This window comes from Nonomuraea sp. NPDC049655 (genome assembly GCF_044465465.1).
GTDB lineage: Bacteria > Actinomycetota > Actinomycetes > Streptosporangiales > Streptosporangiaceae > Nonomuraea.
The window spans coordinates 223,598-276,101 of the sequence record NZ_JBITLS010000017.1; the positions used below are offsets into that span (position 1 = coordinate 223,598).

44 protein-coding genes (1 of these 44 only partly in view) are annotated in these 52,504 nt (G+C 72.1%); 26 read left to right on the top strand and 18 right to left on the bottom strand.

Annotated elements, in window-relative coordinates:
• On the bottom strand, window positions 1-125 hold the start of the coding sequence (locus tag ACIBQ6_RS43415; RefSeq protein ID WP_352322709.1) for an Lrp/AsnC family transcriptional regulator. Its footprint begins 367 nt before the window's first position; only the first 125 of its 492 coding nucleotides appear in the window; its start codon is at window positions 123-125; its stop codon lies off the left edge, out of view.
• Between the two features lie 203 nt (window positions 126-328).
• On the opposite strand from ACIBQ6_RS43415, the gene ACIBQ6_RS43420 reads away from it, so the two are divergent.
• The 10 genes from ACIBQ6_RS43420 to ACIBQ6_RS43465 all read left to right on the top strand — a co-directional run bounded on the left by ACIBQ6_RS43420 (window position 329) and on the right by ACIBQ6_RS43465 (window position 11,694).
• Window positions 329-1,762: a gamma-aminobutyraldehyde dehydrogenase gene (locus ACIBQ6_RS43420; RefSeq protein ID WP_358283811.1), complete on the top strand. Its 1,434-nt coding sequence runs from the start codon at window positions 329-331 to the stop codon at window positions 1,760-1,762.
• A gap of 15 nt (window positions 1,763-1,777) precedes the next feature.
• Window positions 1,778-2,845, top strand: coding sequence for an ABC transporter ATP-binding protein (locus ACIBQ6_RS43425; RefSeq protein WP_358283813.1), 1,068 nt, complete (start codon window positions 1,778-1,780; stop codon window positions 2,843-2,845).
• A gap of 48 nt (window positions 2,846-2,893) precedes the next feature.
• Entirely contained in the window at window positions 2,894-4,087 is a 1,194-nt protein-coding gene (locus tag ACIBQ6_RS43430) for a spermidine/putrescine ABC transporter substrate-binding protein (protein ID WP_397218707.1), read from the top strand.
• A 2-nt stretch (window positions 4,088-4,089) separates the two neighbouring features.
• Window positions 4,090-4,941, top strand: coding sequence for an ABC transporter permease (locus ACIBQ6_RS43435; RefSeq protein ID WP_358283817.1), 852 nt, complete (start codon window positions 4,090-4,092; stop codon window positions 4,939-4,941).
• A gap of 14 nt (window positions 4,942-4,955) precedes the next feature.
• On the top strand, window positions 4,956-5,750 hold the full coding sequence (locus tag ACIBQ6_RS43440) for an ABC transporter permease (RefSeq protein ID WP_358283819.1): 795 nt from the start codon (window positions 4,956-4,958) through the stop codon (window positions 5,748-5,750).
• Between the two features lie 176 nt (window positions 5,751-5,926).
• A complete protein-coding gene (locus ACIBQ6_RS43445) occupies window positions 5,927-7,321 on the top strand; it encodes an FAD-dependent oxidoreductase (RefSeq protein WP_358283821.1) in 1,395 nt (464 codons plus the stop codon).
• Between the two features lie 60 nt (window positions 7,322-7,381).
• Window positions 7,382-8,275, top strand: a complete 894-nt coding sequence (locus tag ACIBQ6_RS43450) for an alpha/beta hydrolase (RefSeq protein ID WP_397218708.1) — start codon at window positions 7,382-7,384, stop codon at window positions 8,273-8,275.
• 39 nt (window positions 8,276-8,314) lie between these two features.
• Window positions 8,315-9,259 carry a zinc-binding dehydrogenase gene (locus ACIBQ6_RS43455; protein ID WP_358283824.1) on the top strand — a complete coding sequence of 315 codons (945 nt, stop codon included), beginning with the start codon at window positions 8,315-8,317 and terminating at the stop codon, window positions 9,257-9,259.
• 80 nt (window positions 9,260-9,339) lie between these two features.
• Entirely contained in the window at window positions 9,340-10,242 is a 903-nt protein-coding gene (locus tag ACIBQ6_RS43460; RefSeq protein WP_397218709.1) for a serine hydrolase, read from the top strand.
• 213 nt (window positions 10,243-10,455) lie between these two features.
• Window positions 10,456-11,694, top strand: a complete 1,239-nt coding sequence (locus ACIBQ6_RS43465) for an MFS transporter (RefSeq protein WP_397218710.1) — start codon at window positions 10,456-10,458, stop codon at window positions 11,692-11,694.
• On the opposite strand, the gene ACIBQ6_RS43470 is transcribed toward ACIBQ6_RS43465, so the two are convergent.
• The 8 genes from ACIBQ6_RS43470 to ACIBQ6_RS43505 all read right to left on the bottom strand — a co-directional run bounded on the left by ACIBQ6_RS43470 (window position 11,663) and on the right by ACIBQ6_RS43505 (window position 21,176).
• Complete coding sequence (locus ACIBQ6_RS43470; RefSeq protein ID WP_397218711.1) at window positions 11,663-13,165, bottom strand: MFS transporter; 1,503 nt, start codon at window positions 13,163-13,165, stop codon at window positions 11,663-11,665. The genes ACIBQ6_RS43465 and ACIBQ6_RS43470 overlap by 32 nt on opposite strands.
• Before the next feature lie 35 nt (window positions 13,166-13,200).
• On the bottom strand, window positions 13,201-16,155 hold the full coding sequence (locus tag ACIBQ6_RS43475; protein WP_397218712.1) for an AfsR/SARP family transcriptional regulator: 2,955 nt from the start codon (window positions 16,153-16,155) through the stop codon (window positions 13,201-13,203).
• A 7-nt stretch (window positions 16,156-16,162) separates the two neighbouring features.
• The gene (locus tag ACIBQ6_RS43480) at window positions 16,163-16,909 is read right to left on the bottom strand and encodes an isocitrate lyase/phosphoenolpyruvate mutase family protein (RefSeq protein ID WP_358283834.1); all 747 of its coding nucleotides are present in this window, start codon (window positions 16,907-16,909) and stop codon (window positions 16,163-16,165) included.
• Entirely contained in the window at window positions 16,906-17,685 is a 780-nt protein-coding gene (locus ACIBQ6_RS43485; protein ID WP_397218713.1) for a cytochrome P450, read from the bottom strand. Before ACIBQ6_RS43485 ends, ACIBQ6_RS43480 begins: the two co-directional genes overlap by 4 nt.
• A 59-nt stretch (window positions 17,686-17,744) precedes the next feature.
• Window positions 17,745-18,419: a DUF998 domain-containing protein gene (locus ACIBQ6_RS43490; protein ID WP_397218715.1), complete on the bottom strand. Its 675-nt coding sequence runs from the start codon at window positions 18,417-18,419 to the stop codon at window positions 17,745-17,747.
• Window positions 18,416-19,627, bottom strand: a complete 1,212-nt coding sequence (locus tag ACIBQ6_RS43495; RefSeq protein WP_397218716.1) for a glycosyltransferase — start codon at window positions 19,625-19,627, stop codon at window positions 18,416-18,418. Before ACIBQ6_RS43495 ends, ACIBQ6_RS43490 begins: the two co-directional genes overlap by 4 nt.
• Before the next feature lie 81 nt (window positions 19,628-19,708).
• Window positions 19,709-20,521 carry a DMT family transporter gene (locus ACIBQ6_RS43500; protein WP_397218717.1) on the bottom strand — a complete coding sequence of 271 codons (813 nt, stop codon included), beginning with the start codon at window positions 20,519-20,521 and terminating at the stop codon, window positions 19,709-19,711.
• Window positions 20,522-20,558: 37 nt separating this feature from the next.
• Entirely contained in the window at window positions 20,559-21,176 is a 618-nt protein-coding gene (locus tag ACIBQ6_RS43505; RefSeq protein ID WP_358283845.1) for a DedA family protein, read from the bottom strand.
• A gap of 392 nt (window positions 21,177-21,568) precedes the next feature.
• Between ACIBQ6_RS43505 and ACIBQ6_RS43510 the strand changes: the two genes are divergently transcribed.
• Together ACIBQ6_RS43510 and ACIBQ6_RS43515 are read left to right on the top strand one after the other, a co-directional pair.
• Window positions 21,569-22,744: a sensor histidine kinase gene (locus ACIBQ6_RS43510; RefSeq protein ID WP_397218718.1), complete on the top strand. Its 1,176-nt coding sequence runs from the start codon at window positions 21,569-21,571 to the stop codon at window positions 22,742-22,744.
• A gap of 16 nt (window positions 22,745-22,760) precedes the next feature.
• The gene (locus tag ACIBQ6_RS43515; RefSeq protein ID WP_397218719.1) at window positions 22,761-23,729 is read left to right on the top strand and encodes a hypothetical protein; all 969 of its coding nucleotides are present in this window, start codon (window positions 22,761-22,763) and stop codon (window positions 23,727-23,729) included.
• On the opposite strand, the gene ACIBQ6_RS43520 is transcribed toward ACIBQ6_RS43515, so the two are convergent.
• Entirely contained in the window at window positions 23,637-24,278 is a 642-nt protein-coding gene (locus tag ACIBQ6_RS43520) for a VC0807 family protein (RefSeq protein WP_358283851.1), read from the bottom strand. The genes ACIBQ6_RS43515 and ACIBQ6_RS43520 overlap by 93 nt on opposite strands.
• A 217-nt stretch (window positions 24,279-24,495) precedes the next feature.
• Complete coding sequence (gene leuE, locus ACIBQ6_RS43525) at window positions 24,496-25,149, bottom strand: leucine efflux protein LeuE (protein WP_397218720.1); 654 nt, start codon at window positions 25,147-25,149, stop codon at window positions 24,496-24,498.
• A 106-nt stretch (window positions 25,150-25,255) separates the two neighbouring features.
• On the opposite strand from leuE, the gene ACIBQ6_RS43530 reads away from it, so the two are divergent.
• From ACIBQ6_RS43530 to ACIBQ6_RS43540, 3 genes are all read left to right on the top strand, one after another.
• Window positions 25,256-26,647 (top strand): selenium-binding protein SBP56-related protein, encoded by a 1,392-nt coding sequence (locus ACIBQ6_RS43530; protein ID WP_352327571.1) that lies wholly within the window; start codon window positions 25,256-25,258, stop codon window positions 26,645-26,647.
• A gap of 23 nt (window positions 26,648-26,670) precedes the next feature.
• Window positions 26,671-27,270 carry a hypothetical protein gene (locus ACIBQ6_RS43535; protein ID WP_397218721.1) on the top strand — a complete coding sequence of 200 codons (600 nt, stop codon included), beginning with the start codon at window positions 26,671-26,673 and terminating at the stop codon, window positions 27,268-27,270.
• Window positions 27,271-27,334: 64 nt separating this feature from the next.
• Window positions 27,335-27,511 carry a hypothetical protein gene (locus ACIBQ6_RS43540; RefSeq protein ID WP_397218723.1) on the top strand — a complete coding sequence of 59 codons (177 nt, stop codon included), beginning with the start codon at window positions 27,335-27,337 and terminating at the stop codon, window positions 27,509-27,511.
• A gap of 20 nt (window positions 27,512-27,531) precedes the next feature.
• On the opposite strand, the gene ACIBQ6_RS43545 is transcribed toward ACIBQ6_RS43540, so the two are convergent.
• Window positions 27,532-28,410, bottom strand: coding sequence for a hypothetical protein (locus ACIBQ6_RS43545; protein WP_397218724.1), 879 nt, complete (start codon window positions 28,408-28,410; stop codon window positions 27,532-27,534).
• Between the two features lie 149 nt (window positions 28,411-28,559).
• Between ACIBQ6_RS43545 and ACIBQ6_RS43550 the strand changes: the two genes are divergently transcribed.
• Window positions 28,560-31,727 carry a BTAD domain-containing putative transcriptional regulator gene (locus tag ACIBQ6_RS43550; protein WP_397218725.1) on the top strand — a complete coding sequence of 1,056 codons (3,168 nt, stop codon included), beginning with the start codon at window positions 28,560-28,562 and terminating at the stop codon, window positions 31,725-31,727.
• 10 nt (window positions 31,728-31,737) lie between these two features.
• On the opposite strand, the gene ACIBQ6_RS43555 is transcribed toward ACIBQ6_RS43550, so the two are convergent.
• Genes ACIBQ6_RS43555 through ACIBQ6_RS43565 form a run of 3 tightly spaced genes read right to left on the bottom strand, consistent with a single transcriptional unit; the run spans window position 31,738 to window position 33,925 of the window.
• Window positions 31,738-32,499, bottom strand: coding sequence for an ABC transporter permease (locus ACIBQ6_RS43555; protein ID WP_352350427.1), 762 nt, complete (start codon window positions 32,497-32,499; stop codon window positions 31,738-31,740).
• Complete coding sequence (locus ACIBQ6_RS43560) at window positions 32,496-33,407, bottom strand: ATP-binding cassette domain-containing protein (protein ID WP_397218726.1); 912 nt, start codon at window positions 33,405-33,407, stop codon at window positions 32,496-32,498. Before ACIBQ6_RS43560 ends, ACIBQ6_RS43555 begins: the two co-directional genes overlap by 4 nt.
• A gap of 41 nt (window positions 33,408-33,448) precedes the next feature.
• Complete coding sequence (locus tag ACIBQ6_RS43565) at window positions 33,449-33,925, bottom strand: Lrp/AsnC family transcriptional regulator (protein ID WP_358283862.1); 477 nt, start codon at window positions 33,923-33,925, stop codon at window positions 33,449-33,451.
• 94 nt (window positions 33,926-34,019) lie between these two features.
• Here ACIBQ6_RS43565 and ACIBQ6_RS43570 point away from each other — a divergent pair, with 94 nt between their 5' ends.
• The 5 genes from ACIBQ6_RS43570 to ACIBQ6_RS43590 all read left to right on the top strand — a co-directional run bounded on the left by ACIBQ6_RS43570 (window position 34,020) and on the right by ACIBQ6_RS43590 (window position 42,524).
• Window positions 34,020-34,712: a nitroreductase family protein gene (locus tag ACIBQ6_RS43570; protein ID WP_358283864.1), complete on the top strand. Its 693-nt coding sequence runs from the start codon at window positions 34,020-34,022 to the stop codon at window positions 34,710-34,712.
• Between the two features lie 73 nt (window positions 34,713-34,785).
• Window positions 34,786-36,615 carry a M14 family zinc carboxypeptidase gene (locus tag ACIBQ6_RS43575; protein WP_397218727.1) on the top strand — a complete coding sequence of 610 codons (1,830 nt, stop codon included), beginning with the start codon at window positions 34,786-34,788 and terminating at the stop codon, window positions 36,613-36,615.
• 501 nt (window positions 36,616-37,116) lie between these two features.
• Window positions 37,117-38,937, top strand: a complete 1,821-nt coding sequence (locus ACIBQ6_RS43580; protein ID WP_397218728.1) for a cellulose binding domain-containing protein — start codon at window positions 37,117-37,119, stop codon at window positions 38,935-38,937.
• A complete protein-coding gene (locus ACIBQ6_RS43585; RefSeq protein WP_358283868.1) occupies window positions 38,934-40,622 on the top strand; it encodes a fibronectin type III domain-containing protein in 1,689 nt (562 codons plus the stop codon). The genes ACIBQ6_RS43580 and ACIBQ6_RS43585 overlap by 4 nt, the downstream gene beginning before the upstream one ends.
• Before the next feature lie 75 nt (window positions 40,623-40,697).
• Window positions 40,698-42,524, top strand: a complete 1,827-nt coding sequence (locus ACIBQ6_RS43590; RefSeq protein ID WP_397218730.1) for a chitinase — start codon at window positions 40,698-40,700, stop codon at window positions 42,522-42,524.
• Here the strand turns inward: ACIBQ6_RS43590 and ACIBQ6_RS43595 are convergent.
• Window positions 42,511-44,097, bottom strand: a complete 1,587-nt coding sequence (locus ACIBQ6_RS43595) for a molybdopterin-dependent oxidoreductase (protein ID WP_397218731.1) — start codon at window positions 44,095-44,097, stop codon at window positions 42,511-42,513. The two genes, ACIBQ6_RS43590 and ACIBQ6_RS43595, sit on opposite strands and share 14 nt — an antisense overlap.
• Window positions 44,098-44,214: 117 nt before the next feature.
• Here ACIBQ6_RS43595 and ACIBQ6_RS43600 point away from each other — a divergent pair, with 117 nt between their 5' ends.
• Window positions 44,215-45,558, top strand: coding sequence for a hypothetical protein (locus ACIBQ6_RS43600; protein ID WP_358283873.1), 1,344 nt, complete (start codon window positions 44,215-44,217; stop codon window positions 45,556-45,558).
• Here ACIBQ6_RS43600 and erm read toward each other — a convergent pair.
• Window positions 45,544-46,371 (bottom strand): ErmE/ErmH/ErmO/ErmR family 23S rRNA (adenine(2058)-N(6))-methyltransferase, encoded by an 828-nt coding sequence (gene erm / locus ACIBQ6_RS43605; RefSeq protein ID WP_397218732.1) that lies wholly within the window; start codon window positions 46,369-46,371, stop codon window positions 45,544-45,546. The two genes, ACIBQ6_RS43600 and erm, sit on opposite strands and share 15 nt — an antisense overlap.
• A gap of 232 nt (window positions 46,372-46,603) precedes the next feature.
• On the opposite strand from erm, the gene ACIBQ6_RS43610 reads away from it, so the two are divergent.
• The 4 genes from ACIBQ6_RS43610 to ACIBQ6_RS43625 all read left to right on the top strand — a co-directional run bounded on the left by ACIBQ6_RS43610 (window position 46,604) and on the right by ACIBQ6_RS43625 (window position 51,137).
• Window positions 46,604-47,665, top strand: a complete 1,062-nt coding sequence (locus ACIBQ6_RS43610; RefSeq protein WP_397218734.1) for an ATP-binding protein — start codon at window positions 46,604-46,606, stop codon at window positions 47,663-47,665.
• A complete protein-coding gene (locus ACIBQ6_RS43615; RefSeq protein WP_397218735.1) occupies window positions 47,662-49,437 on the top strand; it encodes a hypothetical protein in 1,776 nt (591 codons plus the stop codon). The genes ACIBQ6_RS43610 and ACIBQ6_RS43615 overlap by 4 nt, the downstream gene beginning before the upstream one ends.
• A gap of 86 nt (window positions 49,438-49,523) precedes the next feature.
• Window positions 49,524-50,378 (top strand): hypothetical protein, encoded by an 855-nt coding sequence (locus tag ACIBQ6_RS43620; RefSeq protein WP_397218736.1) that lies wholly within the window; start codon window positions 49,524-49,526, stop codon window positions 50,376-50,378.
• Between the two features lie 36 nt (window positions 50,379-50,414).
• Window positions 50,415-51,137, top strand: coding sequence for a DUF6597 domain-containing transcriptional factor (locus ACIBQ6_RS43625; RefSeq protein WP_397218738.1), 723 nt, complete (start codon window positions 50,415-50,417; stop codon window positions 51,135-51,137).
• On the opposite strand, the gene ACIBQ6_RS43630 is transcribed toward ACIBQ6_RS43625, so the two are convergent.
• Entirely contained in the window at window positions 51,114-52,139 is a 1,026-nt protein-coding gene (locus ACIBQ6_RS43630) for an AI-2E family transporter (RefSeq protein WP_397218739.1), read from the bottom strand. The genes ACIBQ6_RS43625 and ACIBQ6_RS43630 overlap by 24 nt on opposite strands.
• Window positions 52,140-52,504: the final 365 nt, after the last annotated feature.

Consider the following 52,504-nt stretch of genomic DNA (forward strand, 5'->3'; position numbering starts at 1 on the left):
CCGATCGCCGCGTAGGGCATGCGCCCGTCTGACTGGAGCTGCTCGATGATCTGCTTGGAGAGATCGTCGAGCACGACGGGCCCGGAACTGGCGTTGTTTCGTCGTACGCGGGGCGGCGTCGTCATGTCAGAGGAATCCTCCTAGCGGTCCGGCGTTACGGGGGCGTTCCCGCTCGATTGCCGTCCTGGTGCGACATGTTGTCAGTTCTTGGCGGTGTGTCAAGCGAATTCGTAGCAATTTGATATCTTCACCACGAAATCCCTTGTCCAGATGCATCTGCTCTGTAAGAGTCGCGGCATCTCAGCCACCTCAACGAGGAGGTCGTGCATTGACCACCCGTCTGCAGAACTTCATCAACGGTGAGTTCGTGGACGCCCAGAGCGGCCGGTTCTCCGACATCATCGACCCTTGCACGGGCGAGGCCTACCTTCAGGCCCCGATCTCCGGCGTCGAGGACGTCGACGCGGCCTACGCCGCGGCGGCCGCCGCGTTCGAGTCGTGGGGTCGGACCACCCCCGGTGAGCGGGCGAACCTGCTGCTCAAGGTCGCCGACGCGATCGACGCCCGGGCCGACGAGATCAACGAGGCCGAGTGCCTCAACACCGGCAAGCCCCGCGCCCGCATGGCCGAGGACGAGACACCGGTAGCGGCCGACCACTTCCGCTTCTTCGCCGGCGCCGCGCGCACCCTGGAGGGCCCCACGGCCGGGGAGTTCCTCGCCGAGCACACCAGCGTCATCAGGCACGAGCCCATCGGCGTCGTCGGCCAGGTCACCCCCTGGAACTACCCGATGATGATGGCCGTGTGGAAGATCGCCCCGGCGCTGGCCGCCGGGAACACGATCGTCCTCAAGCCGTCGGACACCACCCCGGCCTCCACGCTCAAGCTGGCCGAGATCGTCGGCTCGGTGCTGCCGCCCGGCGTCTTCAACGTCGTCACCGGCGACCGCGAGACCGGCGCGCTCGTCGTGGGCCACCCGACCGCCGCCATGGTGGCGATCACCGGCTCCGTCGGCGCGGGCATGGCGGTCGCCAAGAGCGCCGCCGACGACCTCAAGCGGGTGCACCTGGAGCTCGGCGGCAAGGCGCCGGTCGTGGTCTTCGAGGACGTCAAGGACCTCGCCAAGGCCGCCGCCGACATCGCCGCCGCCGGTCTCTACAACGCCGGCCAGGACTGCACCGCGGCCTGCCGCGTGCTCGTCCAGGAGAGCGTGCACGACGAGTTCGTGGCCGCGCTGACCGAGGCCGCCGCCGCGACCGTGACCGGCGACCTGGGCAACGAGGAAGCGCTCTACGGCCCGCTCAACAACGAGAACCAGCTCGCCAGGGTCCAGGGCTTCATCGACCGGGTCCCCGGCCACGCCAAGGTGCTCACCGGCGGCAACCGCGTCGGCGACAAGGGCTATTTCTTCGCCCCGACCGTCGTGGACGGCCTGCGTCAGGACGACGAGATGGTGCAGAACGAGGTCTTCGGCCCCGTCATCACCGTCCAGACGTTCACCGACGAGGCCGACGCGCTGGCCAAGGCCAACGACGTCAAGTACGGCCTGTCCAGCTCGGTGTGGACCTCCGACCACGGCCGCGCCATGCGCATGTCGAACCGCCTCGACTTCGGCGTGGTCTGGGTCAACACGCACATCCCGTTCGTCTCGGAGATGCCGCACGGCGGCTTCAAGCACTCCGGGTACGGCAAGGACCTGTCGGTGTTCGGTCTGCACGACTACACCAGGGTCAAGCACGTCATGCACTACATCGGCGAATAAGGACGAGCCCTGGACATGACCGAGCTATCCGCGATTCAGCTTGAGGACGTCGTCAAGGAGTACCTCTCGCACGGCGAGGTCGTCCAGGCGGTCAAGGGTGTGTCGCTGGACATCGCCGAGGGGGAGTTCTTCTCCCTCCTCGGCCCGTCCGGATGCGGCAAGACCACGACCATGAGGATGATCGCCGGCTTCGAGGAGCCCACCAAGGGGCTCGTGAGGCTGCACGGCAAGGACGTCACCGACGTCCCGCCGAACAAGCGCGACGTCAACATGGTCTTCCAGTCCTACGCCCTGTTCCCGCACATGAGCGTGTGGGACAACGTGGCGTTCGGCCTGAAGCAGCGCAAGACGCCGCCGGAGGAGATCCGGCGGCGGGTCGGCGAGATGCTGGAGATCGTCGACCTGACCGGCCGGGAGAAGCGCCGGCCGCGCGAGATGTCCGGCGGCCAGCAGCAGCGCGTGGCGCTGGCCCGCGCGCTGGTCAACCGGCCGCGGGCGCTGCTGCTCGACGAGCCCCTCGGCGCGCTCGACCTCAAGCTGCGCCAGGCCATGCAGATCGAGCTCAAGCGCATCCAGCGCGAGGTCGGCATCACGTTCGTGTACGTGACGCACGACCAGAACGAGGCTCTGACCATGAGCGACAGGATCGCCGTGATGAACGACGGGCTGGTCGAGCAGCTGGCGAGCCCGCGGGAGATCTACGAACGGCCGGCCACCGCGTTCGTGGCGGGGTTCATCGGCACCTCCAACCTGATCACCGGGACGGTGACCGGCGGGGTGCTGGCGATCGGCGGCGGCCGGGTGCTGGTGCCGGGCCACGAGGGCGACGTGACGGTGACCGTCCGCCCCGAGAAGATCACGATCTGCGCGGACGAACCGGGACCCGGGCTGAGCGCCGTCCCCGGGACCGTCACGGAGATGGTCTACCTGGGCACCTCCAACAGCTACGCGGTGCAGCTCGCCGACGGGGCCGAGATGACCGTTTTCGAGCAGAACGCGCACGACGCGACGGCGACCGCGGAGCGGGGCGACTCCGTGTGGCTGTCGTGGGAGGCGCAGCACTCTTATGTGATTGGAAGTTGATAGCACCCCATGAACCCCCGCCAGATCACCCCCGCCCTCCTGAGGGGCATGACCCAGCTCCGCACCCGCCGCGACTTCTTCCGTGTCACCGGCCTGTCCGCCGCCGGCCTCGCGCTCGCCGCCTGTGGCGTGCAGGGCCAGAAGGCCGCCCCTCCGAAGGCCGACGCCGTCCAGGACTACTGGTCCAAGCAGAGCAAGCACGGCAAGCTCGTCTTCGCCAACTGGCCCGAGTACATGCCCGAGGACCAGGCCCCGCTGAAGAAGTTCACCCAGACCACCGGGATCTCCGTGGAGTACAAGGAGGTCATCCAGGAGAACGCGGAGTTCTTCGGCAAGGCCGACCCCGTGCTCCGCGCCGGCCAGTCGCTCGGCTACGACATCATCGTGATGACCAACGGCGTGCAGCTCCAGCACATGGTCGAGCTCGGCTACATCGTGCCGCTCGACCACAGCCGGATGCCGAACTTCCTGGCCAACGCCGGTGACAAGTACAAGGAACGCGCCTACGACCCGGGCAACCAGTACACGATGCCCTACTCCTCGGGCGTGACCGGCATCGCGTACAACACCAAGTACGTCAAGGACGACATCACCAGCATCGAGGCCCTGTTCGACCCCAAGTACAAGGGCCGGGTCGGGATGATGGCCGACGCGCAGGAGATCGGCAACTTCGGGATGTTCGCGCTGGGCGTCGATCCGGAGAAGTCGACCGAGGCCGACTGGAAGAAGGCCGGGGAGAGGCTCAAGCAGCAGCGCGACGCGGGAATCGTCCGGAAATATTACGACCAGAGCTACATCGACGCGGTCTCCAAGGGCGACGTCTGGCTGACCATGGCCTGGTCGGGCGACATCTTCCAGCGGCAGCTCGCCGGCGAGCCGGTCAAGTTCGTGGTGCCGGCGGAGGGCGGCACGATCTGGACCGACAACATGCTCATCCCCAAGGGCGCGGCCAACCCCGTGGACGCGCTCACCCTCATGGACTACCTGTACCAGCCCGCGGTGGCCGCCGAACTGGATGAGTTCATCCAGTTCGTCACCCCGGTCCCGGCCGTGCAGGACCTCCTGCGCGAGAAGGCCACGACGGCCAAGGGCGAGGACAAGAAGGCCCTGGAGGACATGGTGGACAGCTCGCTCATGTTCCCCTCGGAGGCCGACTACGCCAAGCTGCGCACCTACACCACGCTGACCACCCAGCAGGAGCAGGTGTTCAACTCCATCTTCCAGTCGATCACCCAGGCATAGCCATGAAACGGCTCACCCCCTACCTGCTCGCCCTGCCGAGCTGGCTGTGGCTGGCGATCTTCCTGGTCGTGCCCATGGTGGCGATGGCGTCGGTCTCGCTCCAGACGGGCAACGCCATCGACGGCTACGCGATGACGTTCAGCTTCTCCAACTACGCCGACGCGCTCGGCAGGTACAGCGACCAGCTGCTGCGCTCGCTCCTGTACGGCGGCCTGGCCACGGTGGCCATGCTGGTGATCGGGTACCCGGTGGCGTACTGGATCGCCTTCAAGGGCGGCAGCCGCAAGTCGGTGTACCTGTTCCTGCTGCTGCTGCCGTTCTTCGTGTCGTTCGTGCTGCGGACGATCTCGTGGAACTTCCTGCTGGCCGACAACGGCATCCTGTTCGGGACGCTGAAGGGCTGGGGGCTGCTGCCGGAGGGCTTCCACGTGCTGGCCACGACCGTGGCCGTGGTGGGCGGGCTCACCTACAACTTCCTGCCGTTCATGATCCTGCCGATCTACGTGGCCCTGGAGCGGGTGGACCCGCGGGTGGTGGAGGCGGCCCAGGACCTGTACGCCACCCGCGCCGGGGCCTTCCGCCGGGTGGTGCTGCCGCTGTCGCTGCCCGGCGTCTTCGCCGGCGTGCTGATGACGTTCGTGCCAGCGACGGCCGACCCGGTCAACGCGCAGATCCTCGGCGGCACGGCCAACACCATGATCGGCAACATCATCCAGACCGAGTACCTGACCAACCTCGACTACCCGACCGCCTCGGCGCTGTCGTTCACGCTGATGGCGATCCTGCTGGTGGGCATCTTCGTCTACGCCCGCGCGCTCGGCACCGAGAACGTCCTGGAGGCGGCGGCGCGATGAGCGGTGAGCGAGCAATGAGCAGGGGCACGCGGGGCAGGTTCGGCGACCGCCTGCTGCACGTCTACACCTGGCTGATCATCCTGTGGCTGTCGTCGCCGATCGCCGTCATGATCCTGTTCGGCTTCAACGACAAGAAGAGCAAGTCGAACACGAGCTGGCAGGGCTTCACCCTCAAGTGGTACGGCGAGCTCTTCGAGATCTCCGACCTGACCACGGCGCTGCGCAACTCCATCGTGATCGCCCTGGTCAGCACCGTCATCACGGTCGTCATCGGGACGATGCTGGGCCTGGCCGTCGGCCGGCACCGCTTCCGCGGCCTCAGCGCCACGAACTTCCTGGTCTTCGCCGCCATCTCCACGCCGGAGCTGGTGATGGGGGCCTCGCTGCTGTCGCTGTTCGTCTCGGGCAACGTGCCGCGCGACGGCAACACGATCATCGTCGCGCACGTGCTGTTCTCGCTCTCCTTCGTCGTGGTGACGGTCAGGGCGCGGGTCATCACGCTCGACCCGTCGCTGGAGGAGGCGGCCAAGGACCTCGGCGCGACCGCCTGGGGCACGTTCCGGCAGGTGACGCTGCCCTCGATCATGCCGGGCGTGCTCGCGGGCGCGATGCTCTCCTTCGCGCTGTCGATCGACGACTACGTGGTGACGAGCTTCGTCAACGGCTCGACCGTCACCTTCCCCCTGTGGATCGTGGGTGCGGTGAAGACCGGCATTCCACCGCAGGTCAACGTGATGGGTACGCTCATCTTCGGGATCGGTGTGCTGATCGCCGTGGCGAACGCCGTGGCCGCCAGACGCCGCGCCTAGGATCTGCTCCAACAGGCTTTCCCCCCGCGATCCGGCGGGGGGATTGGTGTATTCCGACCAAGAACAGGGAGGCGAGATCGGATTTCGGCGGGGGGAACCCGCGCGTGATCACATCATGCTTTTGGATCCCGCAATCAACAAAGAACAACTAAGACTTTCGTAGGGAAGTGGGATTTGTGGATCCGCTGAAGGCGCTGGCTGACGCGGAGCGCAAGCCGTACTGGCTGGACAGCCCGGCCAGACCCGAGCCGCGCGCGCGGCTCATCGGAAACACCGACGCCGACCTGGTCGTCGTCGGAGGAGGCTTCTCGGGGCTCTGGACGGCCCTGATGGCCAAGGAACGTGACCCTTCGCTGGACGTGGTCCTGCTCGAAGGGCGCAGGATCGGCTGGGCGGCGACCGGCCGCAACGGCGGGTTCTGCATGGCGACCCTCACCCATGGCCTGGCCAACGGCCTGGAACGGTGGCCGGAGGACATCGGCCGCCTCGAACGCATGGGCGTGGACAACCTCGACGAGATCGAGCGCACGCTGGAGCGGCACGGCATCGACTGCTCCTTCGAGCGCACCGGAGAGCTGCACGTGGCCACCGAGCCGTGGCAGCTCGACTCGCTGGGCGAACACCTGGACCTGATCTCCGAGCTCGGCCTCGACTACGTGCCGATGGACGAGCGGCAGGTGCGGGCCGAGGTCAACTCGCCGACCTACCTGGGCGGCCTGTGGGAACGCAGCGGCTGCGCCATGCTGGACCCGGCGCGGCTGGCCTGGGGGTTGCGCGAGGCGTGCCTGCGGCTCGGCGTACGGGTCTTCGAGCGCAGCCCGGTGCGTTCGCTGCGCGACGACGGCACGACGATCACCCTGCGCACCCCGTACGGGTCGGTCGTGGGCCGCCGGGTGGCGCTGGGCACGGGGGTCTTCCCGCCCCTGCTGCGCAGGCTCAAGCACTTCGTCGTCCCGGTGTACGACTACGCCCTGATGACCGAGCCGCTGAGCGCGGCCCAGCTCGCCGAGGTGGGCTGGCACAACCGGCAGGGCGTCGGCGACTCGGGCAACCAGTTCCACTACTACCGGCTCACCGACGACAACCGCATCCTGTGGGGCGGCTACGACGCGGTCTACTACAACGGCGGCCTGGTCAAGCCGGAGTACGAGCAGCGCGACGAGACGTTCGTCAAGCTGGCCGAGCACTTCGCCACCACGTTCCCGCAGCTCTCCCAGGTGCGTTTCACGCACCGCTGGGGCGGCGTGATCGACACCTGCAGCCGCTTCAGCGCCTTCTACGGCACGGCGCACGGCGGCCGGCTGGCCTACGCCGTGGGCTACACCGGCATGGGCGTCGGGGCCACCAGGTTCGGCGCGAACGTGATGCTCGACCTGCTGTCGGGGGAGGCCACCGAGCGGACCGAGCTGCGGATGGTCAAGGAGAAGCCGGTGCCGTTCCCGCCCGAGCCGGTCCGGTCGGGGGTGATCCAGTTCACCCGGTGGTCGATCGCCCAGGCCGACCAGCATCAGGGCAAGCGCAACCTGTGGCTGCGCACGCTCGACAGGATGGGCCTCGGGTTCGACTCCTGATCCGGTGTTCCGAGGGGGCGCCGGGCCCGCCCGCGGCGGGCCTGGCGCACACTTGTCACCATGAAAGTCGAGTTCGCCGCCGACGGCGTGCGCCTGACCGGTGACCTGCGGACGCCCGAGGGCACGGGCCCCTGGCCGGGGCTGGTGCTCACCGGGCCGTTCACCGGGGTGCGCGACCAGGTCACCGGCCTGTACGCCGAACGGCTGGCCCGGCGCGGCTACGTGACGCTGTCCTTCGACCACCGCAACTGGGGCGAGTCCGGCGGCGAGCCGCGCGGGCACGAGGATCCGCAGGGCAAGCTGGCCGACCTGCGGGCGGCGGTGTCGCTGCTGCGCTCGCGCCCCGAGGTGGACGGCGACCTGATCGGCGCGGTCGGCATCTGCCTGGGCGCGGGGTACGCGCTGAGGTTCGCCGCCTTCGACCCGCGTGTACGGGCGTTCGCGGGCATCGCCGGGGCCTACAACAACCCGTACACGATGCGGTCCGGCATGGACTACCAGGCGGCGCTGGCCGGGTTCGCCGGCGTGCTGGAGCGGCAGGACCGGGGCGGCCCGGTCGAGTACCTGCCCGCCGTGGCCGAGGAGGGCGAGGCCGCGATGCCGGGCGACAAGCCGTTCGCCTACTACGGCACCGAGCGCGGGGCCTCCGCCTCCTGGCGGAACGCGGTGACCCGGGCCGGGCTGCGCGAGCTGATCACCATGGACAACATGATGGGCGCCGACTTCCTGTCGCCGAAGCCCGCCCTGATCGTGCACGGCGTGATCGACAGGTTCTGCCCGCCCGAAGGGGCCGAGGAGGCGTTCAGGCGGCTCGACCAGCCCAAGAGGCTCGTCTGGGTGGACGCCAAGCAGCACATCGACCTCTACGACCGCGAGCCGTACGTGTCGCAGGCCGTGGACGCCACCGCGGACTTCCTCGCCGAGCACCTCCGGCCGGGAGGCTCCGGAGCCTGACGTCTACGCTGGGGGGTATCGCACTGAATGGGGGGATTCATGCGTGCCATCCAGTTCACCCGCTTCGGCGGTCCGGAGGTGCTCGAAGAGGCCGAGGTGCCCGACCCGGTCGTGGGGCCGGGCCAGGTGCTGGTCGACGTCGAGGCCGCGGGGCTGAACTTCGCCGACGTGCGGCAGATCTCCGGCCACTACTCCGCCCCCGACCGCCTGCCGCACATCCCCGGCAGCGAGGTCGTCGGGCTCGATCCCCGGGGGCGGCGGGTGATGGGCTTCACCGCCAACGGCTACGCCTCCAGGGCCGTCCTGGACGAGGGCGACGTCGTGGTCGTGCCCGGCTCGCTGCGGGCCGGGGAGGCGCTGGCGCTGCTCGTGCAGGGGCTCACCGCCTGGCACCTGCTGCGCTCGTCGGCGCGGCTCAGGGAGGGCGAGAGCGTGGTCGTCCACTCCGGCGCGGGCGGCGTCGGCAGCCTGGCCGTGCAGCTCGCCAAGGTGTTCGGGGCCGGACGCGTGATCGCCACCGCCTCCAGCGAGGACAAACGCTCGCTCGCCCTCGACCTCGGCGCGGACGCCGCCGTGGACGGCGCGGCCGACGGGTACGCCGAGCGCGTCATCGAGGCCAACGGCGACCGGCCGGTGGACGTCGTGCTCGACGCCGTCGGCGGCGCGGTCTTCGACGCGGCGCTGACCGTGCTGGCCCCCTTCGGGCGGCTGGTGAGCTACGGGTCGTCGTCGGGGGAGCAGGCCGCGCCGGTCGAGGTCGCGCGGCTCACCGCGGGCAACCTCGCCGTCCTCGGGTTCTGGCTGCGTCCGCTGCGGGGGCGGCGGGAGATGGTCGGGCCCCCGCTGGGCGAGCTGCTCGCGCTGACCGCGGCCGGGCGGCTGAGGCCGCTGGTGGGCGGCGAGTACCCGCTGGCGGAGGCCGGCCGGGCCGTGGCCGACCTGGCCGGACGGCGAACTGTCGGAAAGGTGGTGCTCCTGCCCTGACGTGCAGGGTGTGACCATTGCCGCCACTGGGCAGAAGGTGATCAAAACCCCCGAGACGTGACGATCGCGGGGGTTTGCGGGTGTGGTGGAGATGGCTGGCCGTCGTGGTGGTCTGGGGGCTCGCGGCCGGATGTGCGGCTGGACGGCTGCCCGGGGTGCCCGGCGTGCGGAAGGCGCCGGTGACGGTCGGCCGATGCGTCCTGAAATTTCCGGACAAGAGGGCTGGGAGGGCGGCCCGCGACCGGCTTGAGCACGACATCGAGCAGTACCTGTCCAGACGCCCGGGACGGATCGCCTACAGCATGCTGGAGCGCGACAGCGGCATCACCCTGGGCCGCGGCGAGCACCAGCACGACATGATCACCGCCAGCGGCGTCAAGGTGGACATCCTGACGGCGCTCGTGCTCGGCCGCGGCGGCCTGGGCGAGGAGGAACGCGACCTGGCCGAGCGCATGATCACCGAGAGCGACAACGGCGCCGCGGACGCGTTGTGGGGGCGGGTCGGCGGCGCGATGGGCGAGTTCTACCGGCGCATGGGCCTGACCGAGACCGTCCCCGGGCCCGGCGTCTTCTGGGGCGGCACCAACACCAGCCCCGCCGACCGCATCCGCCTGCTCCAGGTGCTGGTGGAGGGCGGCGAGGGCCTGTCCGGCCGTGACCGCGACCTCGTGCTCGGCCTGATGGGACGCGTGGTCAAGGACCAGTCGTGGGGCGTCAGCGCGGCCGCCCGCCCGGTGGACCGGGTGGCGTTGAAGAACGGCTGGACGCCACGCCCGTTCATCCACAACACCTGGGCGGTGACCAGCTACGGCCGTGTCGTCGGGCCGGGGCGGGACCTGCTGCTGGCGGTGCAGACCGACGAGCAGCCGGGGGAGGGGGCGGGCATCGAGACCATCGAGGGGGTGGCCAGGATGATCGGCTCCCGCCTCGACGAGCTGTCGCCGACGACGATCCGGTCCTGCCCGAGGAACCCGGGCCCCTGACGCCGCCCCTCCCGGCCTCCGCCCTCCCGGACCTCGCCGGAATGAAGTAAGTCGCACGTTTCCTGCAATAGGATCGGCTCTCGTCGCGTTTGACTGAAATGACTGATTGACCGCTCGGCGGCCGGCACCCGCCGGTATCTACCCCGGTCGAAGCCCACCTCCGACGGTGCGCTCCCCCGGGGGAGGACTCCGTCATGATCTGGACGGAGACCCTTGAAGTCCTACCTCGACGTGCTGGCCACCCCCGGCGCCTGGCGGTTCCTCGTGCCCGCGCTGCTGGCCCGGGTGCCGTTCGCGATGACCCAGATGGGCATCCTGCTGCTGGTCCAGTGGTCCACCGGCTCCTACGGCGCGGCCGGGATCACCGCCGCCGCCTCCGCCGTCTGCCAGGCCCTCATCGGCCCCCAGACAGGCCGCCTGGCCGACCGGTACGGCCAGGCCCGCGTGCTGCTGCCGCAGGTGGCCCTGCACGCCCTGGCCATGGGCGGCCTGCTGGCCCTGGCCGCCGCGCACGCCCACCTCGCGCCGCTGGTCGCCATGGCCGCCCTCGTCGGCGCGTCTGGACCGCAGGTCGGCTCGATGGTCCGGGCCCGCTGGGCGCACCGGCTCGGCGGCACCGGCAGGCTGAACACGGCGTTCGCGGTCGAGTCGATCACCGACGAGCTGACGTTCACGCTGGCCCCGGTGCTGCTGGTGGGGCTGTCCGCGGCGTACTCGCCGGTGGTCGCGCTGCTCGGCGGGCTGGTGCTGATCCTGGTGGGCACGGTCGTCTTCGCCGCCGTCCGGACGGGCGCGCCCGAGCCGGTGCCGGTCAGGATCGCCGCCTCCAAGGGCGTGCTGCGGCGGCGCGGCGTGGCGCTGCTGGCCGCCGCCTTCCTGGCCATGGGGTCGGTCTTCGGCAGCCTCCAGGTCGGCGTCACCTCGCTCACCACCGCCCTGCACGCGCCCGCCGCCGCCGGACCGGTCTACGGCGTCTTCTCCGGCGCCAGCATGCTCGGCGGCCTGCTGTACGGCGCGGTCCGCTGGCGGTCCTCCGCCCGCGCCCGGCTGGTCGCCGGGCTGGCCCTGCTCGCGGTCGCGACCAGCGCGTTCACGCTGGCCGGAGCCGTCCCCCACATGTACGTCGCCGCCGCCCTGGCCGGCCTGGTGATCGCCCCCGTGGTGATCACCGGCTACACCCTGGTCGAGGGCCTGGTCGCGGCGGAGGTCCGCACCGAGGCGTTCACCTGGCTGAACGGCGGCATCGCCCTCGGCATCGCGGCCGGGTCGTCGGTCGCCGGGCAGCTCGTGGACCACTTCGGCGCGTCCCTGGCGTTCGTCGTCGCGCCGGCGGCGACGGGCGTGGCCGCGCTGCTCGTGCTGGCCAGGGTGCGCAGCCTGCGCCCGCTGCCCGCCGGGCCCGCGGCAGAGACCCCGTCGCTCACCGAGGGACCGGCTGCTCTTCCTGGATGACCTTCGGCACGCCGCGCAGCCAGGCCAGCGCGAACACCGCGACCACGGCCAGCAGGACCGCCGTGACCAGCGTCGTCACCTGCATCCCCGACACGAACGCCGTGCGCGCCGCGCGCATCAGCTCCCCGGCCGCCTGCGGGGGCAGCTCCGCCGCCGTGGCGGTGGCCCCGGCGATCGACTCCCGTGCCGCCTCGCCGGGCACCCCGGCGGGCACCAGCAGGTTCGCGCGGTAGACGCTGTTGAGCACCGTGCCCAGGACCGCGATGCCCAGCGCCCCGCCCAGCTCGAACGCCGTCTCCGACACCGCGGCCGCCGCCCCCGCCCGCTCCTTGGGCGCGGTGGCCAGGATGTTGTCGTTGTTCACGGTGAAGGTGAGCCCGACCCCCAGCCCGCCGATCATCATCACCGGCAGCAGGGTGAGATAGTCCAGCTCGGTGCCGAGCATGGCGTACCGGACGAACGCACCGGCGTTCAGCGCCAGGCCGAGCGCGACCACGCCGTTCCTGCCGAGCCGGCCGATGAGCCGGGCCGCGAGCACCCCGCCCACCGCGCCGCTGAGACCGCCGGGCAGCTGCGCCAGCCCGGCCTGGAGCGGGGTCCACCCCAGGACGAGCTGCAGGTACCAGGCGAACAGCAGGTTCATGGCCGACAACGCGAAGATCGCCAGCAGGTTCGTGCCCACGGACGCGCTGAAGGCCCGCCGCCGGAACAGCCGTACGTCGATCAGCGGCGTGGCCAGCCGGCCCTGCCGCCGGACGAACAGCACCAGGCACACCGCGCCCACCACGGCCGCCCCCAGCACGTCCGCGTGCGCCAGGCCCTGGTGGGCGGCCTCCTTGACCGCGTAGACGGCCGTCACGACACCGGCGAAGGACAGCACCACGCTGGGCCCGTCCACCCGCCCGGCGGGGCCGCGCGACTCCGGCAGCACCAGGAACCCGCAGACCAGCACCAGCGCCATGATCGGCACATTGATCAGGAACACCGACCCCCACCAGAAATGGTCCAGCAGCACGCCGCCGACGACCGGCCCCAGCGCGAACCCGGCCGCGCTCATCCCGCTCCAGATCCCGATGGCCGCGGTCCGCTCACGCGGGTCGGCGAAGACGTTCCTGACGATCGAGAGCGTGGACGGCATGATCATCGCGCCCGCCACGCCCAGCAGCGTCCTGGCGGCGATCAGCAGCTCGGGGTTCGGGGCGTAGGCGGTCACCACCGAGGCGGCGCCGAAACCGGCCGCGCCGATCAGCAGCAGCCGCTTGCGGCCCACGCGGTCCCCGAGGTTGCCCATGGTGACGAGGAGCCCGGCCAGGGCGAACCCGTACATGTCGCCGATCCAGAGCAGTTGCGTCGAGCTCGCACCGAGGTCGGCGACCAGCCGGGGGAGCGCCAGATGCAACACGGTGAGATCGACCGAGAGCAGCAGCGTCGCCAGGCAGGCGATGGCCAGACAGGCCCATTTTCGCGTCATGCCGTCCACGGTGGCGAGGACGGCTGACGGGCCGCCTACCGTTCGCTGACCGCCCGGCCGAGGGCCTCGTCGATGCGGTTGCGGATGTCCTCGGTGCTGTACCAGTCGTCGGGGCACTCGGCGCGGGCCTGGGCCAGCAGGGACAGCGCGGCGTCGCGCTCGCCGCCGATCAGCGCCACCTCGGCCATCCCGAGGTGCGCCCACGCCAGCATGTCCATGGAGCCCACGCGACGGGCCAGCTCGGCCGCCTCCTCGTAGTCGGCGCGGCCGCCCAGCGGCTCGCCCATGCCGAGCAGCGCGTCGCCGCGCCGGCACAGGGCCTCGGCCATCTCCGCCCGCGCGTCGAGCTCGCGGGCCAGCGTCAGCGCCTCGTCCGACAGCGCGTACGAGGCCGCGTAGTCGCCCTCGCGGGAGGCCAGCTCGCCGAGGCCCGACAGCACCAGCACCGTCCCCCAGCGCTCGCCGATGCCCCGGAAGGCGGCCAGGGCGCGCCGGAAGGTGGCCAGCGACTCCTCGATCCGCCCCAGGATCTGCAGCACGAACCCCGCGCCGCTGTACGACAACGCCCGCTGCCAGGGCGGCAGCCCCTCGGTGTGGGCCAGCAGCTCGCGGTAGATCTGCTCGACGTCGCCCGGCGGCCCGGTGAACATCGACCGCATCATCATCAGGAACTCCACCCGCTCCGGCAGGTGGGCGATCGGCAGCAGCTCGCGCACCTCGGCCAGCCGCTCGCGCACGACGTCGTCGGCCACGCCCGTCCAGGCGGTGACGAGCAGGCACATGACGTACTCCTCCTCCATGCCGGCGGGGCGGGCGTCGCCGATCCTGGCCAGCAGCGCGGCGGCCAGCCCGGCGATGACGCCGCGGTGGCCGCGCATCCACCAGTAGCAGGCGCTGTGCGCCAGCAGCCGCAGGCCGGTCTCCGGCTCCCCGGACGCGGTCGTCCAGCGCACGGCGGCTTCGAGGTCGTCGCTCTCCTGGTCGAGGCGGGCCAGCCAGGTGAGCTGGTCGGCGGTCCGCAGCAGCGGGTCGGCGGTCAGGACGAGGTCGAGGTAGTAGGCGGTGTGCGCGTCCCTGATCGCGGCGGTCTCGCCGGACTCGGCCAGGCGTTCCGCGCAGAACGCCCGGATCGTGTCGAGCATGCGGTACCGGCCGCCGACGTACTCCACCAGCGACTTCTCCGCCAGCGAGAACAGCACCTCCTCCGGCAGCCCGCACACCCGCTCGGCCGCCTCGGGCGTGGCGCCGCCGACGAACACGCTCAGGCGGGCGGCCAGGCGCTGCTCGGCGTCGTCCAGCAGGTCCCAGCTCCACGCGACGACCGCGCGCAGCGTCTGGTGCCGGGGCAGCGCCGTACGGCTGCCGCGGGTCAGCAGCCGGAACCGGTCGTCCAGGCGGGCCGCCACGTCGGCGACCGACAGCGTACGGAGGCGGGCCGCGGCCAGCTCGATGGCCAGCGGCAGCCCGTCGAGCGCCCGGCAGATGCGCACCACGTCGGCGGCGTTGCCGGCGTCCACGGCGAACCCCGGACGCACGGCGGCGGCCCGGTCGGCGAACAGCCGGACGGCGGCGTACTCCAGCGGGTCGTCCGGCTCCGGCGGCGGCAGGCGCAGCGGGGACACCGGCAGGATCGACTCCCCGGTGATGCCCAGCGCCTCGCGACTGGTGGTCAGCACCCGCAGCCCGGGGCAGGAGGCCAGCAGCGCGTCGGCGAGCTCGGCCACGGCGGCGACCAGATGCTCGCAGTTGTCCAGGACGAGCAGCAGGTCGCGCTCGGCCAGCGCGGTGAGCAGCCGGGTGACGGGGCCGACCGCGGCGCGCTGGGGCGCGGGCAGCAGGGCGTCGCGGATGTCGAGGGCGACCAGCACCGCGCCGGGCACCCCGGCCGCGCCGGCCACGTGGGCGAGGGGCACGAAGCACACGTCGCCCGGCTCCTGGGCGGCCGCCTCCTGCGCCAGCCTGGTCTTGCCCGCGCCGCCGGGGCCGATCAGCGTGACGAGCCTGCTGTCCCGCAGCCGCGCGCCCACCTGCGCCAGCTCCTCCGCCCGGCCCACGAAACTGGTCAGCTGCGCCCGCAACCCCTGCTTGAACCCCCCGCGCGACGACCCGGCGGGCCCTCCGGGCGCGGGAAGGGACGAGGGAACCGGCGGCTGGATCGGCGCGGAAGCCGGTGCGGAGGTCGGCGCGGCGTTCGGCGCGGTGCTCAGCGGGGGGCTCGGCGCGGTGATCTGCGGAGGGTTCGGCGCGGTGTTCTGCGGGGTGAGGGACGGGTCGGCGCGCAGGACGGCGAGGTGCGCGGCGGCCAGCTCGGCGCCCGGCTCGATGCCCAGCTCCCGGTCGAGCAGCCGCCGCGCCTCGTCGTAGACGGCCAGCGCCTCGGCCTGCCGCCCGCTGCCGTACAGGGCGCGCATGAGCTGGGCGCGCAGGCGCTCGCGCAGCGGATGGGCGGCGGTGAGCCGGCGCAGCTCGGCGACCAGGTCGCGGTGCCGCCCGAGCGCCAGGTCGGCCTGGAGGCGGTCCTCGACGGCCGCCAGCCGCAGCTCCTCCAGCCCGGCCGCGGCGGACACCGCGTGCGGCGCGTCGGCGAGCGGCGCGCCCCGCCACAACTCCAGCGCCTCGGAGAGCAGCGCCGCCGCCCGCCCGGCGTCCCCGGCGGCCAGCGCCCGCCGCCCGTCCAGGGCCAGGAGCTCGAAGCGGCGCGCGTCCACGTCGTGCGGGTCGGCGACCAGCCGGTAGCCCGCCGGGTGGAACTCGACCAGGTCCCGGCCGAGCGCCCGGCGCAGCCTGGACACCTGGGACTGCAGCGCGTTGGCCACGCCGTCCGGCGGGTGGGGGCCGTAGAGGTCGTCCACGAGCTGTCCGGCGCCGACGACGCGGCCGGCGTTCAGGGCCAGCAGGGTGAGCAGGGCACGCACCCGCGGCCCGCCGAGCGCCACCGGCGCGCCGTCCTCGTCCAGCACGCTGGTGGGTCCGAGGATCTCGAAGCGCATGCCCCGATTATCGGGTCTGCGGGAGGAGTGCGGCGATTTCTCCGTACGTCGGCAGCGCCGGGGCGTCCTTGCCCTGCGCGCCCAGCACGGCGGCCAGAGCGCCCTGGAGCGCGGCCCGGTAGAGCAGCGAGCCGGTGCTCACCCGGGCCACCCCCGCCTCGGCCAGCCGGTCCAGCGTCGGCCCGCCCGGCTGGTAGAGCACGTTGAGCGGCAGCCGCGTACGCGCGACGACCTCGGCGATCTCCGCCGGATCCGAGAGCCCGGGGACGAAGATGCCGTCGGCGTGCTCGTAGGCGTCCACCCGTTCGCGCCAGTCGCCGGTGCCCAGCCAGTGGGTGTCGGTGCGGGCGTTGACGAACACGCCGTGGCCCTTGGCGGCCTCGATGATCCGCCGGTGCAGCTCGACCGGGCGCAGCGTGCCGTCGGGACGGCCGTCCTCCAGGTTCACGCCCGCCACCCCGAGCGCGGCCAGGCTCGCGACCAGGTCCGACACCTCCTGCGGGTCGTCGCTGAAGCCGCCCTCGATGTCCACCGTGACCAGCACGCCCAGGTCCTTGACCGTCTCGGCGAGCTCGATCGTCTCGGCCCTGGTCGCGCCGGCGGCGTCCGGCTTGCCGTGCACGGCGGACACGCCGAGGCTGGTGGTGCCGATCGCGGGGAAGCCGTGCGCGGCCAGGATCGCGGCCGAGCCGTAGTCCCACGCGTTGGGCAGCAGCAGCGGGTCGCCCGGCTTGTGCAGGTCGTGGAAGTTCATCGGCGGGTCCCTTCGAGGAGCGCGTCGAGCACGCCGGCGGCCAGCGCGAGGGCGTGGGCGGGAGCGGGGCAGGGGCGCAGGCCGTCCCCGAACGTCAGGTGGGGGGCGGGGCCCCGGGAGGCGTCGAAGCGGTCGGGGTCGGCGAACACCTCGGGATCGCGGTTGGCCGCGACCAGGTCGATCGTGACCTCCTCGCCGGTGCGGGTGTCGAGCCTGCGGCTGGCCTTCAGCGGCGGGTCCTGCCTGAGCGTCTCGCGCAGCACCGCCTCGGGGTCGTCGCCCGGCACGGCGTGGGTGAGCGCGTTCTCGATGAGCGCCTCGGTGGCGGCGTGGCCCTGGAGCAGCAGGGTGACGGCCGGCAGGTCGGTCAGGCCGAGCAGTTCGGCGACGGCGGCGTCGGCCTGCGGGCTCCCCTCGCCCGACAGGTAGCCGCTCGCGGCCGCGGGCACGGCCGAGGTGTCCGGCACGCCGAGCGCGGCCCCCAGCACGGCCGTCGGCACGCCGCGCCAGTCGCCGTCACGGTCGCCGCAACGGTCGCCGCAACGGTCGAGCGTCGCGGCCCTGGCGGCCGTCCGCAGCTCGGCCGGGTCGAGGGCGGACAGGCGCTCGACGACCAGGCGGCGGCGTTCGGCGTGCGTCTCGCCGGTGCTGAAGCGCGACACGTGGGCCCGCAGCCAGGCGAGCGTCCCCGGCTCGCCGTCCTGCGGGACGGGCGGCGGCACGTACCGGCCGTCGGAGAGCACCGCCCGGGCTTCGGCGTGGTGGGTGATGAGCATGGGTCCACGCTAGGCCGCCGACCGTTCGACGGCGGACGAAGTGTGGCTGCGCATCCCCGTCACGCCGCCAGCTGCTGCGGGCTCTCGGGCTGCGCGGGCGCCCCGGTGGCCCGCGTGCCCTGCACCCGTGCGGCGGCGCGGCCCGGTGCGCAGGCCAGCGCCATGGCGACGACGAGGACGATCTCGGCCAGCACGAGTCCCCGTTCGAGCAGCCCGTAGTACGCCTCGCCGCCGATCAGCGAGGAGGTGACGGCGGCCGGGTGGGCCGCCAGGTACGCGACCAGCGTGAGCCCGGACGTCACGCTCAGGGCCTTGACCGCGCTCCAGCGCGCGGCCGCCGCCCGTCCTCTGGCCAGGGTCCAGCCGGCGACCGGCAGCGCGGTGAAGACCACGGCCGCCGACCAGCGGTGGATCTCCCCGCCGAGCGTGCTGACGTCCGACATGCCGGGATCGGTGGGGAAGATGGCGCTGAGCATCAGCCCGGCCGCCCCCGCCAGCAGCAGCACGCGGGTCGCGGCGGTCCGCCCCGGCTCCCGGGCGGCCAGCCCGTACGCCAGCGCCAGGCAGGCGGCGGCCAGCGCCAGCGTCCCGGCCAGCACCGGCAGCATGCCGCCGGGGACGAGCGCGTAGTCGCTGATCAGCGGCTGCTCGGGCAGGGTCACCTGCGCGTAGCCGAGGGCGGCCACCGCCGCCACGGCTCCGGCCACGGGAGCGAGCACGGCACGCCAGGTCATCGTGTCACCTCGTCGTAGATCTGCTCGAAGCGGGCCAGCGACACCTGGTCGTCGTGGGTCAGCGCCAGCGCCCGGCTGGCGTTGCCCAGGCGGGCGCGCAGGTCGTCGTCGGTGAGGACGGCGGTCAGGTGCCTGGCCAGCGCGACCACGTCGCCCGGCTGGTAGAGGTAGCCGTTGCCGTTCACCAGGTGCGGCAGGGCCATCGCGTCGGCGGCCACGACGGGCAGGCCGGACGCCATGGCCTCCAGCGTGGCGATGCTCTGCAGCTCGGCGACGCCCGGCATGGCGAACACGTCGGCGGCGGCGAACGCCTGCGGCATGCTCTCGTCGGGCACGAACCCGACGAAGAACACCCGGTCGCCCACCCCGATGCGGTTGGCCAGCTTCTCCAGCTCCATCCGCTGGTTGCCGCGGCCCACGAACGCCACCTGCGCGTCGGTCTCGTTGAGCACGAGGGGCAGCGCGCGGATCAGCTCGTCGAGGTGCTTCTCCTCGTCCAGGCGGCCCACGAACAGGGCGGTCGGCCGGTCGGGCAGCGCGAACCGCCGGCGCGCCCACGACTTGGGCTCGGCGTGCGGGTGGAACCTGGCCAGGTCGATGCCGCACGAGACGGCCTCGACGTCGCGGGAGAAGCCCTGGTCGGACAGGAGCTTGGCGGCCAGCGGGGTCGGCGTGGTGATGTGGTCGGCGCGCTTGAAGACGCGGCTGAAGTCGCGCCAGGCCAGCCGGCCCGCCCTGGCCCGCAGCGCCTCGGGGACGTGCCCGAACTGGAAGAGGTTGTCGGGCATGAAGTGGTTGGTGGCCACGACCGGCACGCCGCGGCGCCGGGCGGCGGCGATGGCGGCCCGGCCGACCACGAAGTGGCCCTGGGTGTGCAGCACGTCCGGGTCGATGTCGGCCACCAGCCGGTCGAGCCTGGTCGGCACGGTGACCCGCATGGTCGGGTGGACCAGCAGCGGGGCCGAGCGCAGCCGGTGGACGATCACGCCGTCCACCACGTCGGCGCTGGCCGGGCCGGCCTCCGACTGGCACACCACGTGCACCTCGTTGCCGCGCGCGGCCAGGCCGGTGGCCAGGCGGTGGGTGAAGTAGGCGGCGCCGTTCACGTCGGGGGGATAGGTGTCGGTCGAGATCAGGACGCGGCGGGGACGTTCGGGGGCGGGCGCGAGCTGGGCGTGGTCGGTGACGTTGCGCAGGGGCATGGCCATGACGGTGACTCCGCTTTCACAAGGGGGGACGGCTGGGGGAGGGCCGATGGACGAACAGGGGGTTTCGGTCAGGGGAGGGGATCAGGCGAGGTCGTTGCGCGCCTCCAGCGGGGACGTCCGGGCCAGGGCGAACGTGCCCGCCGCGGTCAGGGCGGCGGCCGCGATCGGCGCGAGGCCGGACGGCAGCGGCTCGCCGAGCAGCAGCGCCCCGAAGGCCACCGCCGTGAGCGGGTCGGCGATCTGCAGCGCGGCGAAGGAGACGCCGAAGTGCCCGACGGCGTAGGCGCGTTGCAGCATCACCAGCGCCAGCAGCAGCGGCACCGGCAGGGCCAGCAGGTACCACCAGTTCCAGCCGCCGTCCACGAGCACGCGCATGAGCGTGGCGGTGGCGCCGTACAGGACGCCGGAGCCGGTGGCCAGCAGCGCGGCCCGGCCGGCGGGGGAGGCCGCCTTCGAGCCCGCCCACAGCAGCACCGCCGCGACGCCGGCCACGGCGAGCAGGGTGAGCACGCCCGTGGGCGCCAGGTACGTCGGCCCGTCGGACTCGGGCACCAGCAGCACCAGGCCGATCAGCCCGGCCGCGACCACGCCCGCCGCGGCCAGCTCCTTGCGGGAGGGCCGGCGGCCGTGCAGCGCGGCGGCGATGGGCAGCGCGAACAGCAGGCTGGCCACCCCCATCGGCTGCACCACGGTCAGCGGGCCGAGCCCGAGGGCGACGATGTGCAGGCCGCCGCCCGTCACGATGGAGACGCCGCCGAGCAGCCAGCGCGGCCTGCGCAGCAGGGCCAGCAGCGCGGGCTTCGCCGAGCCCGCCGCCTCGAACTGCTGCAGCGCGGCCCCGAGCGCGAAGAACAGCGAACCGACCAGCGCGATCGCCGCGGCCAGCACACTCATGGCGCACTCCCTTCAGACGGATGGTTGCCGGACAGGGTCAAACGGACGTGTCCACCGGAAGACGTTCCGGGGAAGGCTGGGTGGCGCGCCGCTTCCTGGCCCACCGCACCAGCTCGACGAGCCCGGTGATCGACAGCGCGATCCCGAGGCCCAGCAGCAGGCCCTTGATCGGGTCGTTCTCGAAGGCCATGCCGCCGAAGAAGCCGATCAGCCCGGAGTACACCGCCCAGGAGCTCGTCGCGATGGCGTCGAAGAACGTGAACGAGCGCAGCGGATGACCGACGGCGCCCATGGTCAGCGTCGTCGCGGTCCGCCCGCCGGGGATGTACCTGGCCACGACCAGCACCATTCCGCCCCGCTCGGCCAGCGCGCCGCGCGCCCAGACGAATGCCTTCTTGTCCCGCAGCCGCCTGGCCGACTTGTTGCCGATCAGGTACGACACGTGGTCGCCCACGAACGCGCCGAGCGCCGCGACCACGATCACCAGGGCCAGGTTGGTCTGGCCGGAGGCGGCGAACACCGCCGCGGTGATGACCGACGTCTCGGCGGGCACGACGGGGAAGAACCCGTCGAGCAGCGCCAGGGCGAACAGCGCCACGTACAGCCATGGCGATGACATCACCTGCTGGACGAGGTCGAGAATGGCGTGCGACATATGCGTGGACTCCGATCGTCAGGGCACTCACCAAGCCTGTCGGCGTGAGCGGACCGGGGACATCGGGGATGCCCCCGGTCGAACGCGGGCCCGTCCCCTAGGAGGGTCAGGGCCGCCTACCCCATGAAGGTAGAAATTCCGCAGGTCGTGGCACATCGGCCCATCGGCACGCGCCACCCCCTACTTTCGTCAGGGGCGGACGTGCGACTTCCGTGTGACACCCACGATCAAACCGGTTGCGCGCCCCGGAAACAGGAGAGGAGGTATCCGCCTTTCAGGTGGGGTTAGCCCCACCGTGATCACTGCACCAGGCCCCACCCTGACTTTCGTCAGGGGCGCCGCATGACCTTCGGGCGGGACCGGCAGCGCCGGGCGGCGGATACCGTCGGGGCGTGAACCGTCTGCGTCGTGAGAGTCGCCGTCAGGTCGTCCTCGACCTGCTGCTGTGGGCCGTGCTGGGCGTCTTCGTGACCGCCATGGGCCCCGACCCGTTCGCCGATCCGGCCGGGTTCGCGTTGGTGACGCTGCCCAGGGTCGGGCTGGCCGCGCTGGCCGTGCTCGTGGGCCGGCCCTGGCCGCTGGCGGCGCTGGTGCTGCTGCTGCCGCTCGGCCCGTGGACCTTCACCGAGGGCTTCGCGACGGTGGACCTGACGTGGCTGCTGCCCCGGCGCGACGTGAAGATCCTGCCGCTGCTCGCGACCTCGCCGTTCATCATCTGGTACGCCTACCTCACCGGCCGGCGCATGACCCGGCTGTGGCCCGCGGGCGCCGTGTTCTGCCTGATCACGGCCATCGGCTGCGGGGTGGTGCTGCTCCAGGGCGGTGACCTGGCGCTGTGGGTGTCGATGGGCACCGGGCTCGTCGGCACGTACCTGGTCCCGTACCTGCTGGGCCTGCTCCGGCGGGGCGTGCTCCAGCAGCGGCGGCAGGCGCGGCTGTCGGTCGAGGCGCAGGCGCGGCTGCGTGAGCGGGCCAGGATCGCCCGCGAGATGCACGACTCGCTCGGCCACGACCTGGCGCTGATCGCGGTGCGCGCCGGCGGGCTCGAAGTCGCTCCCGGGCTCGGCCCGGCCCAGGTCAAGGCGGCCGGCGAGCTGCGCATGGCGGCGGCCGACGCGACCGAGCGGCTGCGCCAGATCATCGGCCTGCTGCGCGAGGACGCCGAGGAGGCCCCGCTGTCCCCGGTGGGCGAGGACGTCGCCGAGCTGGTCGGCCGGGCCAGGGACTCCGGCATGTCGATCACCCTGGAGCTGGCGCCGGGGGCGTCGTCGGAGCTGGCGCACGCCGTCGTCCAGGAAGGGCTGACGAACGCGGCCAAGCACGCGCCGGGGGCGGCGGTCGCCGTGTCGGTCGCGCCGCATCGGGTGGTCGTGCGCAACGGCCCGCCGAGCTCGCGTCCCAGCGCCCGGCGCGGCGGGCTGGGCCTGGCGGGGCTGCGCGAGCGCGTACGGCTGGCCGGCGCCACGCTGACCGCGGGCCCCGACGGCGACGGCTTCCGCCTGGCCGTCGAGCTCCCCCGCGAGGGGGAGGCGGATCCCCGCCGGTCGGGAGGGGACCGGCCCGCCTGAGGCGCACGATCGTGGCATGACAGAACAGCGAGCGGGCATCGGCCGGCTCACCGCCGCGATCGTGGCGGTCGCCGCCACGCTGCCCTACCTCACGATCAAGACGCTCTGGCTGACCGGCGACCCCGTCGGCGTCTCCGACCCGGCGCTCATGGACAACGGGCAGATGCTGGGGATGAACGCGCTGACCTTCGCCATGGAGGCCGCCGGGCTGCTGCTGGCCCTGGCCTTCACCATGCGCTGGGGCATGCGGCTGCCCGCCTGGCTGGTGCTGCTGCCGCTGTGGGTGGGGACCGGCCTGCTGTCGGTGCTGGCCGTCACGACCCCGCTGATCCTGCTGATCGGCGGCCTGACGATCTTCAGCGGCGGCCCGATCCAGACCTGGGTCTATCTGGTCGTCTACGGCGGTTTCATCACTCTCGGCGTCGCCCTGATGACGGACTTCGTCCTCTACGCCCGCGACCGCTGGCCCGCCGTCTTCGCCACCCCGGTCAGGCTGCCGTTCCCCAGCGCGACCCGATCGTTCCAGGAGGTGGTGGCGTGGGGCGCGCTCCTGGTGGCGACCGCCGTCGGGGCGCTGCGGGTCGTCATGGCGTTCGACGGGACCGTCCAGGCCGTGCAGAACGGGCTGAAGGCGCTGCTCGCGGTGGGCGGGGCGGCCGCGCTGGTGGCTCTGGTCAGGCGGCGCGGGAACGGCCCGTTCTGGCGGCCGCTGGCGCTGGCCTGGCTGGGGTCGGGCTCGTTGTTCGGCTGGGGGCTGTTCTCGATGATCGTCAGGTCCACGGGCGGCCCCCTGGCCTACGGCGGCACGGGCGTCGCGGACTTCGCCGAGCTGTTCGGCATGCTGACCGGGCTGGTGATGGGGATGTGTGGAGCGTTCCTGCTGGCCGAACGGTCAGGCGTGGGCCACGTGCAGCCTGGCCAGGACGCGCTTGAACGCCAGGATCGAGAAGGTGATCGCCAGCCCGCTGATCACGGCCACCGCTGAGGTGCGCAGCACCATGAACGCGCCGAGCGAGCCCTCCAGCTTCTCGTAGACGGCCAGGAAGATGCTCAGTGTCGAGTTGGCCAGCAGCACGAACGCCCACAGCAGCGTGATCCTGGCGAAGAACCTGCGCACCCGCTCGTGCTTGAGCACGGCCGACGGCAGGTGGATGTAGTCGAGGGTGAGCTTCTGCACCAGCGGCCGGTTGAGCCGGACGGAGGCCAGGAACACCATGCTGATGCAGATCGTGCCCAGCTCCGGCTGGATGAAGAACCACATCCAGGTGCCCGTCCAGAACGACACCAGGGCCCGCACCGTGACCGCGAACGCGGCCAGGAACATGGTGGCGGGCACCTTGATCCCTCTGATCAGCCGCCAGGCCACGCCGAGGTACACCCAGGAGACCGTGGCCACCAGGGCCCACTTGAAGCCCAGCACGACCATGGCGAGGTAGAACACCAGCAGGGGGGCGACCACGCCTTCGAGCAGGCGGGGGGCCGCCTGACGGGCGAGCGCGGTCAGACGGGGGAGTGCGACCGGATGGTGGTTCAAGGCTGCTCCGCAGATAGGCCGACGATCAGCGTCTACCCGGGCTTCGGGGGTCCAGGCTTGCCGGATGGACCGGTCGTCGTCACCGCCGGACGCGACTCCGCCCGGTGCGACCCCGAAGGCCGGTGGCCTACCGTACCGGAGCCCGGCGAGTAGGACTGCCGCTTTTGCCGCGTTCCATCTGTTCCATACGAAACCAGCTCACCCTTGAACCCGGCTTTCAGCCGAGTGACGCCGTGGCGAGCTTGGCGCCGAACCCGAGGAACAACGCGCCGACGCCCGAGGTCAGGCCCGCACTCAGCTTCCTGTGCCGGCGGAACTGACCGGCAAGGAACGTGCCGGAGAAGATCAGCGTGGTGAGGTAGACCACGCTGAAGATCTGGATCACCGCGCCCAGGATGAGGAACGACAGCCAGGGGGCGCTGTACCCGGGGTCCACGAACGGGATGAAGAACGACAGGAAGAACAGGATCGCCTTCGGGTTCAGCAGGCTGATCGTCAGGGCCTTGCGGAACGGCCTGGCCTGCCGCACGGGGGCCGCCCCGGACTCGTCCGCCGCCGCCGGACGAGCCCGCCAGGCCCGTACCGCGCCGCGGATCATCTGGAAGCCCATCCAGGCCAGGTAGGCGGCGCCGGCGTACTTGACGACGGTGAACAGCACGGGCGTCGCGCGCAGCAGGGACGCGGCCCCGGCGGCGGCGAGCACCATCAGGACGGTGTCGCCGAGGAACACGCCCGCCGCGGCCCGGTAGCCCTGCCGGACGCCGTGCTGGGCGGCGAAGCTGAGGACGTACAGGGAGTTCGGGCCGGGCAGCAGCACGATGAAGAAGGCGCCGACGACGTAGGTCCAGATGTCCGTGATACCGAAGAACACGCTTAACGGTATCGCGTGATATGTGCCGATTCAGTCGGTCGGTGGCTGCACATTGCGGCGCTGATGCCTATTGACCCAGTAGGGATACTCGTGAATATCTGGTGTCATGGCTCTCTGGACCCCCGACCCCACGTTCTACCCCTCCCCGCGCGACGCCGTCGAGGCCCCCGTGGAGAAGCTGGCCTACGTCGCCGCCTTCGACCGGTCGGCGAATCGTCCGGACGCGCTGGCCGTGCTCGACACCGACCCCGCCTCGCCGGCCTACGGCACCGTCATCGGCTGGACCGACCTGCCCGGCACCGGCGACGAGCTGCACCACTTCGGCTGGAACGCCTGCAGCAGCGCTCTGTGCCCCAACGCCCCGCACCCGCACGTCGAGCGGCGCTACCTGGTCGTGCCCGGCCTGCGCTCCTCGCGCATCCACATCTACGACACCAAGGACCGGATCAGCCCCGAGCTGGTCAAGGTGATCGACGCCGAGTCGCTGGCCAGGCGGGCGGGCTACTCCCGCCCGCACACCGTCCACTGCGGTCCCGAGGGCCTGTACGTCTCGGCGCTCGGCGGCGCGGACGGCGCCGAGGGCCCCGGCGGCATCGCCGTGCTCGACCACACCTCCTTCGAGGTGCTCGGCCGGTGGGAGCTGGACCGCGGGCCGCAGTACCTCGCCTACGACTTCTGGTGGCACATCAACCACGACGTGCTGATCACCTCGGAGTGGGGCACGCCGTCCATGATCGAGGACGGCGTGGTCGGCGAGCTGCTGCTCGGCCGCAAGTACGGCCACAAGCTGCACTTCTGGGACCTGCGCAAGCGCCGGCACGTCCAGGAGGTGGACCTGGGCGACCAGCACCAGATGCCGCTGGAGCTGCGCCCCGCCCACGACCCCACCCGCCTGTACGGCTTCGTCGGCGTGGTCACCAGCGTGGAGGACCTGTCGGCCTCCGTCTGGCTGTGGTTCCACGAGGACGGCCGCTGGCAGGCGCGGAAGGTCATCACCATCCCCGCAGAACCGGCCGACCCCGCCCTGCTGCCGCCCGTGCTGCAGCCGTTCGCCGCCGTGCCGCCGCTGGTCACCGACATCGCCCTCTCCGTGGACGACCAGCGCCTGTACGTCTCCTGCTGGGGCACCGGGGAGCTGAAGCAGTACGACGTGTCGGACCCGTACAAGCCGGTCGAGCTGGGATCCCTGCGGATTGGCGGCATCACCCGGCGCACCCCGCACCCCGCCGAACCCGGACTCCCGCTGCGCGGCGGCCCCCAGATGGTCGAGGTGAGCCGCGACGGCCGCCGCGTCTACCTCACCAACTCCCTGTACGGCTCCTGGGACGACCAGTTCTATCCCGAGGGCGTCGGAGCCTGGCTCGCCAAGGTCGACGCCGACTCCTTCACCTTCGACACCGCCTTCTTCCCCCACGGCGACGCCTTCCGCGGCCTGCGTCCCCACCAGGTGCGCCTCCAGGGCGGCGACGCCTCCTCCGACTCCTACTGCTATCCGTGACCATGCCCGCCACCATGCCCGCCATGAGCACCGCGACGGTCCTGCTGCTCGGAGCCTTCCACGGCCTGAACCCGGCCATGGGCTGGCTCTTCGCGGTGGCCCGCGGCCTGCAGGAGCGCAGCCGCGACCTGCTGCTCCAGTCGATCCCCGTGATCGCCCTGGGCCACCTGGCGTCGGTGGCCCTGGTCGCCCTGGTCGTGGCCGCCACCGGCTCCCTGGTGACGGGCGCGGCGCTGCCGGTGGTCGGCGGGCTGGTGCTGGTGGCGTTCGGGCTGTGGCGGCTGCTGTCCACCCGCCACTTCCGGTGGGTGGGCATGCGCCTGTCGCTCGCCCAGCTCGCCGGCTGGTCGTTCCTGATGTCGTCGGCCCACGGCGCCGGGCTCATGCTGCTGCCCGTACTCACCGGGCTGCGCGCGGAGGGCCACCCGGGGCACGCCGTCTCAGGAGGGCTGGCGGTGGCGGCCCTGCACACGCTGGCCATGTTCGTGGTGGCCGGCGTCGTGGCCCTGGTGGTCTACGAGGTGCTCGGCCTGACGATCCTGCGCCGCGCCTGGTTCAACGTGGACCGCATGTGGGCCGCCGCCCTGATCGCCGCCGGCCTCCTCACCCTCCTCCAGGCCTGACCGGAACACCTCGCAGAGCCGGTCGGCGTGAACGGCCCGGTCGATCCAGGTTTCGAGGACGGCGATGTCCGTGCAGGCGGTGACCCCCTCCCGCACGTCATCGGGCACCTCCACGCCTCGCCCGTCCAGCAGCCGCAAGAGCCCCCTGGCCATGCCCCTGGCCATGCCCCTGGCCATGTCCCTGGCCATGGCCTCCGCTTCGCCTTCGGCGCGCAGCATCTGGGCGTACTCGGACCGGTAGCGGTACGTCATGGCCGCCGGTCAGCCCTGTTCCGGTTGCTCGTCGTCCGTGCCGAAGATGTCGGTGAGGCTGGTGGCGTGGATGGCCCGCTTGCACCAGGTTTCGAGGACGGTGGTGTCCGTGCAGGTGGTGATGCGCCGGCGCACCTCGTCGGGGATCACCACTCCACGGCCGTCGAGAATCATCAGCAGCACCTTGGCTTCGCCTTCGGCGCGCAGCATCTGGGCGTACTCGGACTGGTAGCGGTAGGTCTTGGTCGCCATCAGGTCTCTCCAGATTCGTCGGGCGTCGGTGTTTCCGAGGCCTACTTCGGTTTGTTCGGCGATGTGTCCCGCGCTGGTGGTGTCGGTGGTGTCCAAGGCGTCTGCCAGGACTTCCAGTATGGCAGCGACCTCCTTGGAACGGGCGTGGGTCAGCGCCGAGAACATGGTGAGCACCACGTCGTTCACCGCCTCGGCGAGGTCGTCGATCACGGGGATGTTGTGCGGGCCCACGACGACCGCGCGGACGGACAGCGTCGGCCAGTCCGGCAGGCCGATCGTCTTCGGAAGGGCGGCCCAGGTGGCGGTCGCCTCGTCCTGGCAGATCACCAGCAGCGTCACGGGGCAGCCGAACTTGACGTGCACGTGGCTGATGTAGTGCGCCCAGGCGGCGGTCTTGCGGTCGTCGGGCTTGGACTGCGACTCGGTGATGACCGCGTGCTGTCCCTCCAGGGACGTGAACATCATGATCGTGTCGGCGCGCCGCTCGATCGGCTTGATCTCGGTCAGGTCGGCGTCCACCACCGCGACCTCGGTCGGTGACGGGAAGGGGATGTCGAGCACCTTGAAGACGCTCGTGCAGAGCTCTGGATTGTCACGGAAGACGCGGTGCAGCGCCTCGTGCTGGGAGGAGATCACGGGCGGAACGTTAGCGGCCGATGACGCTCTGTGTTCGCGAAAAACGGACGGCGGGCGCGCGGCGGTGGAAAGAGTTCATCCCCGGGAGGAAACGGGCGGGGGAAAGGTCTCTACCGGAGCATGTGCGCAGGCAGGGCAGGATGTGATGGATGCGGATATCCATCCTGGGGCCGTTGGAGGTCGAGGGCGACGGGGGAGCGGTCGTGGTCGGCGGTCTCCGGCTGCGGGCGCTGCTGGCCGTGCTGGCGCTCGAAGCGGGCCGTACGGTCACGGCGGAGCGGCTGATCGACGTGCTCTGGCCGCAGGAGCCGCCCGCCAACGCGGCCAACGCGCTGCAGACGCTGGTCAGACGGCTGCGGGCGGCGCTCAGGCCGGACGAGGTGATCGACAGCCGCCCCGCCGGGTACGCCCTCGCGCTCCCCGCCGAGCAGGTGGACGCGCTGGAGTTCCGGCGGCTGGCCGGCGAGGACGCGGACCGGGCGCTGGCGTTGTGGCGTGGGGCGGCGCTGGCGGATCTCACGTCGGTCCCGTACCTGGCGGACGCGGCGACCGCGCTGGAGCAGGAGCGGCTGGCGGCGGTCGAGGCCAGGGCCGAGCGCCTGCTGGCGGCGGGGCGGCCGGTCGAGCTCGCCGCCGAGGTGACGGCGCACCCGTTGCGCGAGCGGCTGGTCGGGCTGGCCATGCGCGGGCTGGCCGCGTCCGGACGGCAGGCCGAGGCGCTGGAGCTGTTCGAACGCACCCGTCACCGGCTGGCCGACGAGCTGGGCGTCGATCCCGGCGCCGAGCTGCGGGCCGCGCACCTGGCCGTGTTGTCGGCGGAGCCGCCTCCGGTCGCGTGGCCCAGAAGCCGGCCGAAGGGCAACGTACGCAAGCCGCGCACCAGCTTCATCGGCCGGGAGGCCGAGCTCGGACGGCTCACCGGCCTGCTCCGCCACGACCGGCTCGTCACGCTCGTGGGCCCCGGCGGCGCCGGCAAGACCAGACTGGCGACCGAGGCGGCCCTTCAGCTGTCCACCGAACCCCGCACCGAGGCCGCCCTCCGGTCGGCCGCCGGACCCTCCACACTTCGGACGGCAGGCGAGCCCGGCGGTCGGCGGGAGGTCGTGGCGTGGATGGTGGAGCTGGGTTCGGTCAGTGACCCGGCCGGCGTGTCCGGAGCCGTGCTCGACGCCCTCGGCCTGCGCGACGACCGCCCCGGCTACCGCCCGCCCGAGGCGGCCAAGGACGTGGTCGAGCAGGTCGCCGAGGCGCTGGGCGAGCGGCCCGCGCTGGTCGTGCTGGACAACTGCGAGCACGTGGTGACGGCCGCGGCCGTGCTGGTCGAGCGGCTGCTCGACGAGTGCCCCGAGCTGCGCGTGCTGGCCACCAGCAGGGAGCCGCTCAACGTGCCGGGCGAGCGGCTGCTGCCCCTCCCGCCGCTCGAACCGCCGCCGGCGGGCGCCGGACCCGCCGAGGCGGCGGCCTACCCGTCGGTGCGGCTGCTGGTCGACCGGGCGGCGGCGGCCCGGCCGTCGTTCGCCGTGGACGAGGGCAACGCGGCGGCCGTGGTCGCGCTCTGCCGCAGGCTCGACGGCATGCCGCTGGCCATCGAGCTGGCCGCCGCCCGGCTGCGCACGATGACCCCGCGCCAGCTCGCCGACCGGCTGGACGACAGGTTCAGGCTGCTCGACGGCGGCAGCCGTACCGCGCTGCCGCGCCAGCAGACGCTGCGGGCGGTCGTGGAGTGGAGCTGGGACCTGCTCGACGAGCGGGAACGCGTGCTGGCCAGGCGGTTCGGCGTGTTCGCCGGCGGCGCGTCCCTGGAGGCCGTCGAGGAGGTGTGCGGCGGCACGGCCGACGTCCTCGGCGCGCTGGCCGACAAGTCCCTGGTGCGCCTGTCGCCCGAAGGCCGCTACTCGATGCTGGAGACCATCCGCGCCTACGCCCTGGAACGCCTGGCCGAGGCGGACGAGACCGCCGAGTACCGCGACCGGCACGCCCGCCACCTGCTCGACCTGGCCGAACGCGCGGTGCCCGAGCTGCGCACCGCCACCCAGGTGGAGTGGATCGAACGGCTGGCGGCGGAACGCGACGACTTCGCGGCGGCGCTGCGCTGGCTGATCGACCGGCGGGACGCCGGGCCCGCGCTGCGGCTGTGCGGGGCGCTCAACTGGTACTGGTGGATGTGCGGCTACCGCCGCGAGAGCGCGGCCTGGGCCAGGCAGGCGCTCGACCTGGCCGGGGACACGCCGCCGCCGGGGCTCGCGGAGGCGTACACGTCCTGCATGTTCGCCTACGGCGTCGACGTGTTCGGGACGATCAGCAACGACCGCGCGGCCATGCTGGAGCTGTCGGGCCGGATGGAGGAGCTGGTGGAGCGGGCGGCTCGGGAGGGGCCGGTGCACCCGCTGCTGCTGATCAGCAGGGTCGTCATGGCCGCGGCGGCCGGGCAGGACGAGCGGGCGGCCGCGCTGATCGGCGACTACGCCGGCAGCGACGACCTGTGGTTGTCGTCCGCCGCCCTGATGATCGGCGGCCGGATGCGGTCGGGGGGAGAGCGGGAGCGGGAGCTGGAACGGGCGGTCGAGGGCTTCCGGCGGCTCGGCGACCGCTGGGGGCTGAGCGAGGCGCTGCTGGGCCTGGCCGACCTGCGGGCCGAGCGCGGCGCAGGCACCGACGACCTGATCGCCGAGACCAGGTCGCTGACCAGCGAATGGATCAGCGACGACGAGTCGATCTCCACCCTGATCCGGCTCGCCCAGCTCCGCCTGCGGGTGGACGACCTGGACGGCGCGGGCGCCGACCTCGCCATGGCCAGGTCCCGGGTGGGCGAGGAGACGTCGCCGTGGACGCTGGTGCTGCTCGGCCTGGGCGAGGCCGCGTACCAGGAGCGGCGCGGCGACCTGGCCGGCAGCCTGGCGATCTACCGGGACATGGACGGCGTCGTGGCCGCGGCTCCCCGGGTGCCGCAGATCACGGCGGTGTACCTGATCTCCTACGGCCGGGCCCTGGCCCGCGCCGGCGACCTGGACGCCGCGCTGGCCCGGCACCGCCAGGCGCTCGACGTCCTCGGCGACGTCAGCCCGGACCGGCCGCTGCTGTCGATGACGCTGGCCGGGTTCGCGCTGGCGGCGCAGGCCGCGGGCGACCAGGAACGGGCGGCGGTGCTGTTCGGCGGGGCGTCGGCGGTCGTCCCCCAGGACACCTCGCCCGACACCCTGGAGGGACACGCGGCGGCCAGGAAGGCGCTCGGCGACGAGCTCTTCGACCGCCGTTTCGCCGAGGGCGCCGCCCTGCCGCCGGACGAGCTCTACGCGATGGCCGGCGGCACCACGTAGGAGGGCGCGGTCACCGCACTTTCCTGTTGTAGGCACGAAGGGCGAAGGGGGCGAAGAGGGCGAGCAGCGCGGCGGCCCAGCCGAGCGTGATCCACACGTCGGACGCCGCCAGGCCGCCCACCAGGAGCCCGCGCAGCGCGCCGGCCAGGTGCGAGACCGGGTTGACGCCCATCCACCAGGTCAGCCAGCCCGGCAGGTCGGTGGCGGGGATGAAGGCGCTGCTGCCGAACGTGAGCGGCAGCAGCACGGCGGTCGCGATGCCCTGCATCGAGGCGACCGACTTGGCCACCAGCCCGATCCAGGCCGACCCCCAGCTCAGCGCCGTCACCATGAGCAGCACCAGGCCGATCCCGGCCAGCGCGCTCAGCGGATCGGTCCGCACGCGGAAGCCGACGGCGTACCCCACGGCCAGCGACATGGCGATGGTGATCAGCAGGGTCAGCAGGTCGGCCATGATGCGCCCGGCCAGCGGCGCCGACCTGGCGATCGGCATCGTCCTGAACCGGTCGAACACGCCGTTGCCGATGTCGGTGGCCAGGTTCATGCCCGTCGTGATCGTCGCCATCAGCGCGACCTGGACGAGCACGCCGGGCAGCATGTACGACACCGCCCCCGCCCGGTCGCCGCCGGCCGCCCCGCCGAACAGGTAGACGAAGATGACGATCATGAAGACGGGCTGGAGCAGCAGCCCGGCGAGCTGGCCGGGGTTGTTCTTCAACGGGATCAGGCTGCGCCAGGCGAGCGTCAGCCCTTGGGAGAGCGCGGTGGTCATGAGCTTGCTCCGGTGAGTGTGCGGAAGACGTCGTCGAGTGAGGGCAGGCGCAGGGCGTGCTCGGCCAGCACGATCCCGGCGTCGTCCAGCCGCCTCAGCAGGTCGAGCGGCGCGGCCAGGTCGTGCACGGGCACGCTGAGCAGCCCGTCCACGGCCGTGGCGCCGAGGATCGAGCCGGCCTTCTCCAGGTCGGCGGCGTGCAGCGGCCGGACGTCCAGCCGGTGGCCGCCGGCCAGCGACTTGAGCTCGGCCGGCGTGCCGCTCGCCGCCACCCGGCCGCGGTCGATGACCAGCAGGTCGTCGGCGAGCTGGTCGGCCTCCTCCAGGTACTGGGTGGTCAGCAGGACCGTCACCCCGTCCGCGACCAGTTCCCTGACCACGTCCCACAGGTCGCCGCGGGCCCGCGGGTCGAGGCCGGTCGTCGGCTCGTCGAGGAACAGGATCCGGGGCCGGCTGACCAGGCTGACCGCCAGGTCCAGCCGGCGGCGCATGCCGCCCGAGTAGCCGGCCGCCGCCCGGCCCGCCGCCTCCTCCAGGCCGAACCTGGCCAGCAGCTCGGCGGCCCTGGCCCTGGCGGCCGCCCTGGACAGGCCGAGCAGGCGGCCGACGAGCACGAGGTTCTGGGTGCCGGTCAGCTTCTCGTCGACCGAGGCGTACTGGCCGGTCAGGCCGATCAGCTCGCGGACCCGGCGGGCCTGGGTGACGACGTCGTGCCCGCCGACCGTGGCGTGGCCGGCGTCGGGGGCGGCGAGGGTGGCCAGGATGCGGACGGCGGTGGTCTTGCCCGCGCCGTTGGGGCCGAGCACGCCGAGCACGGTGCCGGTCCTGACCCGCAGGCCGACGCCGTCCAGCGCGGTCTTGTCGCCGTACCGCTTGACGAGCCCTTCCGCTTCGATCGCGTATGTCATGCCCCCTACGGTCGCGGAGGGCGCTGGCAGCGGCCTGGCACCTACCTGTCAGCCGCCGCCAGCGGCAGCACCCGGTGCGGCACGACGGTCGACAGCGCGATGACGGTGGTGCTCCGGCGCACGCCGGGGATCGTCAGCATCCGGTCGATCACCCGCTGCACGTGCTCGTTGTCGCGGCCCGCGACGCGGCACCAGACGTCGCCAGGACCGGTCACGATGCAGGCTTCGAGCAGCTCGGGGATGGACTCCAGGGTTCTGGAGATGTGCTCGCGGGCGGCCTGCTCGACCTCCAGGGTGGTGAACGCCTGCACCGGGTAGCCGAGCGCGGCGGGGGACAGGTTCGGGCCGTAGTCGATGATCACGCGGTCCGCGGCCATCCGGTCCAGCCTGGCCTGTACGGTCCCCCGCGCCACCCCGAGCAGCCGGGCGATCTCCAGCAGCCCGCTGCGCGGCCGGTCGGCGACCAGGCGCAGGACGCGCAGGTCCAGATCGTCGAGCCCGCGGCGACGTGCCGGCATATTCGCCTCCCAAAAGCCGATTCGGCTGTCAGATCGGCAGCATACGGCGCGCGGTGTTGTCAGACCCGCCGGTCGTGCCGAGACTGCGGATCTTATGGAGCACCAGTTTCCGTTCGTCCCCTACCGGCCCGAACGTTACGACGCCGACGAGATGATCAAGCGCGGGGAGGAGTTCCACGCGCTGGCCGACCGGCGGCGCAGCGTGCGCTTCTTCAGCGACGAGCCGGTGCCGTACCGGTGCGTCGAGCTGGCCGTGCGGGCGGCCAACACCGCGCCGTCGGGCGCGCACCAGCAGCCGTGGAAGTTCGTGGTGATCGGCGACCCGGAGGTCAAGCGGCGCATCCGCGAGGCAGCCGAGGAGGAGGAACGCCGCAACTACGAGGGCGGCAGGCTGCCGCAGGAGTGGCGCGAGGCGCTGGCCCCGCTGGAGACGACCTCCGACAAGGGCTACCTGGAGGTCGTGCCGTGGCTGGTGGTGTGCTTCGCCGAGAAGTACGGCATGCGCCCCGGCGGCCGCAAGGTCAAGCACTACTACGTCAACGAGAGCGTGGGCATCGCCTGCGGCCTGTTCATCACCGCCCTGCACGCCATGGGCCTGTCCACGCTCACCCACACCCCCAACCCGATGGCCTTCCTCAGCGAGATCTGCGGACGCCCGGCCAACGAGCGGCCCTACATCCTGTTCCCCGTCGGGTACGCCGCCCCCGACGCCGAGGTGCCTGACCTCGCCAGGAAACCGCTGGAAGAGGCCCTGATCCGGTTCGACGGAAAATTGGGCCTTTCCTAGGGCACCCATCGTCTTCACTCTCAGTTCAGGCGCGGGTCAAACCCCCCAGTCCCGCGCGGGCGAGGAGGACGAGGTGAAACGCCGATTACTCATCCTGCTGGCGGTCCTGGGCATGGTCAGCCTGACCGGCATGACCGGCGCCGGGGCCGGCGCGGAACCACCGGCGAACAAGCAGTACCGGGTCTCCGGCCCGGCCGACGCGCGGCAGCGCAGCGCCGTGGCGGCGACGGGCGCCGCCATCGAGGACGTGCAGGCGGACTCGGTGCTGGTCACCGCCACGGGAGCGGAGATCGCGGCCATCAGGCGGCTCGGCTACCGGGTGACGGAGGCCCCGCGCCCGGCGCCGCCGGACGCCGTCGGGACGTTCGACTTCCCGCCGTCGGACTCCGGCTACCACAACTACGCGGAGATGACGGCCGAGATCAACACCATGGTCGCGGCCCATCCGGGGATCATGAGCCAGAGCACGTTCGGCACCTCGTACGAGGGCCGGCCGATGCGCCTGGTCAAGATCAGCGACAACGTGGGCACGGACGAGGCCGAGCCCGAGGTGCTGTTCACCGCCCACCAGCACGCCCGCGAGCACCTCACGGTCGAGATGGCGCTGTACATCATGCACCTGCTGGCCGACAACTACGGCACCGACGCCAGGATCACGAACCTGGTCAACACCCGTGAGATCTGGATCATGCCGGACCTCAACCCGGACGGCGGCGAGTACGACATCGCCAGCGGCACCTACCGTTCCTGGCGCAAGAACCGGCAGCCGAACTCCGGCTCCTCGGCGGTCGGCACCGACCTCAACCGCAACTGGGCCTACCAGTGGGGCTGCTGCGGCGGCTCCTCGGGCTCGACCTCCAGCGAGACCTACCGCGGCGCGAGCGCCGAGTCGGCCCCCGAGGTCAAGGCGGCGGCCGACTGGGTGCGCAGCCGGGTCGTCGGCGGCGTGCAGCAGATCAGGACGAACCTCGACTGGCACACCTACAGCGAGCTGGTCCTGTGGCCCTACGGCTACACCTACAACGACACCGCCCCCGGCCTGACCCAGGACGACCGGGACGCCCACGCCACCCTCGGCCAGAACATGGCCGGCACCAACGGCTACACGCCCGAGCAGTCCAGCGACCTCTACATCACCGACGGCACGATCGACGACTGGATGTGGGGCCAGTACAAGATCTTCAGCTTCACGTTCGAGATGTACCCGGTCGGCGCGAGCCCCGGCTTCTACCCGCCGGACGAGCAGATCGTCCCGCAGACCACCCGCAACAAGGAGGCCGTGCTGCGCTTCCTGGAGTACTCCGACTGCGTCTACCGGATCATCGGCAAGGAGTCGCAGTACTGCGGCACCGGCACGCCGCCGGTGACGGTCTGGTCCGACACGTTCGAGACGGCGACCGGCTGGATGGCGAACCCGTCCGGCGCCGACACCGCCACCACGGGCGCGTGGGAGCGCGGCGACCCCGAGGCGACCACCTCCTCGGGCGCCAAGCAGCTCGGCACCACGGTCAGCGGCACGAACGACCTGGTGACCGGCCGCCTGGCGGGCGCCGCGGCCGGTGACTACGACCTCGACGGCGGCGTCAGCTCGATCCAGTCGCCGCCGATCACGCTGCCCTCGACGGGCACGCTGAGCCTGTCGCTGTCGTGGTACCTGGCGCACGGCTCCAACGCCTCCAGCGCGGACTACTTCCGGGTCCGCGTGGTCGGCGGCACCACGACCACCGTGTTCCAGCAGGCCGGCGCGGCCACGAACCGCAACGGCGCCTGGGCCGTGGCGACGGCCGACCTGACCGCCTACGCGGGCCAGACGGTCCGCATCCTCATCGACGCGGCCGACGCCTCCGGGGCCTCCCTGGTGGAGGCGGGCGTGGACGACGTCAAGATCACCCAGCAGCCCTGACCCGACCACCGCGCCCCCTCGTCCGGACCCCGGTCCGGGCGAGGGGGCGCCGCCGTTGCCGCCGCGTTTCGGCACGTCACGGGCCGTCACGTGATTGGGTCTTGTAAGCACAGGGTGTCAAGGCTACGATCGCGACAACTCTTAGGAAACTTTCCTAAAAGAAATCATGGATCGGATGGCCCATGACTCGCTCGCCGCCCGCATGACTCGCTGCTGAGCTGCGGAGACATCCGCCCGAACGACCCCCTTTGCCACGCCCCCGGTGCTGCGGGCGTGCACACCCCCCACCTCTTCCCAGCCGCTGGAGCGGTCACGCGGCCCGGCCGGACGCACCGGCCCTGACTGCCGCTGCAAGCTCCGCGCGCGCCTGCTTTTCCACCGGCCTGCGCCGACACCCCCCGAAAAGGCCCGTGTCTCACCTCCACGGGCCCGTGCCGTACGGCTTGCGCTCTCACCCCCCGGTGCAAGCCGTACGGCACGCCAGAAGAACGGAAATCGACAGTGAGATTTCGCGCGATCTTCTTAGCGCTCGCGACCCTCGCACTGAGTCTCCTGGCCCTGCCCGCCCACGCCGCCGCCGCCACCGCGACCTTCGTCAAGGTCGCCGACTGGGGGTCCGGCTTCGAGGGCAAGGTCACCGTCGTCAACGGCACCACCGCCCCCCTGGTCTGGAACGTGCAGTTCGACGTGCCGGCCGGGTTCTCCATCCCGTCCGCCTGGGACGCGGTCCTGACCAGGAGCGGCCAGCACTACACGTTCACCGCGCCGAGCTGGGCGGGACCGCTGGCGGCCGGGGCGAGCACGAGCTTCGGCTTCAACGGCGCCCCCGGCAACTTCCCCGGCATCACCGGCTGCACGCTGAACGGCTCCTCCTGCGGCGGCACGACCGTCGAGGTCCCCGGCAAGCCCGGCACGGCCACCGCGACCAGCACCGACACCAGCATCGCCCTGTCCTGGGGCGCCTCCACGGGCACGGTGACCGGCTACCGCGTCTACGAAGGCGGCGCCGTCAAGGCCACCGTCACCGGCACCACGGCGACGATCTCCGGCCTCGGGACGTGCCAGAGCCACACCTACACCGTCAAGGCGTACAACTCGGCGGGCGAGTCGGCCGCCGGCGACGCCGTGACCGCGACCACCACGGGCTGCGGCACCGGCGTGCCCGGCAAGGCCGGCCCGATCACCGTGACCGGCACGTCCCAGACGGGCGCCACGCTCGGCTGGCCGACGGTCAACGGCGCCACCGGCTACCAGGTCCGCCTCAATGGCTCCCAGGTCGCCACGGTGACCGGCACCTCCCACACCCTCACCGGCCTGACCGCCTGCACCTCGTACTCGGTCACGGTCACCGCTTCCAACGCGGCCGGCGACGGCCCGCCCAGCGACCCCGCGACCTTCACCACCCCGGGCTGCACCACCGACCCGCTGCCCAAGCACTTCCTGACCGGCTACTGGCACAACTTCGTCAACGCCGCGACCGAGCTCAAGCTGTCGGCCGTGCCCAACGAGTACGACGTCGTCGCCGTCGCCTTCGGCGAGGCCACCTCCACCGCGGGCGAGGTCGTCTTCTCGGTCGACCCGGGCCTTTCCACCGCGCTCGGCGGCTACACCGACGCCCAGTTCAAGGCCGACGTGCAGGCCCTGCACCAGCGCGGCAAGAAGGTCATCCTGTCGGTCGGCGGCGAGGCCGGCCGCGTGCAGGTCTCCAGCGGCGCGGCCGCCACGAAGTTCGCCGACACGGTGTACGCGCTGATGCAGAGCTACGGCTTCGACGGCGTGGACATCGACCTGGAGAACGGCCTCAACGCCACCTACATGGGCCAGGCCCTGCGGTCGCTGCGCGCGAAGGCCGGCAGCGGACTGATCATCATGATGGCCCCGCAGACCATCGACATGCAGTCGACCGGGATGGAGTACTTCAAGCTCGCCCTGAACATCAAGGACATCCTCACGGTCGTCAACATGCAGTACTACAACTCGGGCTCCATGCTCGGCTGCGACCAGTCCGCGGCGTACTCGCAGGGGACGGTCAACTTCATGACCGCCCTGGCCTGCATCCAGCTGGAGAACGGCCTGCGCCCCGACCAGGTGGCACTGGGCCTGCCGGCCGGTCCCGGCGCCGCGGGCGGCGGCGTCGTCTCGCCCTCCCTCGTCAACCAGGCGCTCGACTGCCTGGCCAAGCGCACCAGTTGCGGATCCTTCGTGCCGCCGCGCGCCTACCCGGACATCCGGGGCGCGATGACCTGGTCCATCAACTGGGACGCCAGCAACAACTGGTCCTTCTCCAAGACCGTCAAGCCGCACCTTCAGGGAATGCCATGAGATTACGCAGCAGACTGATCAGCTCGGTGGCCGGCCTGGCCATCGCCCTCACCGGGGCCGGCCTGGCCACGGGCGTCCCCACCGCCTACGGCGCCGCCGCCCAGCAGCAGCTGGCCGCCGCCTGGGCGCCGTGGACCGCCTACGCCACCGGCGCCGCCGTCACCTACAACGGCGTGGACTACGTGGCCCTCCAGGGTCACACCTCCCAGCCCGGCTGGGAGCCGCCGAACGTGCCCGCGCTGTGGAAGCAGGGCAGCGGCGGAGGCGACCCCACCCCGCCGTCGGTGCCCGGCAACCTGCGCTCGACCACCGTCACCGCCACCAGCGCCGGCCTGGCCTGGGACGCCTCCACCGACAACGTCGGCGTGACCGGCTACAACGTCTACCGCGGCGGCACCCAGGTCGGCACCGCGACCGGCACGACGTACACCGACAACGGGCTGACGGCCTCGACCACCTACAGCTACACCGTCCGGGCCCGCGACGCCGCGGGGAACCTGTCCGGCGTCAGCAACGCGCTCAGCGTGACCACCCCCGGCGGCACCGGCGCGCCCGGCCAGCCCGGCACGGTCACCACGACCGTGACCGACACCAGCATCGCGCTGTCGTGGGGCGCCTCCTCCGGCACGGTGACCGGGTACCGCGTCTACGAGGGCGCGACCCAGAAGGCCGAGGTCACCGGGACCAGCACGACGATCTCCGGGCTGAGCGCGTGCCAGAGCCACACCTACACCGTCAAGGCGTACAACTCGGTGGGCGAGTCGGCCGGGCGTGACGTCTCGGCGACCACGACCGGCTGCCCGACCGGCGGCAAGATGCCCGGCGCCCCCTACCTCTACACCGGCTGGGGCGACCCGCCCTCTCCCACCACGGTGATGAGCGCGACCGGCATCAAGTCGTTCACGATGGCCTTCATCCTGGCCAGCAACGGCTGCAACCCGGCCTGGGACGGGCAGCGCCCGCTGACCGGCGGCCAGGACGCGCAGGCCATCTCGGCCATCAAGGCGGCCGGCGGCAGCGTGCAGGTGTCCTTCGGCGGCTGGCAGGGCAACAAGCTCGGCCCGAACTGCTCCACGCCCGAACTGTTCGCCGGCGCGGTGCAGAAGGTCATCAACGCCGTCGGCCCGGCCGTGGTGGACTTCGACATCGAGAACACCGACGAGTTCGAGAACCTGACCGTCCAGGACCGCATCCTGAACGCCCTCAAGATCGTCAAGGCGGCCAACCCGAACGTCAAGATCGCCGTCACCTTCGGCACCGCGACCACCGGCCCGACCTACTACGGCACCCGCCTGATCAACCGCGCCAAGGAACTGGCGGTGCCGATCGACAACTACACGATCATGCCGTTCGACTTCGGCGGCGGCGCCAACATGTACCAGAACACCGTCAACGCGGCCGAAGGGCTCAAGAACGCCCTGAAGACCGCCCAGGGCTGGACCGACGCCCAGGCGTACGCCCACATGGGCATCTCCGGCATGAACGGCCTGTCCGACCAGCAGGAGCTCACCAACCAGAGCACCTGGACCCAGATCCGCGACTACGCCAACTCCCACGGCCTGACCAGGCTCGCCTTCTGGTCGGTCAACCGCGACCGCCCCTGCCCCGGCGGCGGCGTCGCGGAGAACTGCAGCGGCATCGCCCAGGACAACTGGGAGTTCACCAAGATCACCGCTGGCTTCTGACCCGCTGAGGCGGCCCGCCACCCTCCGGTGGCGGGCCGCACCGGCGCGCGGTCCGCACCCCCCGAAAGGACCCGCATGAGACCCCGCACGACACTGCGCGGACTGGCGGCCACGGCCCTGGCCGCACTGGGACTCACCGTCCTGCACGCCACCCCGGCCGCCGCCGCGAACATCCTGTCCAACCCCGGCTTCGAGGACGGGCTGACCGGCTGGACCTGCAGCTCCTCCGCCGGGGCCGCGGCCGTCACCTCGCCCGTCCACGGCGGGACGAAGGCGCTCAAGGCCACCCCGGCGGGGGCCGACCTCGCCCGCTGCCAGCAGCAGATCAAGGTGCAGCCGTCGTCGTCGTACACGCTGTCGGCCTGGGTGCAGGGCGGCTACGTCTTCCTCGGCGCGACCGGCACCGGCGGCACCGACCCCCAGACGTGGGGCTCGCCCGGCTCGGCCTGGACGCAGCTGCGCACCACGTTCACCACCGGCGCCGCCACCACGTCCGTGACCGTCTACCTCAACTCCTGGTACGGCCAGAGCGCCTACCTCGCCGACGACGTCGTCCTGGACGGCGCGCCCGGCGGCGGAGGCGGCGGCGACACCCAGGCTCCCACCGTCCCCGGCAACCTGACCGTGGGCGGCGCGACGAGCAGCTCGCTCACCGCCACCTGGTCGGCCGCCACCGACAACGTCGGCGTGGACCGGTACGAGGTCTCCCGCGACGGCGTCGCCCCGGTCGCCGTGACCGCCACCAGCCACACCGCCACCGGCCTGGCCGCCTCCACCTCCTACCGCTTCAAGGTCCGCGCCTGCGACGCCGCCGGCAACTGCTCGCCCTACACCGCCGAGGCCACCGGCACCACGACCGCGGGCGGCGGCGGGGGAGGCGGACTGCCCAAACGCGTCCTGGTCGGCTACCTGCACGCCTCCTTCGCCAACGGCTCCGGCTACATCCGCATGGCCGACGTGCCCGCCGAATGGGACGTCATCAACCTCGCCTTCGGCGAGCCCACCTCGGTCACCTCCGGCGACATCCGCTTCCGCCAGTGCCCGGTCGCCGAGTGCCCGAACGTCGAACCCGAGGCGGACTTCGTCGCCGCCATCAAGGCCAAGCAGGCCCAGGGCAAGAAGGTGCTCATCTCCATCGGCGGCCAGAACGGCCAGGTGCAGCTCACCACCACGGCCGCCAGGGACAAGTTCGTCGAGTCGGTCGCGGCCATCATCGACAGGTACGGCCTGGACGGCCTCGACGTGGACTTCGAGGGCCACTCCCTCTACCTCAACCAGGGCGACACGAACCTGGCCGGCCCCACCACGCCCGTCGTCGTCAACCTGATCTCCGCGCTGCGCGCGCTCAAGAGCCGCTACGGCGCCAAGTTCGTGCTCACCATGGCGCCCGAGACGTTCTTCGTGCAGCTCGGCTACCAGTTCTACGGCCCCGGCCCGAACGGCTCGGCCGACAGCAGGGCCGCCTCCTACCTGCCGGTCATCCACGCCCTGCGCGACGACCTGACCCTGCTGCACGTGCAGGACTACAACTCCGGCCCGATCACCGGCCTGGACAACCAGTACCACACGATGGGCGGCCACGACTTCCACGTCGCCATGACGGACATGCTGCTGGCCGGCTTCCCGATCATGGGCAACCCGAACAACGTGTTCCCGCCGCTGCGCCAGGACCAGGTGGCCATCGGCCTGCCCGCCTCGCCCAACGCGGGCAACGGGTTCACCACCGTCGCCGAGGTCCAGAAGGCGTTCGACTGCCTGGCCAAGGGCAGCAACTGCGGCAGCTACCGGCCCCGCGGCGTCTACCCGAACCTGCGCGGCCTGATGACCTGGTCGATCAACTGGGACAGGTACAACGCCTTCGAGTTCTCAAGGAGCCACCGGGCCTACCTCAACGGCCTGTGAACGGCCGGACGAGCTGGGTGGGCTTGAGCGGCACCCCCAACCCCGGCGGACGGTAGGTCGGCAGCGCCTCGCCGTACTCGTGCATCCAGGCGTGGTCGACCATCACGCGCATGCGCCCGTCCGCCGGAGTGCCGTCCGGGTCCGCCCGGGACGTCCGCCCGGCCAGCCGGGCCACCGCCTCGGCCACCAGGCCCGCGTCCGGCGGCGCGAGGTCGCACTGCTCGTCGGGGCCGATGAGCAGGTCGACCTCCGGCGGCAGCGGGTAGATCGGCCGGGGGATGGCCAGCACGCGCGGCGAGGGAGCCATCGGCCACCCGTCGCGCACCGCCTCCAGCAGCACCGACCGCGACGTGCGGCGCGCGAACAGGCCCTCGCACAGGGCCCAGCTCAGCGCGCCCACGTCGGCGCGGTCCTCGCCGCAGGCGTGCAGGCACAGGTACGGCACCAGCGGGATCCCCGCGCCGCCCGCCGGCTGCGCCCACCCGCTGCCGCACCCGGTCAGCACCAGCAGCGCCAGCATCGCCCGGTAGGCGGTGTCGGCGTGCGGCGTCTCCAGCCGGCCCGGCACGATCATGCACCGCCCGCCGGTCTTCTCCGCCGTCACGCCCAGCTCCCGCGCCGTCTTCACGGTCCGCGAGGCGGCCACCCCGGTGTAGATCTCCTGCCAGCCCGGCGTGTACGGCTCCCGGTCCTCGTACCCCTGCGGCCACACCCCCGGCAGCCCCTCCCGCGCCACGCCGTAGGCGGCCAGCAGCAGGTCGAACACCGTGGTCACCAGCTCGCCGCCGTCCCTGACGACCGGCACGCCGCGCCGCAGCACGCCCGGCCCGAAGTCGAAGCGCGGCAGCAGCACCTGCACCGCCTCGCCGCCGTACACGCTGAGCCGGTCGCAGGCCCGGCCGAGCAGCCCGCCCGGCACGTACGCGTCCTCGCGCTCGCGCAGCCGCACCAGGAACGGCAGGTCCGTCCGCTCCATCGCGTGCGCGGCGAACGGCGGCCGGTCCAGGAAGAACTCCTTCAGCAGCACGTGCCCCATCGCCATCGCCAGCGCGCCGTCCGTGCCCGGCCGCACGACCAGCGTCTCGTCCGACAACCGGGTCGGATGGGTGCCGATCGCCACCACCTTCTGGCCCTTGTACCGCCCGGCGATCACCCACGGCGTGTCCGCCGTCCGGGCCAGCCGGTTGTTCTCCCCCCACAGCAGCACGTACGCCGCCCGCGCCCAGTCCTCGGCCCCCGGCCCCGTGAACCGCGGCCCGAGCACCTGCTCCGACGCGCACGGATGCTCGGTCAGCAGCGCGCCGCCCAGCCCGTCCACCACGCCCGCCAGCGGCGACGTCGCCAGCGCCGCCACCCGGTCCGCGCCGTGCTCCGACGCCGTGTGCACGATCGCCGCCGCCGCCAGCTCGGCCGCCGTGGCGTCGTCCAGCGGCACGCGCCGCTCCCCGCGCCGCGCCTGGTAGACCTGAGAGTTGCCTGTGAGTTTCGCCCAGGCCGCGACCGGGTCACGGACCCCGTCCCTCACCTCGAAATAGAGCCTGACCAGTGCCTGGTTGACCTGCGATCCCCCCATGGAAAAAGTTCAACACAGACAGTCATGTTCTATCGCGTTACGTGTCCGCATGTCGGGGATAAGAATTGGAAGCCCAGGTGGCGGCACTCAGATTGTTACGGCAGGCTAGGGGCCGCCATGGATTACGCAGTTCTCACGGGGGTCGTCCTCGTCACCGGTGTCGTCCTCGCCCTCGTCGCGCAGTGGCGCGACTGGCGTCCGCCCCTCTACGTCGCCGTGCTCGTCGGCATCGCCGTCCGCGTGCTGATCATGTACACCTCGGCGATCGACTCATGGCAACCCGTGGACTTCATGGAGAGCTTCAAGCCCGCCGGCGAGGCGGTGCTACAGGGCAAGGACCCGGTGCTGGCCAGCGAGGGCGGCTGGCACTTCCTGCCGACCATCCCCTACGTCTACGGCATCCTGCTGTGGCTCGGCATCCCGTGGGAGTACGCCGGCCGCCTGGTCACCGTCGTCGCCGACATCGTGCTGATCCCGCTGGTCGGCAAGCTGGCCGGCGGCCCCAAGGCGTCCCTGCGCGCCCTCCAGTACGCGTTCAACCCGCTGGCCGTGCTCATCGCCAGCGTCCACGGCCAGGTCGAGCCGGTCGCGCTCGTGTTCGGCGTGGCCGCGTTCGTGGTGGCCCGCGGGCCCGGCGCACCCGACCGTCCCGGCGTGGCCATCGACGCCGCCGTCCTCGGCGCCGTGGCGCGCCGCCCTGTCGCCACGCTGCGCCGCGCCCTCATGCCCGGCTCCGACGACCGCGCCGACCTGCGGCGCGCCATGCTGGCCGGGCTGCTCATGGGCCTCGCGCTGTGCGCCAAGAGCTGGCCGATCTGGCTGATCCCCGGCATGCTGCTGCTCCTGCCCCACCTGCGGGCCAGGATCGCCGCGCTCGTCATGACGGGCATCGTCCCGGTGTTCTTCCTGGTCACCTCGCCGATCTTCGCGGGCACCACGCTCGACGAGATCCCGGCCGTCATCCGTACCATCCAGGACATCCGTCCGATCGTCGGCGAATGGGGTTACACCCCGTGGTTCACCGGCGGCGACTGGGCCCTGATGCCGGGGCTGGCCTCGTTCGGCACGAAGCTCATCTACATCAGCGTCGTCGGCGTCCTGCTGCTGTGGCGGCGGGCCGACCCGATCGACCTGACCACGGCCATCCTGCTGATCTTCATGGTCGTGACGCCCCGCCTCGGCGCCCAGTACCTGCTGTGGTTCATGCCGTTCCTGGTGGCCAGGCCGACCAGGTGGGCCTGGCCGGCCATCATCGGCACCTCCTTCTGGGCCGCCTTCGGCTACCTGTACATGACGCAGTTCAGCGTCAACGACTGGTGGTACCTCCACCGCGACTGGTCACGGGCCTCCATCGTGCTGCTGCCGGTGCTGCTGCTGGCGATGCCCTGGGCCCGTCGCGTGTCGACGGCCCAGGACAGAGTCGCCGCCGTCCCGCCGAAGGTCGCCTCAACGGCGCTCTAGCCGTCGCCACAGGCGCACCCACTGGTCCGGGTGCACGTGCCCCACGACGGCGTCGCGGGGCACGCCCGCCTCGCCGAGCGCCGCGTCCACCCCCCGGTAGCGCGGGCGCAGGGAGGCGCGCACCGAGCCGCCGACCCCGCCGAAGCCCAGCTCGACCAGCTCCAGGTAGCTCCCGCGGTCGCTCACCAGCGGTTCGGGCCGCCGTCGCACGCGCAGGATCGCCGAGTCCACCGACGGCACGGGACGGAAGCTCTCCCTGCCGATCGTGTCGCCGAGCCGCCAGTCGAACCACGGCCACGACGACACCGTGACCAGGCTCCACCGGCCGTAGTCGCCGGTGCGCTTGCGCGCGTACTCCCGCTGGGTGAGCAGCGTCGCCGAGGTCAGCTCCCGCGCCCGCAGGCACCAGTCGACGATCCTCGACGTGATCGAGTACGGGATGTTGCCCACGACCGCGAACGGCTCACGCGGCGCCCGCGCGGCCGTGAAGTCACCCCTGACCACCTCGATCCGCGGATCGTCGCGCGTACGCGAGGCCAGCCGCCCGGCGAGCCGGGGATCGAGCTCGTAGCCGACCACCCGCGCACCGGCCTCGGCCAGCGCCAGCGTGAGCACCCCCGGCCCGGAGCCGGGTTCGAGCACCAGCCCCTCCGGCGCCGCCGCCTTGACCATCAGCTCCACGGCATGCCGGTCGGCCAGGAAGTTCTGCGAGAGCTCGCGCCTGAGCCGGTCGGCGGGCGTGCGACCGCCGCCGCCGTTCCTGACGTTCTTCTGGGTGTGTGAATAGTTTCCGTGCGCGAAGTTCTGCGCCACAGCACTGCCCTTTCGGGTCCTCGAGATGAACAGGTCTCGAAGGGCCCCGGGCGCGCCGGCGGACGCGCGGTGTCAGCCGTCCGCTAGCGGGCCAGAGCCCGGCCGCGGCGGATGCGGATGAACACGGTGCAGAACATGGAACACATGGCGCCGACAGTAGGCCGGACGGCGCCACCAGGGCAAACGATTAAATGTGATGCGCGGGCACGCCCGATTCGTCACCCTTGGACGCATGCAGGCAACGGTCACCGTCACCCCGGCGCAGCTTCCGGAGGTGCTGCTGCACGTCGCCGTGGTCCGCCCGGTCTTCCTGTGGGGCGCGCCCGGCATCGGCAAGAGCTCGCTGGTACGCGAGTTCGCCGGCTCCCTCGGCCTCGACTGCGTGACCCTGCTCGGCACCCAGCTCGCCCCCGAAGACCTGATCGGCGTGCCCGAGCTGGTCGGCGGGCGCAGCCGGTTCGCGCCGCCGGAGTCCATCGCCCGCGACGAGCCCTACTGCCTGTTCCTCGACGAGCTCAACGCCTCCGCGCCCGAGGTGCAGAAGGCGTTCTACTCGCTGATCCTCGACCGCCGCATCGGCACGTACGAGCTGCCCGCCGGCTCGGTCGTGATCGGCGCCGGCAACCGGGCCACCGACAACGCGCTGGCCCGTCCGATGGCCTCGGCCCTGATCAACCGCCTGGTCCACGTGCACCTGCGCGCCTCGGCCGACGACTGGGTGAAGTGGGCGGCGTCCAGCGGCATCCACCCCTGGATCGTCGACTACCTCGTCCAGCGCCCCGACCACCTGTGGAGCCCGCCGCCCAAGACCGAGGAGCCGTTCTCCTCGCCGCGCGCCTGGCACATGCTCTCCGACGTGCTCACCTCCTACGGCGACGACGTCGGCGACGAGACGCTCGCGATGCTCGCCTTCGGCACCCTCACCACCGCCCACGCCTCCGCCTTCCGCGCCTACGTCAGGACCGTCCGGCACGCCTACGACCTCGACGCCGTGCTCAAGGGCGAGGCGCCCTGGCCGCGCCGCCCCGAGGAGCGCGACCTGCTCTACTTCCTGGCCGAGACCTTCCGCGCCCGCCTGATCAAGGAGCTGCCCGCCGACAAGCGCGGCGCCTCGGCCCGCGGCCGCGACCTCGGCTTCCGCGCCAAGACCCTGCTCGTCGAGCTGGCCGAGATCTCCCTCGAATGCGCCCAGCTCGTCATCGCCAACGACGCCGACGGCGCGCCCGCGCTGCCCACCTGGTTCCTCGTCGAGATCGGCAGGGACGTGCCCCGGCTCATGGCGGCCCGCTCGTGAGCCGCCGCAAGCCCAAGGCCGACCCCTGGCGGGCCGAGGTCATGAACGGCTGGGCCGCCGTCAACCGCCACCCGCTGTTCGCCGGCCTGCACGGCACCCTGCTGGAGGCGGCCGACGGCCGGCTGCCGCCCGAGACGTGGGCCGTCGTCAGCGAGGACGGCGACGTCACCTTCCACCCCAAGCGCCGCGCCCCCGCCGAGGAGTGGGCATGGGTCTTCGCCCACCTGCTGCTCCACCTGGGCTTCGGCCACGCCGACCCGCGCGCCTGCGCCCCCAAGGACGTCGACGGCGACCTGCCCGACCCGGCCTACCACGCGGCCTGCTGCCTGGCGGTCGACCGATTCCTGCGCACCGTCAAGATCGGACACTGCCCCGCGCCGCTGCCCGCCGAACTGCCCGAGGAGGACGAGGTGACGCTCTCCGAACGGTGGCGCAGGGCCAGCGTCCCGCCCCCGTTCCAGCCGCTCGGCCCGGCCGACTTCCACATCGGCACCGAGCAGGACGCCGCGCACTTCGACTTCCAGCGCGGCTTCGCGATCGGCGTCGCCTGGTCCGCCACGTCCGCGCTCGACCGGGCCGGCGCGCCGCGCACCCCCGCCGAAGGCCACGTCAAGGGCCCCTGGGACGGCGCCCTGCGCTGGTTCATGTCGTCGTACCCGCTGCTCGGCGCGCTGGCCGCGGGCATGAAGATCGTCGCGGACGCCGAGCTCGCCAGGGCCTGGGACATCTCGATCGCCGCCGTCAGCGCCGAGGCGGCCGAGATCTACGTCAACCCGCTGGCCACGCACACCGAGCACGAATGGCGTTTCGTGCTCGCCCACGAGATGCTGCACGCCGCCCTGCGGCACGGCGAACGAGCCGGCATGCGCGACCCGTACCTGTGGAACGTCGCCTGCGACTACGTGATCAACGGCTGGCTGGTCGAGATGGGCGTCGGCGAGATGCCCGAAGGGCTGCTGTTCGACCAGTCGCTCGGCACGCTGTCCGCCGAGGCCGTCTACGACCAGATCGCCGGCGACCTGCGGCGCATGCGCAAGCTGGCCACCCTGCGCGGCCGGGGCATGGGCGACGTGCTCGACCGCCCGGCACGCCAGGCCCGCGGCCACGTCGACCTCGACGACTACTACCGCAACGCCCTGTGCACCGGCCTGGCCTACCACCACTCCAGCGGACGCGGCCTGCTGCCCGCCGGGCTCGAACAGGAGATCCGCGCGCTCGAACAGCCGCCCCTGCCCTGGGACGCCCAGCTCGCCCGCTGGTTCGACGAGCACTTCCGGCCCGAGGAGTCGCGCCGCTCGTACGCCCGCGCCTCCCGCCGCCAGGCCGCCAGCCCCGGCATCCCGCGCCCCGGCCGGGTACGGCCCGAGGAGGTCGTCCGCAGGAAGACGTTCGGCGTCGTCCTCGACACCTCCGGCTCCATGGACGTCAAGCTGCTCGGCAAGGCACTCGGAGCCATCGCCTCCTACGCCGCCGCCCGCGACGTGCCCCGGGCCAGGGTCGTCTTCTGCGACGCCACCGCCTACGACGCCGGCTACCTGCCGGTCGAGGAGATCGCCGGCCGGGTCAGGGTGCGCGGCCGCGGCGGCACGATCCTCCAGCCCGGCGTCAAGCTGCTCGAACGCGCCGACGACTTCCCGCCCGACGGCCCCATCCTGCTGATCACCGACGGGCAGTGCGACGTGCTGCGCATCCGCCGCGAGCACGCCTTCCTGGTGCCCCAGGGCGCGCCGCTGCCCTTCCGGCCGCGCGGCCCGGTCTTCTTCATGAAGTGACCCGCCGACGCGTCCGATTCCGACAAGAGCCGTCCGCGCCCCCGGCGGTAACGTCGCAGGACACGGCTCTCTCTACGGAAGCGGACATGGACACACTCGACCGAGCGGCACAGTTCCTGCGACTCCACGGCAGGCTCATCGACAGACTGAGATTCGAGGCGCTGTTCGCGGGCGGCTCCCGCGCCCGCGTCCTCGACGCCCTGCGCTGCTACCAGAACGCCGACGGCGGCTTCGGCAACGCCCTGGAGCCCGACCTGCGCGGCGCCGGCAGCCAGCCGCAACCGGTCGAGGTCGCCTTCTGGATCCTCGACGAGCTCGACGCCTTCGACTCGCCGATGGTCGCTGCCGCCTGCGACTACCTGGCGGGCATCACGGCCGCCGGGGGCGGGGTGCCGTTCGTGCTGCCGTCCGTCCGCGACACGCCGCGCGCGCCCTGGTGGCAGGCCCCCGACGACCCGCCCGGCGACCTCAACCCCACCGCCGCGCTCGCCGGGCTGCTGCACAAGCACGGCGTCACCCACCCCTGGCTCGGGCCCGCCACCGACTTCTGCTGGTCGCGCGTCGCCCAGCTCACGCGGACCACCCCGTACGAGGCCCGCGCCCTGCTCGTGTTCCTCGAACACGTCCCCGACCGGGAGCGCGCGGTCGCCGAGTTCGACCGGCTGCGCGAGGCCGTCCTGGCCACGGTCACCTTCGACCCGCACGCCGAAGGCGCGGTCCACCACCCCCTCGACTTCGCGCCCGCGCCGTCGGCCCTGCCCCTCTTCGACGCCGCCACCCTCGACCCCCACCTGGACGCCATGGCCGCCGCCCAGTCCCCGGAAGGCGGCTGGCAGCCGAACTGGAACACCTGGACCCCGCTGGTCGCCCACGAATGGGCGGGCTACCTGACCGTGGCACGCCTGCAGACCCTGCGCGCGTACGGCCGCCTGCCCGCCTGAACGGATTCTGTCGGCGGGGTCGCGTACCTTGGAGGCATGTACGCGGAACGGCACCCGGGCGACGCTCTTTCCGGCCGTGTCGCCTGCGTGTGGCAGCAGGTCAGCGAGGGCGACACCACGCAGCTCGTGGTGCCCGACGCCTGTCTCGACCTCGTCTGGGGGCCCGGCGGCCTCTTCGTGGCCGGCCCCGACACCGGCCCGGTGCCCACCCCGATGGCGGCGGGCGACGCCTACGTCGGCATCCGCTTCAAGCCCGGCGCGGCGGGCGCCGTCTTCGGCGTCCCGGTCCACGAGCTGCGCGACCGCCGCGTCCCGCTCGCCGCCCTGCCCGCCCTCGCCGTCGCGTCCCCGCTGCTGTCCGACGCGCCCCTCGCGCCCGACCCGGCGGCGCGGCTCGCGGCCATGCGCGCCGCCGTCCTGACCCGCCTGCGCGAGACCCCCGCCCCCGACCCGGCCGCGCCCGCCATCGCCGGGGCGCTGCGCATGGGCCGCAGCGTGCGCGACGTCGCCTGGGCCATCGGCCTCAGCGAACGCCAGCTCCACCGCCGCAGCGTCGCCTCCTTCGGCTACTCGCCCAAGACCCTCCAGCGCGTCGTCCGCTTCCAGCGCGCGCTCACCCTGGCCCGCGCGGGCGTGCCGGCGGCGGAGGCGGCGGTCCGCGCCGGCTACGCCGACCAGGCCCACCTGTCCCACGACGTGAAACGGCTGAGCGGCGTCCCGCTGGGCCGCCTGCTCTCACCCGTCCGGCATCTTCCCTGACACCAGCGCCTGCACCCACTTCGCGCTCGGGTCGCTGTCGATCAGCACCGCCCGCGCCAGCAGGCTGAGCGGGATCGCCAGGATCGCGCCGAGCGGCCCCAGCATGAACGTCCACACGATCAGCGACAGGAACGTCATCGTGGTCGAGAGCCCCACCGCGTCCCCCAGGAACTTCGGCATGATGAACGACTGCGTGACCACGTTGATGACGATGTAGGCCACGACGACCAGCACCATCGTCTTGACGCCGCCGTGCAGGAGGGCCAGCAGGGCGGGCGGCAGCAGCCCGATGACGAACCCGATGTTCGGGATGTAGTTGGCGATCAACGCCAGCACCCCCCACAACAGCGGCAACGGCACGTCCAACAACGACAGCACGATGACGTCGAGAACCGCGTCGATCAGCCCGAAGACGGTCGAGACGATGAGATACCGCCGCGTCTTGTGCGCGAACGTCGCCAGCGCCGTCACCAGCTGCGGACGGTTCCCCTCGCCGGTGGTGAGGATCCGCGCCGTCACCGGCGCGTCGAGGCACATCGCCAGCAACAGCACCACGATCAGGAACAGGCTCGACAGCACGCCGATCAGGCTCCCGAGCAGGCTCTGCGCCAGCCCCAGCATCCGGCCGGGATCGAACGCCTGCACCGCCTTGGCCAGCACGTCGTTGCCCAGACCGTGGGTGCCGGCCCAGTGTTGCGACGCCGCCAGCAGCTCCTCGAACTGTTTGGCGTACGTCGGCAGCAGCGAGGCGAGCTGGGTGACGGAGATCGTCAGGATCCCCACCATGCCGAGCAGCACCAGCACCACGATCAGGAACGGCACGGCGACCTGCACCCAGATGGGCGCCCGCCGCGCCGACAGCCAGCTCCGCACCGGCGCCACGGCGATGACCAGCACGAGCGCCAGCACGACGGGCCCGACGATGGAATTGACCTCGCGCAGCCCGAACAGAGCGATCACCGCGCCGGCGATGCCCACCAGGAGGATGAGTGCTCTCGGCACGGATTGATCTCGCACGCCGGAATACCTACCCACCATGTCTTCCCGACGCGTGGCGGGTCGCCGATTTGACGGTTCTGGGGACCGTACATAGAGTTCACCAGTCCCACGAGGAAGGCGTTGATCGCCGACCTCACTCGGGGGCCACCTCCAGACACTGCCACTCCGGCGGACGTTCGCGTCCAACGGAAGGTCGATTCGACAAGAGTCGGGCTTGGGAGTAAGTTAGAGGGGTTGTCCCGGAAGCGGGGCGCGACTTAATTCCAGCAGGTCGAGCAAGTCCGGTCAATTTGACAGAGACTTGAACGGCTGAAAGAATTAAGACACAACGAAAGAACGCAAGACGAAATGAACGCCTCTGAGCGGGG

Excerpts from the sequence above, each read along its gene's own strand:
- ACIBQ6_RS43450 (WP_397218708.1), top strand. The coding sequence starts at position 7,382 with ATGAAAGTCGAGTTCGCCGCCGACGGCGTGCGCCTGACCGGTGACCTG.
- ACIBQ6_RS43610 (WP_397218734.1), top strand. The coding sequence starts at position 46,604 with ATGCAGGCAACGGTCACCGTCACCCCGGCGCAGCTTCCGGAGGTGCTG.
- ACIBQ6_RS43560 (WP_397218726.1), bottom strand. The coding sequence starts at position 33,407 with ATGACATACGCGATCGAAGCGGAAGGGCTCGTCAAGCGGTACGGCGAC.
- ACIBQ6_RS43550 (WP_397218725.1), top strand. The coding sequence starts at position 28,560 with ATGCGGATATCCATCCTGGGGCCGTTGGAGGTCGAGGGCGACGGGGGA.
- ACIBQ6_RS43480 (WP_358283834.1), bottom strand. The coding sequence starts at position 16,909 with ATGAACTTCCACGACCTGCACAAGCCGGGCGACCCGCTGCTGCTGCCC.
- ACIBQ6_RS43625 (WP_397218738.1), top strand. The coding sequence starts at position 50,415 with ATGTACGCGGAACGGCACCCGGGCGACGCTCTTTCCGGCCGTGTCGCC.
- ACIBQ6_RS43620 (WP_397218736.1), top strand. The coding sequence starts at position 49,524 with ATGGACACACTCGACCGAGCGGCACAGTTCCTGCGACTCCACGGCAGG.
- ACIBQ6_RS43590 (WP_397218730.1), top strand. The coding sequence starts at position 40,698 with ATGAGACCCCGCACGACACTGCGCGGACTGGCGGCCACGGCCCTGGCC.
- ACIBQ6_RS43585 (WP_358283868.1), top strand. The coding sequence starts at position 38,934 with ATGAGATTACGCAGCAGACTGATCAGCTCGGTGGCCGGCCTGGCCATC.
- ACIBQ6_RS43540 (WP_397218723.1), top strand. The coding sequence starts at position 27,335 with ATGTCCGTGCAGGCGGTGACCCCCTCCCGCACGTCATCGGGCACCTCC.
- ACIBQ6_RS43515 (WP_397218719.1), top strand. The coding sequence starts at position 22,761 with ATGACAGAACAGCGAGCGGGCATCGGCCGGCTCACCGCCGCGATCGTG.
- ACIBQ6_RS43430 (WP_397218707.1), top strand. The coding sequence starts at position 2,894 with ATGACCCAGCTCCGCACCCGCCGCGACTTCTTCCGTGTCACCGGCCTG.
- ACIBQ6_RS43570 (WP_358283864.1), top strand. The coding sequence starts at position 34,020 with ATGGAGCACCAGTTTCCGTTCGTCCCCTACCGGCCCGAACGTTACGAC.
- ACIBQ6_RS43595 (WP_397218731.1), bottom strand. The coding sequence starts at position 44,097 with ATGGGGGGATCGCAGGTCAACCAGGCACTGGTCAGGCTCTATTTCGAG.
- ACIBQ6_RS43475 (WP_397218712.1), bottom strand. The coding sequence starts at position 16,155 with ATGCGCTTCGAGATCCTCGGACCCACCAGCGTGCTGGACGAGGACGGC.
- ACIBQ6_RS43435 (WP_358283817.1), top strand. The coding sequence starts at position 4,090 with ATGAAACGGCTCACCCCCTACCTGCTCGCCCTGCCGAGCTGGCTGTGG.
- ACIBQ6_RS43600 (WP_358283873.1), top strand. The coding sequence starts at position 44,215 with ATGGATTACGCAGTTCTCACGGGGGTCGTCCTCGTCACCGGTGTCGTC.
- ACIBQ6_RS43440 (WP_358283819.1), top strand. The coding sequence starts at position 4,956 with ATGAGCAGGGGCACGCGGGGCAGGTTCGGCGACCGCCTGCTGCACGTC.
- ACIBQ6_RS43485 (WP_397218713.1), bottom strand. The coding sequence starts at position 17,685 with ATGCTCATCACCCACCACGCCGAAGCCCGGGCGGTGCTCTCCGACGGC.
- ACIBQ6_RS43530 (WP_352327571.1), top strand. The coding sequence starts at position 25,256 with ATGGCTCTCTGGACCCCCGACCCCACGTTCTACCCCTCCCCGCGCGAC.
- ACIBQ6_RS43425 (WP_358283813.1), top strand. The coding sequence starts at position 1,778 with ATGACCGAGCTATCCGCGATTCAGCTTGAGGACGTCGTCAAGGAGTAC.
- ACIBQ6_RS43455 (WP_358283824.1), top strand. The coding sequence starts at position 8,315 with ATGCGTGCCATCCAGTTCACCCGCTTCGGCGGTCCGGAGGTGCTCGAA.
- ACIBQ6_RS43535 (WP_397218721.1), top strand. The coding sequence starts at position 26,671 with ATGAGCACCGCGACGGTCCTGCTGCTCGGAGCCTTCCACGGCCTGAAC.
- ACIBQ6_RS43470 (WP_397218711.1), bottom strand. The coding sequence starts at position 13,165 with ATGACGCGAAAATGGGCCTGTCTGGCCATCGCCTGCCTGGCGACGCTG.
- ACIBQ6_RS43490 (WP_397218715.1), bottom strand. The coding sequence starts at position 18,419 with ATGACCTGGCGTGCCGTGCTCGCTCCCGTGGCCGGAGCCGTGGCGGCG.
- ACIBQ6_RS43500 (WP_397218717.1), bottom strand. The coding sequence starts at position 20,521 with ATGAGTGTGCTGGCCGCGGCGATCGCGCTGGTCGGTTCGCTGTTCTTC.
- ACIBQ6_RS43555 (WP_352350427.1), bottom strand. The coding sequence starts at position 32,499 with ATGACCACCGCGCTCTCCCAAGGGCTGACGCTCGCCTGGCGCAGCCTG.
- ACIBQ6_RS43505 (WP_358283845.1), bottom strand. The coding sequence starts at position 21,176 with ATGTCGCACGCCATTCTCGACCTCGTCCAGCAGGTGATGTCATCGCCA.
- ACIBQ6_RS43565 (WP_358283862.1), bottom strand. The coding sequence starts at position 33,925 with ATGCCGGCACGTCGCCGCGGGCTCGACGATCTGGACCTGCGCGTCCTG.
- ACIBQ6_RS43495 (WP_397218716.1), bottom strand. The coding sequence starts at position 19,627 with ATGGCCATGCCCCTGCGCAACGTCACCGACCACGCCCAGCTCGCGCCC.